General features: G+C 45.7%; 66 protein-coding genes (2 of these 66 cut by a window edge). 52 read left to right on the forward strand and 14 right to left on the reverse strand.

What is annotated here, in order from left to right; translation table 11 throughout:
* The 17 genes from M1D67_RS08190 to rok form a co-directional block, all read left to right on the forward strand.
* A protein-coding gene (locus tag M1D67_RS08190) for an EAL domain-containing protein (RefSeq protein ID WP_095290375.1) crosses the window boundary here: on the forward strand, positions 1–293 show its 3' portion. Its footprint begins 928 nt before the window's first position; only the last 293 of its 1,221 coding nucleotides appear in the window; its start codon lies off the left edge, out of view; its stop codon occupies positions 291–293.
* Between the two features lie 109 nt (positions 294–402).
* Entirely contained in the window at positions 403–1,029 is a 627-nt protein-coding gene (locus M1D67_RS08195) for a DUF3993 domain-containing protein (protein ID WP_479831764.1), read from the forward strand.
* A gap of 458 nt (positions 1,030–1,487) precedes the next feature.
* Positions 1,488–1,730, forward strand: a complete 243-nt coding sequence (locus M1D67_RS08200) for a YkuJ family protein (RefSeq protein ID WP_003181299.1) — start codon at positions 1,488–1,490, stop codon at positions 1,728–1,730.
* A gap of 11 nt (positions 1,731–1,741) precedes the next feature.
* Positions 1,742–1,891, forward strand: coding sequence for a hypothetical protein (locus M1D67_RS08205; protein WP_020451198.1), 150 nt, complete (start codon positions 1,742–1,744; stop codon positions 1,889–1,891).
* Positions 1,892–1,948: 57 nt separating this feature from the next.
* Positions 1,949–2,467, forward strand: a complete 519-nt coding sequence (locus M1D67_RS08210) for a ribonuclease H-like YkuK family protein (RefSeq protein ID WP_020451199.1) — start codon at positions 1,949–1,951, stop codon at positions 2,465–2,467.
* Positions 2,468–2,605: 138 nt separating this feature from the next.
* Positions 2,606–2,785 carry an antirepressor AbbA gene (gene abbA, locus M1D67_RS08215; RefSeq protein WP_003181305.1) on the forward strand — a complete coding sequence of 60 codons (180 nt, stop codon included), beginning with the start codon at positions 2,606–2,608 and terminating at the stop codon, positions 2,783–2,785.
* Between the two features lie 180 nt (positions 2,786–2,965).
* The gene (cbpB, locus tag M1D67_RS08220) at positions 2,966–3,409 is read left to right on the forward strand and encodes a cyclic-di-AMP-binding protein CbpB (RefSeq protein ID WP_479831765.1); all 444 of its coding nucleotides are present in this window, start codon (positions 2,966–2,968) and stop codon (positions 3,407–3,409) included.
* A gap of 142 nt (positions 3,410–3,551) precedes the next feature.
* Positions 3,552–4,427: a LysR family transcriptional regulator gene (locus M1D67_RS08225; RefSeq protein ID WP_023857289.1), complete on the forward strand. Its 876-nt coding sequence runs from the start codon at positions 3,552–3,554 to the stop codon at positions 4,425–4,427.
* 130 nt (positions 4,428–4,557) lie between these two features.
* Positions 4,558–5,037: a flavodoxin gene (locus M1D67_RS08230; RefSeq protein ID WP_106070696.1), complete on the forward strand. Its 480-nt coding sequence runs from the start codon at positions 4,558–4,560 to the stop codon at positions 5,035–5,037.
* The gene (locus M1D67_RS08235; protein ID WP_231006024.1) at positions 5,027–5,920 is read left to right on the forward strand and encodes a WD40/YVTN/BNR-like repeat-containing protein; all 894 of its coding nucleotides are present in this window, start codon (positions 5,027–5,029) and stop codon (positions 5,918–5,920) included. The genes M1D67_RS08230 and M1D67_RS08235 overlap by 11 nt, the downstream gene beginning before the upstream one ends.
* A 29-nt stretch (positions 5,921–5,949) precedes the next feature.
* Entirely contained in the window at positions 5,950–6,402 is a 453-nt protein-coding gene (locus M1D67_RS08240; RefSeq protein ID WP_479831766.1) for a flavodoxin, read from the forward strand.
* 106 nt (positions 6,403–6,508) lie between these two features.
* The gene (dapD, locus tag M1D67_RS08245) at positions 6,509–7,219 is read left to right on the forward strand and encodes a 2,3,4,5-tetrahydropyridine-2,6-dicarboxylate N-acetyltransferase (protein WP_065644039.1); all 711 of its coding nucleotides are present in this window, start codon (positions 6,509–6,511) and stop codon (positions 7,217–7,219) included.
* A 69-nt stretch (positions 7,220–7,288) separates the two neighbouring features.
* Positions 7,289–8,413, forward strand: a complete 1,125-nt coding sequence (locus M1D67_RS08250; protein ID WP_479831767.1) for an N-acetyldiaminopimelate deacetylase — start codon at positions 7,289–7,291, stop codon at positions 8,411–8,413.
* 62 nt (positions 8,414–8,475) lie between these two features.
* On the forward strand, positions 8,476–8,721 hold the full coding sequence (locus tag M1D67_RS08255; RefSeq protein ID WP_003181323.1) for a YkuS family protein: 246 nt from the start codon (positions 8,476–8,478) through the stop codon (positions 8,719–8,721).
* A gap of 295 nt (positions 8,722–9,016) precedes the next feature.
* Positions 9,017–9,559 (forward strand): biofilm-specific peroxidase AhpA, encoded by a 543-nt coding sequence (ahpA, locus tag M1D67_RS08260; RefSeq protein WP_020451207.1) that lies wholly within the window; start codon positions 9,017–9,019, stop codon positions 9,557–9,559.
* 89 nt (positions 9,560–9,648) lie between these two features.
* On the forward strand, positions 9,649–10,107 hold the full coding sequence (locus M1D67_RS08265) for a redoxin domain-containing protein (RefSeq protein ID WP_020451208.1): 459 nt from the start codon (positions 9,649–9,651) through the stop codon (positions 10,105–10,107).
* A gap of 546 nt (positions 10,108–10,653) precedes the next feature.
* Entirely contained in the window at positions 10,654–11,241 is a 588-nt protein-coding gene (gene rok, locus M1D67_RS08270) for a transcriptional regulator Rok (protein WP_020451209.1), read from the forward strand.
* Positions 11,242–11,386: 145 nt separating this feature from the next.
* On the opposite strand, the gene M1D67_RS08275 is transcribed toward rok, so the two are convergent.
* Positions 11,387–12,343 carry a sporulation protein gene (locus tag M1D67_RS08275; RefSeq protein WP_479831768.1) on the reverse strand — a complete coding sequence of 319 codons (957 nt, stop codon included), beginning with the start codon at positions 12,341–12,343 and terminating at the stop codon, positions 11,387–11,389.
* A gap of 152 nt (positions 12,344–12,495) precedes the next feature.
* On the opposite strand from M1D67_RS08275, the gene mobA reads away from it, so the two are divergent.
* The 6 genes from mobA (at position 12,496) to moaD (ending at position 16,710) form a co-directional block, all read left to right on the forward strand.
* Positions 12,496–13,083 (forward strand): molybdenum cofactor guanylyltransferase, encoded by a 588-nt coding sequence (gene mobA, locus M1D67_RS08280; protein WP_479831769.1) that lies wholly within the window; start codon positions 12,496–12,498, stop codon positions 13,081–13,083.
* 105 nt (positions 13,084–13,188) lie between these two features.
* Complete coding sequence (locus M1D67_RS08285; RefSeq protein WP_026579783.1) at positions 13,189–14,202, forward strand: molybdopterin-synthase adenylyltransferase MoeB; 1,014 nt, start codon at positions 13,189–13,191, stop codon at positions 14,200–14,202.
* Between the two features lie 18 nt (positions 14,203–14,220).
* Positions 14,221–15,513, forward strand: coding sequence for a molybdopterin molybdotransferase MoeA (locus M1D67_RS08290; protein WP_145608132.1), 1,293 nt, complete (start codon positions 14,221–14,223; stop codon positions 15,511–15,513).
* Positions 15,480–16,007, forward strand: coding sequence for a molybdopterin-guanine dinucleotide biosynthesis protein B (mobB, locus tag M1D67_RS08295; protein ID WP_128822362.1), 528 nt, complete (start codon positions 15,480–15,482; stop codon positions 16,005–16,007). The genes M1D67_RS08290 and mobB overlap by 34 nt, the downstream gene beginning before the upstream one ends.
* On the forward strand, positions 15,986–16,480 hold the full coding sequence (locus tag M1D67_RS08300) for a molybdenum cofactor biosynthesis protein MoaE (RefSeq protein ID WP_020451215.1): 495 nt from the start codon (positions 15,986–15,988) through the stop codon (positions 16,478–16,480). Before mobB ends, M1D67_RS08300 begins: the two co-directional genes overlap by 22 nt.
* Positions 16,477–16,710, forward strand: coding sequence for a molybdopterin converting factor subunit 1 (gene moaD, locus M1D67_RS08305; protein WP_023857283.1), 234 nt, complete (start codon positions 16,477–16,479; stop codon positions 16,708–16,710). Before M1D67_RS08300 ends, moaD begins: the two co-directional genes overlap by 4 nt.
* 30 nt (positions 16,711–16,740) lie before the next feature.
* Here moaD and M1D67_RS08310 read toward each other — a convergent pair whose 3' ends face one another.
* On the reverse strand, positions 16,741–17,118 hold the full coding sequence (locus tag M1D67_RS08310) for a Rok-like winged helix domain-containing protein (RefSeq protein WP_020451217.1): 378 nt from the start codon (positions 17,116–17,118) through the stop codon (positions 16,741–16,743).
* A gap of 266 nt (positions 17,119–17,384) precedes the next feature.
* Here M1D67_RS08310 and M1D67_RS08315 point away from each other — a divergent pair, with 266 nt between their 5' ends.
* From M1D67_RS08315 to lepB, 10 genes are all read left to right on the forward strand, one after another.
* On the forward strand, positions 17,385–19,142 hold the full coding sequence (locus M1D67_RS08315) for an ABC transporter ATP-binding protein (RefSeq protein ID WP_479831770.1): 1,758 nt from the start codon (positions 17,385–17,387) through the stop codon (positions 19,140–19,142).
* A 12-nt stretch (positions 19,143–19,154) separates the two neighbouring features.
* Entirely contained in the window at positions 19,155–20,975 is a 1,821-nt protein-coding gene (locus M1D67_RS08320) for an ABC transporter ATP-binding protein (RefSeq protein ID WP_026579782.1), read from the forward strand.
* A gap of 125 nt (positions 20,976–21,100) precedes the next feature.
* On the forward strand, positions 21,101–21,796 hold the full coding sequence (gene yknW, locus M1D67_RS08325; RefSeq protein WP_020451220.1) for a YknW family membrane protein: 696 nt from the start codon (positions 21,101–21,103) through the stop codon (positions 21,794–21,796).
* Positions 21,797–22,933 (forward strand): efflux RND transporter periplasmic adaptor subunit, encoded by a 1,137-nt coding sequence (locus tag M1D67_RS08330; protein WP_075213220.1) that lies wholly within the window; start codon positions 21,797–21,799, stop codon positions 22,931–22,933.
* Entirely contained in the window at positions 22,930–23,622 is a 693-nt protein-coding gene (locus M1D67_RS08335) for an ABC transporter ATP-binding protein (RefSeq protein WP_020451222.1), read from the forward strand. Before M1D67_RS08330 ends, M1D67_RS08335 begins: the two co-directional genes overlap by 4 nt.
* The gene (locus M1D67_RS08340) at positions 23,619–24,812 is read left to right on the forward strand and encodes an ABC transporter permease (protein WP_105978953.1); all 1,194 of its coding nucleotides are present in this window, start codon (positions 23,619–23,621) and stop codon (positions 24,810–24,812) included. Before M1D67_RS08335 ends, M1D67_RS08340 begins: the two co-directional genes overlap by 4 nt.
* 398 nt (positions 24,813–25,210) lie before the next feature.
* Entirely contained in the window at positions 25,211–25,966 is a 756-nt protein-coding gene (locus M1D67_RS08345; protein WP_020451225.1) for a DeoR/GlpR family DNA-binding transcription regulator, read from the forward strand.
* Positions 25,963–26,874 carry a 1-phosphofructokinase gene (gene pfkB / locus M1D67_RS08350; protein WP_020451226.1) on the forward strand — a complete coding sequence of 304 codons (912 nt, stop codon included), beginning with the start codon at positions 25,963–25,965 and terminating at the stop codon, positions 26,872–26,874. The genes M1D67_RS08345 and pfkB overlap by 4 nt, the downstream gene beginning before the upstream one ends.
* Before the next feature lie 13 nt (positions 26,875–26,887).
* Positions 26,888–28,786 (forward strand): PTS fructose transporter subunit IIABC, encoded by a 1,899-nt coding sequence (locus M1D67_RS08355; protein WP_020451227.1) that lies wholly within the window; start codon positions 26,888–26,890, stop codon positions 28,784–28,786.
* 163 nt (positions 28,787–28,949) lie between these two features.
* Positions 28,950–29,510, forward strand: coding sequence for a signal peptidase I (gene lepB, locus M1D67_RS08360; RefSeq protein WP_020451228.1), 561 nt, complete (start codon positions 28,950–28,952; stop codon positions 29,508–29,510).
* Positions 29,511–29,555: 45 nt separating this feature from the next.
* Here the strand turns inward: lepB and M1D67_RS08365 are convergent, their stop codons facing one another.
* Both M1D67_RS08365 and M1D67_RS08370 read right to left on the reverse strand, forming a co-directional pair.
* Positions 29,556–29,825 (reverse strand): hypothetical protein, encoded by a 270-nt coding sequence (locus M1D67_RS08365; protein WP_020451229.1) that lies wholly within the window; start codon positions 29,823–29,825, stop codon positions 29,556–29,558.
* A 12-nt stretch (positions 29,826–29,837) separates the two neighbouring features.
* Positions 29,838–30,080 carry a hypothetical protein gene (locus tag M1D67_RS08370; protein ID WP_020451230.1) on the reverse strand — a complete coding sequence of 81 codons (243 nt, stop codon included), beginning with the start codon at positions 30,078–30,080 and terminating at the stop codon, positions 29,838–29,840.
* A 172-nt stretch (positions 30,081–30,252) separates the two neighbouring features.
* Between M1D67_RS08370 and M1D67_RS08375 the strand changes: the two genes are divergently transcribed.
* Both M1D67_RS08375 and M1D67_RS08380 read left to right on the forward strand, forming a co-directional pair.
* Positions 30,253–31,872, forward strand: coding sequence for an ABC-F family ATP-binding cassette domain-containing protein (locus M1D67_RS08375; protein WP_020451231.1), 1,620 nt, complete (start codon positions 30,253–30,255; stop codon positions 31,870–31,872).
* Between the two features lie 56 nt (positions 31,873–31,928).
* Complete coding sequence (locus M1D67_RS08380; RefSeq protein WP_020451232.1) at positions 31,929–32,303, forward strand: YybH family protein; 375 nt, start codon at positions 31,929–31,931, stop codon at positions 32,301–32,303.
* Between the two features lie 124 nt (positions 32,304–32,427).
* Here the strand turns inward: M1D67_RS08380 and M1D67_RS08385 are convergent, their stop codons facing one another.
* The 3 genes from M1D67_RS08385 to mreBH form a co-directional block, all read right to left on the reverse strand.
* Positions 32,428–33,660, reverse strand: a complete 1,233-nt coding sequence (locus tag M1D67_RS08385; protein WP_023857280.1) for an aminopeptidase — start codon at positions 33,658–33,660, stop codon at positions 32,428–32,430.
* 89 nt (positions 33,661–33,749) lie between these two features.
* The gene (locus tag M1D67_RS08390; protein ID WP_003181378.1) at positions 33,750–33,881 is read right to left on the reverse strand and encodes a protein YkpC; all 132 of its coding nucleotides are present in this window, start codon (positions 33,879–33,881) and stop codon (positions 33,750–33,752) included.
* Positions 33,882–33,954: 73 nt separating this feature from the next.
* Positions 33,955–34,962 carry a rod-share determining protein MreBH gene (gene mreBH / locus M1D67_RS08395; RefSeq protein WP_020451234.1) on the reverse strand — a complete coding sequence of 336 codons (1,008 nt, stop codon included), beginning with the start codon at positions 34,960–34,962 and terminating at the stop codon, positions 33,955–33,957.
* A gap of 305 nt (positions 34,963–35,267) precedes the next feature.
* On the opposite strand from mreBH, the gene M1D67_RS08400 reads away from it, so the two are divergent.
* The 4 genes from M1D67_RS08400 to ade all read left to right on the forward strand — a co-directional run bounded on the left by M1D67_RS08400 (position 35,268) and on the right by ade (position 39,635).
* On the forward strand, positions 35,268–35,555 hold the full coding sequence (locus M1D67_RS08400; protein WP_020451235.1) for an AbrB/MazE/SpoVT family DNA-binding domain-containing protein: 288 nt from the start codon (positions 35,268–35,270) through the stop codon (positions 35,553–35,555).
* A gap of 167 nt (positions 35,556–35,722) precedes the next feature.
* Positions 35,723–37,060, forward strand: a complete 1,338-nt coding sequence (locus tag M1D67_RS08405) for an ATP-binding protein (RefSeq protein WP_020451236.1) — start codon at positions 35,723–35,725, stop codon at positions 37,058–37,060.
* Between the two features lie 63 nt (positions 37,061–37,123).
* On the forward strand, positions 37,124–37,786 hold the full coding sequence (locus M1D67_RS08410; protein ID WP_020451237.1) for a potassium channel family protein: 663 nt from the start codon (positions 37,124–37,126) through the stop codon (positions 37,784–37,786).
* 127 nt (positions 37,787–37,913) lie between these two features.
* Positions 37,914–39,635 carry an adenine deaminase gene (gene ade / locus M1D67_RS08415; protein WP_023857279.1) on the forward strand — a complete coding sequence of 574 codons (1,722 nt, stop codon included), beginning with the start codon at positions 37,914–37,916 and terminating at the stop codon, positions 39,633–39,635.
* Positions 39,636–39,682: 47 nt separating this feature from the next.
* Here the strand turns inward: ade and rnjA are convergent, their stop codons facing one another.
* A complete protein-coding gene (rnjA, locus tag M1D67_RS08420) occupies positions 39,683–41,350 on the reverse strand; it encodes a ribonuclease J1 (protein ID WP_020451239.1) in 1,668 nt (555 codons plus the stop codon).
* Between the two features lie 4 nt (positions 41,351–41,354).
* Entirely contained in the window at positions 41,355–41,564 is a 210-nt protein-coding gene (locus M1D67_RS08425; protein ID WP_020451240.1) for a DNA-dependent RNA polymerase subunit epsilon, read from the reverse strand.
* Between the two features lie 398 nt (positions 41,565–41,962).
* Between M1D67_RS08425 and M1D67_RS08430 the strand changes: the two genes are divergently transcribed.
* Entirely contained in the window at positions 41,963–42,739 is a 777-nt protein-coding gene (locus M1D67_RS08430; RefSeq protein WP_026579777.1) for a Cof-type HAD-IIB family hydrolase, read from the forward strand.
* A gap of 37 nt (positions 42,740–42,776) precedes the next feature.
* On the opposite strand, the gene def is transcribed toward M1D67_RS08430, so the two are convergent.
* Both def and M1D67_RS08440 read right to left on the reverse strand, forming a co-directional pair.
* Entirely contained in the window at positions 42,777–43,331 is a 555-nt protein-coding gene (gene def / locus M1D67_RS08435; protein WP_026579776.1) for a peptide deformylase, read from the reverse strand.
* 120 nt (positions 43,332–43,451) lie between these two features.
* On the reverse strand, positions 43,452–43,583 hold the full coding sequence (locus M1D67_RS08440) for a YjcZ family sporulation protein (RefSeq protein WP_003181399.1): 132 nt from the start codon (positions 43,581–43,583) through the stop codon (positions 43,452–43,454).
* A 257-nt stretch (positions 43,584–43,840) separates the two neighbouring features.
* Between M1D67_RS08440 and M1D67_RS08445 the strand changes: the two genes are divergently transcribed.
* The 5 genes from M1D67_RS08445 (at position 43,841) to lpdA (ending at position 49,872) form a co-directional block, all read left to right on the forward strand.
* Positions 43,841–44,509 carry a YkyA family protein gene (locus tag M1D67_RS08445; protein ID WP_026579775.1) on the forward strand — a complete coding sequence of 223 codons (669 nt, stop codon included), beginning with the start codon at positions 43,841–43,843 and terminating at the stop codon, positions 44,507–44,509.
* Between the two features lie 397 nt (positions 44,510–44,906).
* Positions 44,907–46,022 carry a pyruvate dehydrogenase (acetyl-transferring) E1 component subunit alpha gene (gene pdhA, locus M1D67_RS08450; RefSeq protein WP_020451244.1) on the forward strand — a complete coding sequence of 372 codons (1,116 nt, stop codon included), beginning with the start codon at positions 44,907–44,909 and terminating at the stop codon, positions 46,020–46,022.
* Between the two features lie 3 nt (positions 46,023–46,025).
* Positions 46,026–47,003, forward strand: a complete 978-nt coding sequence (pdhB, locus tag M1D67_RS08455; protein WP_020451245.1) for a pyruvate dehydrogenase complex E1 component subunit beta — start codon at positions 46,026–46,028, stop codon at positions 47,001–47,003.
* Positions 47,004–47,162: 159 nt separating this feature from the next.
* Positions 47,163–48,455, forward strand: a complete 1,293-nt coding sequence (locus M1D67_RS08460; RefSeq protein ID WP_479831771.1) for a dihydrolipoamide acetyltransferase family protein — start codon at positions 47,163–47,165, stop codon at positions 48,453–48,455.
* Positions 48,456–48,459: 4 nt separating this feature from the next.
* Positions 48,460–49,872 (forward strand): dihydrolipoyl dehydrogenase, encoded by a 1,413-nt coding sequence (lpdA, locus tag M1D67_RS08465; RefSeq protein ID WP_229129082.1) that lies wholly within the window; start codon positions 48,460–48,462, stop codon positions 49,870–49,872.
* Between the two features lie 88 nt (positions 49,873–49,960).
* On the opposite strand, the gene M1D67_RS08470 is transcribed toward lpdA, so the two are convergent.
* Complete coding sequence (locus M1D67_RS08470) at positions 49,961–50,341, reverse strand: hypothetical protein (protein WP_020451248.1); 381 nt, start codon at positions 50,339–50,341, stop codon at positions 49,961–49,963.
* A 377-nt stretch (positions 50,342–50,718) separates the two neighbouring features.
* Here M1D67_RS08470 and M1D67_RS08475 point away from each other — a divergent pair, with 377 nt between their 5' ends.
* Positions 50,719–50,838 carry a GapA-binding peptide SR1P gene (locus M1D67_RS08475; RefSeq protein WP_020451249.1) on the forward strand — a complete coding sequence of 40 codons (120 nt, stop codon included), beginning with the start codon at positions 50,719–50,721 and terminating at the stop codon, positions 50,836–50,838.
* 45 nt (positions 50,839–50,883) lie between these two features.
* Here M1D67_RS08475 and M1D67_RS08480 read toward each other — a convergent pair whose 3' ends face one another.
* Positions 50,884–52,356, reverse strand: coding sequence for an aminotransferase class I/II-fold pyridoxal phosphate-dependent enzyme (locus tag M1D67_RS08480; protein WP_095290397.1), 1,473 nt, complete (start codon positions 52,354–52,356; stop codon positions 50,884–50,886).
* On the opposite strand from M1D67_RS08480, the gene M1D67_RS08485 reads away from it, so the two are divergent.
* The gene (locus tag M1D67_RS08485) at positions 52,345–52,599 is read left to right on the forward strand and encodes a hypothetical protein (RefSeq protein WP_023857271.1); all 255 of its coding nucleotides are present in this window, start codon (positions 52,345–52,347) and stop codon (positions 52,597–52,599) included. The two genes, M1D67_RS08480 and M1D67_RS08485, sit on opposite strands and share 12 nt — an antisense overlap.
* A gap of 5 nt (positions 52,600–52,604) precedes the next feature.
* On the forward strand, positions 52,605–52,880 hold the full coding sequence (locus M1D67_RS08490; RefSeq protein ID WP_020451251.1) for a UPF0223 family protein: 276 nt from the start codon (positions 52,605–52,607) through the stop codon (positions 52,878–52,880).
* A 52-nt stretch (positions 52,881–52,932) separates the two neighbouring features.
* On the opposite strand, the gene M1D67_RS08495 is transcribed toward M1D67_RS08490, so the two are convergent.
* Positions 52,933–53,568 (reverse strand): YktB family protein, encoded by a 636-nt coding sequence (locus M1D67_RS08495; RefSeq protein ID WP_224146024.1) that lies wholly within the window; start codon positions 53,566–53,568, stop codon positions 52,933–52,935.
* A 243-nt stretch (positions 53,569–53,811) separates the two neighbouring features.
* On the opposite strand from M1D67_RS08495, the gene M1D67_RS08500 reads away from it, so the two are divergent.
* The 4 genes from M1D67_RS08500 to M1D67_RS08515 form a co-directional block, all read left to right on the forward strand.
* Complete coding sequence (locus M1D67_RS08500; RefSeq protein WP_020451253.1) at positions 53,812–54,000, forward strand: hypothetical protein; 189 nt, start codon at positions 53,812–53,814, stop codon at positions 53,998–54,000.
* A 141-nt stretch (positions 54,001–54,141) separates the two neighbouring features.
* Positions 54,142–54,936 carry an inositol monophosphatase family protein gene (locus tag M1D67_RS08505; RefSeq protein ID WP_020451254.1) on the forward strand — a complete coding sequence of 265 codons (795 nt, stop codon included), beginning with the start codon at positions 54,142–54,144 and terminating at the stop codon, positions 54,934–54,936.
* Positions 54,929–55,384, forward strand: a complete 456-nt coding sequence (locus M1D67_RS08510; protein WP_105978948.1) for a GNAT family N-acetyltransferase — start codon at positions 54,929–54,931, stop codon at positions 55,382–55,384. The genes M1D67_RS08505 and M1D67_RS08510 overlap by 8 nt, the downstream gene beginning before the upstream one ends.
* 122 nt (positions 55,385–55,506) lie before the next feature.
* Positions 55,507–56,401 carry the 5' end (the start) of a hypothetical protein gene (locus tag M1D67_RS08515; protein WP_479831772.1) on the forward strand. It continues 1,028 nt past the right edge of the window, so 895 of the gene's 1,923 nt are visible here — the first part of the coding sequence; it begins with the start codon at positions 55,507–55,509; its stop codon lies off the right edge, out of view.

Genomic DNA, 56,401 nt, shown 5'->3' on the forward strand with positions numbered 1-56,401 from the left:
GAATTTACATGTGCGATGAAGACGGGATTCAGCTGACGAAAAACGTGTTTAAACATGACGGAGCATGGATATTTCAGCCTGAGTACATCGGCAAAAACTGGAGCTGGCGCCCTTATTTTCTCGAGAATATCATGAGGATGAGAACGATGAGAAAAGGGTTTTTCAGCGATTTGTACAGCGATATCGAAACGGGGGAAATGATCAGAACATTTTCCTATCCGATGGATGAAGAATTGTATCTGTTCATTGACCTGTCCTACTCATATTTATACGAACAAGACGGATTAATTTAAGCGGCGGCCTTTCGCCGCTTTTTCTTTTCGAAAAAATGAATCCCGAGAGGTTTGTTTTGCGTATATAAAGGAAAATGTGAATATATATGCTAAAAAAGGGGCGGATCATATGAAGAACGTTTGGTCATCCTTACTGTGCGGACTATTGACTGCGGCTTTTGTATTCCTCTGTGCGGATTTTGCCGAAGCCGGAGAAAAACCGACAAGAGCGTCGTTATTTGAGACCCTTCAATCCGTATCCGACGTCCATTTTCAGCTGACCGAAAAGGAAAGAACGAAAACAGACATGTTATCCCTCTTGGAACCTTATATGGAACACGCCATGGCAGCGAAGTACGTGGAGGCGAACGCCTTCCCCGAACAAGCGGGGTGGATTTTTTACGGGACAGACGTGCCGGAAGTGGCAATCCCTTTCTTCAGCTATGATGAAAACACAAAAGTGGCGGTGAAAGACGGAAGCTATACCGTATATGAATGTGTTGGAGATCAAGACGGCGGTCCTGTTTCATATCAAAAAAATTATCAGACGGTGACGCTGAAGAATATCGGCGGCAGCTTCAAAGTAACGGCTATCGGCCAATCTGATACAACACCGGCTGGAGAAGACATGATGGCCGAACAACCGGACGAGAAAGAAACAAACTCGAATTTTGCGGATAACAAGAAAGAAGACCACGCTGTATTCCCGCTGTTTGTCATCGATGTTAACTGGACATTGGCCGAACTTTTCAGCTAGAAAAAGAATTTTTAAAAAATTCATTGACAATGATACTGATAATCATTATCATTTAATTATAGAGAGATGAACCTCTCTGTTCCCCAACCCCTCTATCAGATCAAGATTTTAAAAAACTTGGCGCTGCCCCCGCCAAGTTTTTTATTTGCGTGGAATCCTGCATTGCAAATGGCTGCGGGATTTTTGGGCTTTAGGTGTGGGACAGGAATAAGACAATCCTGTTGCCCCATAAATCTAAATTGGTGGTTAAAATAGGCTCCTCTGCAGTCAAAAAAATATTTTTCATGTATGACATGAAAAAAGAAAACTCAAACTATGAAAAGCGGTTTTTCTTTTTCATGATCAGAAAGGAAAAATGTCATCGGCTGATACTTTGTGGTATGATGCGTGTAGAACTTGTATTATAATTAATACTTGTTGATCCTGAAGTTGTTTTTTTGAAAGGAGTCTTTTTTAGAATGTCACAATTAATGGGTATCATCACGAGACTGCAGAGCCTGCAGGAGACTGCGGAGGCTGCCGGAGAACCGACGCAGCGCAATTTTGAAGTAAACGGAGAAAAAATTTGCAGCGTAAAATATTTTGAAAAAAACCAAACATTTGAGCTGACAGTTTATCAAAAAGGCGATAAGCCTACCACATTTCCGTTTGACAACATCGATATGATTTCAATCGAAATCTTTGAACTGCTTCAGCAATAGGAGGATATGGCATGAAAGCTTTTCCAAGCGTTATTTGTCCGAATTGCAAAACAACCGAGCATATGGATCAAGTGCTGACAGCCCAGTCCAATCAGAATGTAATTTACAGATGTGACAGCTGCGGGTTCAGCTTGAAAAATATACCGACCAAAAAAGGATAGCAGACAGACGAATCGTTCCATCTTCGGTGCAGATCAAAAATGAAAAGGGGCATTCCAATGGCTGATTCTTTTCTTTTTTATAATCTTTCTGAAGATCAAATGACATTTCCTGAAGTGATCGGGAGACTGAAGGCGTTCATACGCCAAGATCCGCGGGCAAGCTATCTGCTGTCCGTCGGAACAGACTCGCAAATCCATCAGAACTGCACAAAGTTTATCACGGCTATCCATTTGCACCGCAAGGGCAAAGGAGCGTGGGGCTGTCTGAAAAACACGGTTGTCAACAGACCGATACATAGCCTCAGGGAGAAAATATCGCTTGAAACAGCTTACAGCCAAGAGATTGCCGCATATCTTTTAAATGATTACTTTAATGAAATTATGGATCTGCTTCTTCCGTTTACAGACGAGGGAGCAGATTTAACCCTTGAAGTTCATTTGGATATCGGAAAAAAAGGAATGACAAAGGATTTAATCCAGGAAATGACGGGCCGGATCACCTCCATGGGAATCTGTGCCAAAATTAAACCTGACTCCTATACAGCTTCAAGCTATGCAAACCGGTACACAAAATAATTGTTTGAAAGAAAATCGAACAGATGTCGAAATGTGCGGTTGACGTTTGAATTGCAATTTCATATTCTAGCCCTATAGAAACTAGAGAGAACATATTGTTTCTGACTCTAGCTAAATCAATTAGGGGGCTGGTTAAGAATGGAACGCTTTTCAGAAGAAGAGAGAAAACTGTTGCTGAACGTACTTTTGGACCATGAGTATGCCGTAGAGCTACTAAGCAGTGAGATCAATGATATAGAAACGGGTACAAAAAATGTGGATAGCCTGACATATAAAAAACTGGTTACCTTATACGACCGTGTCCGGTCTGAAAATTAGGTCAGATTATATCAATTGATACTCATTAGAGTATCTTTTTTGTTTCCTAAAAGGATATGGAATGATAAACTGACCTTGGAAGAAAGGAAAGTTTTCGACAAATATTGATATCGTTTATATTATTGTAGTATAGGGAAAATATGCGTTGATGGATTAAAGCTGAAAAGGAGTCGAAAAATCATGATTAGTATGCAATCAGATGAACTTCTTGAAACGACAGTAGGTCAGTTTATGATCGATGCTGATAAAGTAGCCCATGTTCAAGTCGGAAATAATCTGGAACATGCCCTTCTCGTGTTGACCAAAACCGGATATACCGCGATCCCTGTACTTGATGCTTCTTTCCGTTTGCACGGATTAATCGGAACGAATATGATCATGGATAAAATCTTCGGCTTGGAACGAATCGAATTTGAGAAGCTTGACAAGATTCATGTTGAAGAAGCCATGCTGACAGACATCCCACGCTTGAAAATTGACGACCCGATCTTAAAAGGATTCGGACTGGTCATCAACAACGCGTTTGTATGTGTCGAAAATGAAGAGCAGGTTTTCGAAGGCATTTTTACAAGGCGTGTCGTGTTAAAACAGCTGAATAAGCATTTGAGAACGTTGAATAAATAGGCGCGGCAGCGGCCTATTTTTTATTTGCAGCGCTCCACCAAACCCTCCGCACATTCTCCGAAGCCTGACTTTCCGCTTGATTAAAAAACAGCCGTTTGATTAAATGTATGATAAGAAAAACTTATTGGAATGAGGAATGTCCATGCAGCTTCAAGAGCTCCACATGCTTGTCGTTCTGGCGGAAGAATTAAATATGCGGAAAGCGGCTGAACGCCTGTTTGTTTCCCAGCCGGCTTTGTCCCAACGCCTGCAGACCATTGAGAAATCATGGGGAACGAAAATTTTTTTGAGATCGCAAAAAGGGCTGACGGTTACGTCTGCCGGAGAAAAAATCATCCAGTTCGCAAAAGATGTGACATTGGAACAGGAAAAAGTGAGAGAGAATATCGATGAGTTGGAGGGCGAGATTCACGGTACGCTCAAATTGGCGGCCGCTTCGATCATTGGGCAGCATTGGCTTCCCAACGTTCTGAAAACCTATGTCAAACAATATCCAAACGTGAAAATTTCGCTCGTGACCGGATGGAGCAGCGAAATGCTGAAAAGCCTCTACGAAGACCATGTTCATGTCGGCATTATCAGAGGAAACCCGGAATGGAAAGGACCGAAGCATTACTTGATGCGGGACGAATTGTACCTTGTCGATACAGAGATCCGTAACATTGAGGACATTGCCAAAACGGAACGGCCGTTCATCCAGTTCAAAAGCGACAGCACGTACTATCAGGAAATTCAGCACTGGTGGCATCAAAAGTTTAAAACGTCGCCAAAGCAGACCATTATTGTCGACCAAATTGAAACATGCAAACAGATGGCTTTCCACGGAATCGGCTATGCGATCCTTCCATCTGTGACGCTTCACGGAAGCGGGAGCCATGTTCATCAAATCCCGCTGCTTGACGCTAAAGGAAAAGCAATCGGCAGAGATACGTGGCTGCTCGGTTATGAGCCGGCTTTCCAACTGAAGCAAGTACAGGCGTTTGTAGAGGTTGTGAAAGAATGTACGGCAACTGAATAAACATCAGAAAGGCAGGACTCAAAAAAGAGGGCTGCTTTTTTTGTGCGATTTATTGACATTGATAATCATTATCATTTAAAGTGTATCTATATAATAATGAAAATCATTATCAATTTTAGAGGTGATTCTGTTGTCTAAAGCATTAATTGCATATGCCAGCATGTCCGGCAACACGGAGGATATCGCGATGATCATCAAAGATACATTGAAGGAGAACGGTTTTGATGTCACAATTCAGGAAATGGATGATGTCGATGCCGACTCATTGGCTGAATACGATCTTCTTTTAATCGGCACCTACACATGGGGAGACGGGGATCTTCCTTATGAAGCGGAATCGTTTTACGACGAGGTCTCTTCGCTTGACCTTAAAGGAAAGAAAGCGGCATGCTTCGGATCCGGCGACTATGCATACCCCCGCTTTTGCGAAGCGGTCAACACGTTTTACAGCATGCTAGAACGAACCGGCGCCGACCTTTATCGAGAGACCTTGAAAATAGAACTTGCCCCCGAAACGGATGAAGATGCCGAGTGCTGCAAGGAATTTGCCGAAGGTTTTATAAGATGGGCAGAACACGAAAAACGGCAGGCTGAGACCCATGTTTCATAAAGGTGCGACGGCCGTCGCTTCGGCAAAGCATTCCGGTTACTTTGTCGCCATCAAGCGGGAAGGGATTTTTCACTACTCACTTGAGCAAGGCTGGACAAAGCTCTTTCAATTAAAAAGCAAAATATGTTCCATCACCTATATCGGCGATTATTTATTCGGCGCAGGGGAGAGGGGAACGATTATCAGATCGTCTGACCAAGGAGCAACCTGGTCAATCTCAAGCTTTCCGACAAACGCCACGATTTGGTCGATCACAGGGAGAACGGACGGCTTTGTTTGTGCCCATGGGAAGCATTGCATTTACATATCAGAGGATTTCGGCGTCTCATGGAAAATCGTCAAGCCGTTTTCCGGTTTGAGTCATCCGCCCGTTATCCGCTCTCTGTGCCTCCATGAGGAGCGCCTTTACATCGGAACGCAGATTCATGAAGTGCACGGTGGTGTTTGGGCATACGATTTGGCAGCAGAATCGGCTTGTTTGATCAAAAAAGAAACCGGCCGCATGACCGCCTCGATGATCGCATTTGAAGGCGAATGGCTGGTTTGTGCGATGGGATCCAAAAAAGGAAATCACGGTGCCGTCAATTTGGTCAACATCCATACGAATGATGAAATACAAATCAGGCAGGGCCTAGTTGAGAATGAAGAATCATTCCTGGATGTGTCCGAAGACAACGGAATCATCTATGTCACATCGGCTCAAGACCGAGACAGATTTTCAAGAATCTACCGGCTTGATTTCTTTGAAAGAGAGCTGAAATGGTTTGACACGATTAAAGGGCATGGATTCAGAGTCGCCAATCAAAAGGAGAACTTCTTTTGCGCGGGTCTTTATGAATGCAAATTTGTCAGGCCTTATGAACAGCCTGCTGCAGCCCACTGATTTTATAGCGTTTTATAGGAGGAATAACGATGGGGAAAGTTTTGCTGGTTTATGCAAGCATGTCTGGAAATACAGAAGCAATGGCCGATTTAATCGAGAAAGGCCTTCTTGAGGGCGGGGCCGAAGTTGACCGCCATGAAGCGATGGATGTAGATGCGGCGCTCTTTAACGATTATCAGTATATGATATTTGGCGCTAATACATGGGGCGACGGGGATCTCCCGGATGAGTTTTTGGATATTTACGATGATATGGAAGGGATGGATTTCACAGATAAGATGTTTGCCGTTTTCGGGTCCGGAGATACTTCTTACGAGCATTTTTGCGGTGCCGTCGACATACTTGAGGACAAAATCAAAGAGCTTGGCGGAGACACGGTGCTTCCGTCCGTCAAAATCGAAATGAATCCGGAAGATGAAGAAGAAGACATGCTGCTTCAATTCGGCAGGGATTTTGCAAAGAAATGTGAAGTGCCGGCATGACATTTGCTAAAAAAGGAAACGGGACGCCCCCTTTCCTTTTTTTCTTGTTTTTAAATCTTTCCTTTGATACAGTAATGAGGAGAAAAAGAGAAGGAGGACTTACATAATGAAAATGATGGATGCAAATGAGATTATCTCATTTATTCAAAATAGTAAGAAATCAACACCTGTTAAAGTGTATGTGAAAGGCGACCTTGAAGGAATTGACTTCGGCGCTTCAGCCAAGCCTTTTATTACAGGGCATACTGGGGTAGTATTCGGTGAATGGGCGGAGATTCAAGCTGCGCTCGAAGCAAACAAAGGTAAAATTGAAGACTATGTTGTCGAAAACGATCGCCGCAATTCGGCGATCCCAACGCTCGATTTGAAAAATATTAAAGCGCGAATCGAGCCGGGTGCGATCATCCGCGATCAAGTGGAAATCGGCGACAACGCCGTCATCATGATGGGAGCTTCCATCAACATCGGCTCTGTGATCGGCGAAGGAACGATGATCGATATGAATGTCGTGCTGGGCGGACGAGCTACCGTCGGCAAAAACTGCCACATTGGAGCAGGTTCCGTGCTTGCCGGTGTCATTGAGCCCCCTTCAGCAAAACCTGTCGTTATTGAAGACGATGTCGTCATCGGTGCAAACGCCGTCGTACTTGAAGGCGTGACTGTCGGAAAAGGAGCCGTCGTTGCTGCCGGCGCAATCGTTGTGGAAGATGTGGCACCTTACACAGTAGTTGCCGGAACGCCTGCGAAAAAAATCAAAGACATCGATGAAAAAACAAAAGGCAAAACAGAAATCAAACAGGAATTGCGTCAGCTTTAAGAAGCGGCGGCGAAAAGTGCGTGGATGTGACAATCCACGCATTTTCGTATCGCCGGGGAGGTTAGAAAGATGAAATTGGACGAATTAGCAGCGATTCGCAGAGATCTGCACCAAATTCCTGAACTCGGTTTTCAGGAATATAAGACACAGGCTTATCTTTTGAACCACTTACTAAAGCATCCGGAAGACCGGATTGAAATCGAAAAGTGGAGAACCGGACTGTTTGTAAAGGTTAAAGGGACAGCCCCTGAACAGATTTTGGCTTACAGGGCGGATATGGACGGGCTCTCGATTCGGGAAGATACCGGATATTCTTTTTCTTCCGTACATCAGAACCGGATGCATGCGTGCGGGCATGATTTCCATATGACGATTGCCCTCGGCATCATCGATCATTTCGTCCGCAACCCGGTTAAACAAGATCTGTTGTTTTTGTTCCAGCCTGCTGAAGAAGGGCCGGGCGGCGCTGAACCGATGCTTGAAAGCGATTTGTTTAAAAAGTGGGAGCCGAGCATGATCACAGCGCTGCACATCGCGCCTGAGCTCCCGGTCGGAACGATCGGAACGAAAAGCGGGCTGCTCTTTGCCAATACGTCAGAGCTTGTAATCGAACTTGAAGGAAAGGGCGGGCATGCCGCATATCCCCACCTTGCAGAAGATATGGTGGTCGCCGCCAGTTCGCTCGTTACGCAAATGCAGTCGATCGTAGCCAGGAATGTCGATCCGCTGGACAGTGCTGTCATTACCATAGGGATGATTACAGGCGGATCGGCACAAAACATTATCGCTCAGCAAGCAAGGCTTGAAGGGACGATCAGGACGCTGTCCCCAGCGTCAATGGAACAGGTGAAGAAAAGGATCGAGGCGATGGTGAGCGGCCTGGAAACGGCTTATCAATGCAACGGTAAAGTCAGCTATCCGGCAGCATATTATCAGGTCTATAATTCAAGCGGTTTAGTTGAAGACTTTATGCAGTTCGTTTCTGAAAGCGGCCTTGCAGAGGTCATCCGTTCAAAAGAAGCGATGACAGGAGAGGACTTCGGCTATATGCTGAAAAAGTATCCGGGCTTCATGTTTTGGCTCGGCGTCGATTCACCTTACGGACTCCACCATGCCAAACTGCAGCCGAAAGAGGAAGCGCTTGAGACGGCAGTCCGCGTTATGACGGCTTATTTCTCTTCCAAAGCCAATTAGAACAAGCGGCTGGTATAAAAAATCAGCAAACGTGGCATCTTAATTGGTGGAGGTGTTTCTTCATGTCGAAAAAAATCGGAATCGAACAATCTCTTTCTGATGTCGAGGCTGCTTTGAAGGAAAAAGGGTATGAGGTTGTAACGATGAAAACCGAAGACGATGCAAAAGGCTGCGACTGCTGTGTTGTCACTGGTCTGGACACTGACATGCTCGGGATTTCAGATACGATGACCGGAGCATCTGTCATTCAGGCGACTGGTTTAACTGCCGATGAAATCTGTCAGCAGGTTGAGCAAAAACTTCAGTAATAAACATAAAACCGAAGTTCCAGCTTCGGTTTTAACTTGTTTTTCCAAAAAAACGGCTGTCGGGTGTTAAACGGTTGTTTCATCATCCGGAGGCATGTTACACTTTTTTTAAAGGCTTAAAAAAAGAACAACCGCTAATTTAAATTTATTATCAATTAATATTGACTAAAAATATGGTAAGTATTATAATGAATTATGTATGTGATGTTATTAACTAAATGAGAATTTAATATTTAAATTCTCATTTTGATATGGGTAGCAGAACCCAAAAATCACAATTGGAGGGATACATAAAATGGCAGAACGCATGGTAGGTAAACAAGCGCCGCGCTTTGAAATGGAAGCGGTTCTTGCAAACAAAGAATTTGGAAAAGTAAGCCTTGAAGAAAACATGAAAAATGATAAGTGGACGGTTCTATTCTTCTATCCTATGGACTTTACTTTCGTGTGCCCGACAGAAATTACAGCAATGTCTGACCGCTATGACGAGTTTGAAGACCTTGATGCAGAAGTAATCGGCGTTTCAACTGACACCATCCACACTCACTTGGCATGGATTAACACAGACCGCAAAGAAAATGGTCTCGGCCAGCTGAAATACCCGCTTGCTGCCGACACAAACCATGAAGTATCCCGTGAATACGGCGTACTGATTGAAGAAGAAGGTGTGGCGCTTCGCGGATTGTTCATCATTAATCCGGAAGGCGAACTTCAATATCAAACAGTGTTCCATAACAACATCGGCCGTGATGTAGACGAAACATTGCGCGTGCTTCAAGCGCTGCAAACAGGCGGTCTTTGCCCTGCAAACTGGAAACCGGGTCAAGCAACTCTTTAATTTTTATTCTCAAATTAGAAATCAGATTGGAAAGGTCTAACATTTGTTAGACCTTTTTAATCGACAAAAATGACAATGGAGGAAAAATCATGAAATTACGCCAGCCGATGCCGGAACTGACCGGCGCAAAAGAGTGGTTAAACGGAGAAGTGACAAAAGAGCAGCTTATCGGAGAAAAGCCGACATTAATTCATTTTTGGTCGATCAGCTGCCACTTGTGCAAAGAGGCGATGCCGCAAGTCAATGAGTTCCGCGACCGCTACAGCGATAAACTAAACGTGGTGGCCGTGCATATGCCGCGTTCAGAAGACGATTTAGACTTGAATAAAATCAAAGAGGTTGCCGCTGAACATGATATTACTCAGCCTGTTTTTGTTGACAGCGACCATAAGCTGACTGACGCTTTCGAAAATGAATATGTTCCGGCTTATTACGTTTTTGATAAAACAGGCCAGCTTCGCCATTTTCAAGCTGGAGGAAGCGGGATGAAAATGCTCGAAAAACGTGTAAACCGTGTTCTTGCCGAAACAGAACAGTCTGCTGAATAAAGATGAAAAGCCCCGTTTTCATGGGGTTTTTTGTTTATTCGGCTCCTCATTGCAAAAAAAGCAAAAAAATTTCCTCTATCCGCCCCTTTCGACAAATGGATCATTAGACACTGTTTATTTTACTTGATGAGTCTTATGTCCTGTTTTTGTTTCAGGAGTATTTCTGACTTTCCCTGTACACAACAAACTGCGAATTCGACAAGTGAAATCTGGCAATTTTGAATATTCTGGATTTATAAGCCGGATTAATCATTGATATTTCACACTTTCCATCACGATTAAACAGTAGAGTCTATTCCTAAATTATGTTTCGTTGAAAAGTAATTTTCTATGTTCCTTCATTATTTACCATTTTTCGACAATGGGTTTAGAGTAGGCCGAAATGCTTCGAAAACTCCTCAGGCTTCAAGTTTTCCGGAAATTTAGTTCTATTTTCTTAACGGAAAGCAACAGTAGAAAAGCGAAAAAATAGTTGATAAAATTAGTTTGGTAATCTAATATTTTTATTGGAAGGTTTATTTATTCTGATAGGAGGGTATAAACGGTATGTTTAACGAGAGGGAAGCATTGCGTTTAAGATTGGAGCAGCTGAATGAGGCTGAGGTTAAGGTGATTAGGGAGTATCAAATTGAGCGGGATAATATATATGCAAAGCTGCGTGAATTGGATCGTCCATCCAGCTTTAATGATACAAAAAAAGATTTTCGCCCGGAGCGTAAAACGGAATCTCTCCCTGTTTTAGCTGAATTAGCTGCGCAGGAGATGAAGAGCTATCAGCAACAACAGCAGCAGCCGCAAGCATCTCAAAAGAACCAGCAGCAGACTTCTCCGCAAACCTCCTCACTGCCTGCCGGAATTCCAGATGGAACGACAAGGCGCAGAAGGGGTACAGCACGTCCAGGCTCAAAAGCTGCAAAACTGCGTGAAGCGGCGATTAAAACATTAAAACGCCATAATGCGGCCATCAAAAGCTCCGAACTTCAAAAAGAAATCGAAAAAGAGAGCGGACTTGAGATCCCTAATATGACAACCTTTATGCAAAGCCTGATTAAAATGTACCCGGAAGTCAAAAAACCATACCGCGGTCAATATATATTAGAGGGTGAGATTTCTACCGAGACAGAGCAGCAATAGTCAAACCCTTGCTTTTCCAGATAGCGTTTCCATTTTGAGGAACACCAAGGCGGCCGCTATATACGCCGCCGCCCTAATCAACTGCTTGAGACAATCGACTCAAGCGGTTTTTTTATAAAATCCAAATTATTCCTTAAAGTGGTATTCAATTTAAAGGTTTTGTTTCTTTGTCTTTGCGTTTAATTTGATAGACCCATTTTTGCGGGGTTGTTTCTTCTTTCGTCTGCTTTTTCCATTCAGTTATTTTCTGATCCATTTTCGTGTCATTTTGTTTGATGACGCTCAATTGCTGTTGGAGCTGATCGACTTGCTCCGTAACTGTTTGAAGTACCGCCTCGATCTGCTCTGACCGTTCAAAAAGCTCTTCGTTTTGTTCAAGCGCCTTCTCCGTCTGCTGAGATGTATCAATATCGGCAAAATGAGAAGCGATCCACTTATCACTTTCATCGAGCTGCCTTTTATAGGATAAAATCGTTTCGTAAAACAGCGCTTCTTTTGTTTTTTCAGCCTCCAAAAGGCGGTTTTTCGTTTCTGTCACCCGCTCTTTTAATACCGCAACATCTGTTTCGATTTGTTTGAGCTGAAGACCTTTAGCATGAAGTTCGTCTTTCAGGCGGGCATTTTCGTGTGCAGCGTTTTCGAGCTCATGCTCCTTTTTTTCCCTCAGCGTTTTTTCTTTTTCCGCATGAAGCTTTTCATATTCTATTTGGCTATGTAAGCTTTTTTTCTCTTCTTCGGCTTTTACATTTGTTAAATGAAGGCGGTGCTTTTCTTCTATCTCTTGTTTTCTTGCATAGGTTTCTTTTTGAAGGAGCTCCTGAAGAACAACGATTTTACCCAGCAGTTCGCTTTTTATCCGGTTGAGCGTTTCGGCCGACTCGTCTTCCTTGTTTGCCGAAATCCGCTCCAGTTCGATTGACAGCTGCTTCAGCTGCTGCTTCAGCGCTTTGTTTTCCTGGCTGAGCTTATGATTTTTTTGATGAAAATAGCTTGCTTCAAGCTCGTGGATCAATTGATGTGACCTTGCCAGCTCCGCTTTTAAAAAAAGGTTTTCCTGTGATAAATCATGAAAGTAAGGCAGCGAACCCGTTGTTTTTTTCATGGTGACCAGCCCCCTATTAATGTTACAACTACAATATGCATAAATGAAACACGGCATGCCTTTTGAAAAAGAGATTTTACAGACTTGTTCGGATTTCTAAAATTTTGCTATGATGTTCGCAGGCAGAAACACGCGAAGGAAGGTTGAGCTGCATGAAAGAAATACATGTCATATTATCGGGGGGCCTTTCACGCCGTTTTGGGGAACCGAAAGCGTTTGCCCGCTGGCAAGGCAAGCCGCTTTATCAATGGTGCAAACATGCGCTGGGAGGCGATGTCCTGATAGTGAGCCGTCCGGGGCTGACGGAGCGGTTTAAAGAACTCGGGGAAAAAGCGGTGCTGGAAGATATCGAACCGTTCAGTGGGAGAGGGCCGCTTGCAGGTATGTACACAGCCATGGTTCGGGCGGAAGGGGAATGCTATATTTTTTCGGCCTGTGATACCCCGCTTGTCCGGCAGGAGACCATATCGGCTTTAAAACGGCAGATGACCCCGGCGGATGACGCCGTCGTGCCGGTCGCAGACGGAAGGGCGCAGCCGCTTGTTGCTGTCTACAGCAGAAGGGTGAAATCCGTCCTCCTCGAACAGCTTCAGCAGAACGAGCTGAAGATCAGCAGTTTCCTCGACCGCATCCGCGTCAAGTATATTGAAGCTGATAGGGTCGGGGCAGAGCCGTGGGAATTTATAAATGTCAATAAAAAGTCGGATTTAGATAAAATAGAACCGTTCTTTCCGGGATGAAATATTTTATTATAGATTGCAAGGGTTTTTCGGAAAGTGTTTTTCAAAAAACAGCGGACGGAAAAATGATATGATATAGAAAAGGAAGTAAAGGGGATCATCCTGATGCATGAACGGTATTCAAGACAAATCAGATATCAAAACATCGGACAGGCGGGTCAGGACAGAATCAGGCAGAGCCATGTTTTGATCGTCGGAGCCGGGGCGCTCGGCACGTCGGCTGCCGAGGGGCTTGTGCGCGCAGGCATCGGTACACTGTCTATTATAGACCGCGATTATGTGGAATGGAGCAACCTGCAAAGGCAGCAGCTCTATACAGAGAAAGACGCTGAGGAAAGGCTTCCGAAAGCGGCAGCCGCAAAAGAACGTCTTTCCCAGATCAATCGCGATGTTGAGCTTCGTACATATGTTGCCGACGGCACCGTGGAAACACTCAGACCGCTGATCAAAGAAGCGGATGCTGTCATCGATGCAACGGATAACTTTGAGACCCGCATGATCATCAATGACCTTGCCCAAGAGACGGGCACTCCGTGGGTTTATGGCGCTTGTGTCAGCAGTCAGGGCATGTATATGACGATTATTCCTAAAAAAACGCCGTGCCTTGCCTGCCTGTTTGAAGATGTTCCGATTGGCGGGGCTACATGCGACACGTCGGGGATTATTTCGCCGGCCGTTCAAATGGTGTCGGCTTATCAGCAAGCTGAAATTCTAAAAATCTTAACGGACAACCAAGATGCGCTTGAAACCGCTTTTGTCACGTTTGATTTATGGGCGAACACCCACTTCCGAATGGAGATCGGCCGCAATGAGACATGTCCTTCGTGCGGAGAAACGCCGGTTTTTCCTTTCCTCAGCAACATGAGCCAAAAAAAAGCCGACGTTCTGTGCGGAAGAGAGACCGTCCAAATTCGCAGCGATATGTTAAAACGGCTGCCTAAAGAGGAACTCATGAAAAAACTTTCGGGCATCGGAAAAGTGGATGCGAATGATTATTTGCTGCATGTACAATACGAGACATTCAGAATCGTCATATTTAACGATGGAAGAGCCCTTGTTCACGGCACAAATGATATAAAAGAAGCCAACTCCATATTGGCGAGAGTCATCGGAATGTAACAACAGGAGGTTTTTTTAATGATTGAAAAAAGAACGCCCATTCCAGTTTTTGAAGCCGCTGCGCGTGTCTCTCGGCACTGGAAGCAGGGAGATACAGAGTGGATCCACCTTGAGGAGAGTCTCCATAGATTTTTAGCCGAAGATGTAAAGGCTGATCACGACGTACCCGCTTTTGACCGTTCGCCGTACGACGGCTTTGCTGTCCGAGCTTGCGATACCGCCGGTGCTTCACGGGAAAATCCGCTGCAATTCGAGGTGGTTGATCACATTGGAGCCGGAGCCGTGTCAGGTAAAACGCTCGGTCCTTTTCAAGCTGTCAGAATTATGACCGGAGCGCAGATTCCGGAGGGCGCTGATTCGGTAGTCATGCTTGAGCTGACGAAAACCTACTCAGAAGACGGTAAAAACTATATGGTGTTAAAACGCTCATTGGAGCCGGGAGAAAATATTTCAAAAACCGGAGAAGATGCGAGAAAAGGATCAGTGCTTGTGAAGAAAGGAACCCGGATCACGCCGGGTGTCGTCGCTTTGCTTGCAACATTCGGATATGCAGCGGTACCTGCAGTCAAAAAGCCTGTGGTAGGCATCATTGCCACCGGAACGGAGCTCCTGAATGTCAGCGATCCCCTCGTTCCCGGAAAAATCCGCAACAGCAATGCAGGCATGGTGGCCGCCCAGGTTGAAGAAGCAGGCGGAACCCCCCTTTATTTAGGGAAGATTTCTGATCGATTTGACGAAAGCTTTGCAGCGGTGGAAAAAGCTTTGGACAAGGTGGATTTTCTGATTACGACCGGAGGGGTGTCCGTAGGGGACTTTGATTTTCTGCCGGCAATTTACGAAAAGCTCGGGGCCGAGGTCCTGTTTAATAAAGTGGCCATGCGTCCGGGAAGTGTAACGACTGTTGCTCAATTAAACGGCAAATTGCTGTTTGGGCTCTCCGGGAACCCGTCAGCCTGCTTCGTTGGATTTGAGCTGTTTGTCAAGCCGTCCCTCCACACCTGGCTGCATCATCAAAAGCCGTATTCTTTATGTGCAGAAGCGGTTTTAAGCAAGGATTTTCCAAAGCCTAATCCGTTTACAAGATTTGTCCGCTCGTTTGTATCCATTAAAGACGGGGCGCTTCATGCGGAGCCTGTCGGCCTGGATAAATCGAGCGCCGTCACGTCGCTGGCAGATGCCAATGCGCTGATGGTTTTGCCGGGCGGAACGAGAGGCTATGAGGCCGGGGCAAGAGTGCATGTTCTGTTATACCGGGATGAGAACGGAAGTGAAGAGCTGTGGCCGCACATTTTCCAATCCTCCAGATCGTAGGGTACCAAAACAGCGGCAAAACGACGTTCGTTGAAAAACTGGCGGAAAAGCTCGGTCAGCTCGGAGTCAAGATTGGCTGCCTGAAACACCACGGACATGGAGGAGAACCGGATGTTTTCGCCGAGGGAAAGGATTCCGACCGCTTTTTTCGGGCTGGAGCGGCTGCGTCCGGCGTCGAAGGAGCAGGCGTTTTTCAGCTGAGGGCGCGCGGCGAGTGGACGCTTGATCAACTGATTGCCGCTTATAGCGTTTTAGCGGTTCAGTGTCTTCTCATCGAGGGATTTAAACATGCGCCATATCAAAAAGTTGTCATGGTCAGAAACGAAGCGGACTGTCAGCTCTTGGAGGAATTGGACGGCATCATCGCCGTCATTTATCAAAAGAGCGAGCCGAAAACGGATGTTCCATCCTTTCATATTGAAGACCCGAGCGCCGTGGCTTTTATTCTGAATCATCTAAAGGAGGAAGGCGTTTGTCTGAACGATTTGTTATAACAAAAGAGCCGATTGTCATCGAAGATATCGTCAAAAAAGTTGAAAAAAGGGAAGCCGGTGCCATCACGACGTTTATTGGAACAGTGAGAGAATGGACAAATGGAAAAAAGACACTCTATCTCGAATATGAAGCATATGTTCCAATGGCGGTCAGCATGCTTGCTCAGATCGGGAAAGAAATCAATGAAAAATGGCCTGGTACAGCTGCAGCGATTACCCATCGCATCGGCAGGCTGGACATCTCCGACGCGGCCGTGGTGATCGCGGTGTCGTCACCTCACCGGAAAGCGGCATATGAAGCGAACGAATATGCGATCGAAAGGATAAAGCAAATCGTGCCGATTTGGAAAAAAGAACATTGGGAGGACGGCGAGACTTGGATCGGCGACCAGCTTGAGACAACTGAATACCCGGAAGGGAAACCAGATTTGGAAGCAGCGGCTTCCGACAGAAAAAGAGGTGCTGACCTTTGATTAAAATTTTACTGTTTGCCCAGCTTGCCGAACAAGCGGGTGCGCAGAGCGTTGATATAGATGAAGAAAAAACGACAACAGACGACATCAGACAGTTTTTAAAAGAAACTTACAATCTTCAGGGGACGGACCGAGCGATGATCGCTGTCAACGAAGTGTACAGAAGAGGAAACAGTGAGGTTAAGTCTGGAGATACGGTTGCTCTTATTCCCCCGGTCAGCGGAGGTTGAGAACGTCGGTCGGTTCAGGCATAGAGCCTGTTACCGACCGACGTTTTTTTTCGAACCGTTTTCCAGATAAATAAAACAGCCGCGCCGTTCTTTCGAAATGTTTGGTTCTAATTTTTGAATCAAGTCATAAAGCTCACTAATACGGTGAACGTTAAAATTGGTTCTTTCTTTCAGTTTCATTTTCAGTTCTTTTGTCGTTACAATTTTTCCTTTTTGCTGTTTAATAATGTCTACGCAATGTGCTGCATAATACTCTTTAGTGGAACGTCTATGTCGCTGGATTTGTCTGTCAAGTTCTCCTAACCTTGCGTAAATCCCTTCGCGTTCTTTCCGGAAGTCCTTCCAGATTTTTTGTTCCAATTCACCTAAGAGGAGAAGCTGTTTTTTTAAAGCCTCTCTTTTCGCCATTGCAATCAACTCCGTCATTCATAATTTGATAACATTTTCTATTATTTTACATCATCTTCCTTCATTCATCAAAAAATTTCCTTTGCCAACAAGAAACTATTTTTTATTGACTGTCACATTTTAAAAAGGATTTATTTCAAGCGGAAGAAGGAGGAAAACTCCATAATAAGTCTGAATTTTGTAAAATCGGTGGAATTTTATTTCGCATACCGATATATTAGATGATGTGTCCTTGTTTTACATGAATTGGAAAGGTGCTGGTGCAAATGGAGTCCCTTAAAAAACTAAAAGATTTTTATTGGCCTTATAAAAGAATGTTCTTGTGGTCGCTTGTGTCGATGCTTCTGATGACGGCGATCACTGTTGTTTACCCGATTATTCTGCAAATGACAATTGATGAAGTGATTCTCGGCGGAAGGTACGGTTTGGTCATATGGATCAGCCTCGGGTTCGTCGCTGTCATGGCGGCGAAGGGCGCAGCTACTTTTTTTCATCAGTATCTTGGAGATATGTTCGGAATCCGCTCGGTCTACCGGTTAAGAAAAGAGCTGTATGCGAAGTTGCAGCGTCTGCCGTTCAAGTATTATGACAGCGCTAAAACGGGAGATTTAATGTCGAGGCTTACGGCTGACGTCGAAGGCATCAGATTCTTTTTATCTTTCGGTTTTGCTGAGGCGATTCGCTTTATCCTGCTTGTCACCTTCAGTCTGTCTGTCATGTTTTCTTATTCTGTGCCGCTGACTCTGGTAACGATTGCTTCTCTGCCGTTTTTAGGAGCGGTTGTCTACAGGTTTGATAAAAAAGTGCATCCGGCTTTTCGGAACATAAGAAAATCTTTCGCCCGTTTAAATACGAAAGTTCAGGAAAATATCAGCGGCATGAATACCGTTAAATCTTTATCAAAAGAAGATTTTGAGATTCAAAACTTTACTCATTCAAATGACCATTTTCGAAATAAAAACTTAAACGCTTCGTTTATCATGTCTAAATTCTTTCCGCTGATGGAGTTTATCGGCAATATTTGCCTCGTTGCCCTGCTGTCGTTCGGCGGCTGGCTCGTGATGCAAAACAGCTTAAAACCGGGGGAGCTTGTCGCTTTTTTCAGTCTTGTCAATTACTTGATGTGGCCGATCATGAACCTCGGTTATGTCATCAACCTGTTTTCACAAGCGAAAGCATCAGGAGAGCGGCTGCTGGAAATTCTTGATGCCAAAGAGGAAATCACCGACAGCGGACATGCGGTGAAAAACGGCAGACTGAACGGCGATGTCGTATTCAGCGATGTTTCCCTTCAATATACAAAAGAAAACGCTGAAGCACTGCATGGAGTGTCTTTTCAAGCCGAGCGCGGCAAAACGATCGGGTTAATCGGTGCGACGGGGTCAGGAAAGAGCAGTATCATTCAACTGCTGAGCCGCTTTTATGAGCCGACATCCGGCCGGATCATGATCGACGGCAAGCCGCTTGAACACTACTCATTAAAAATGCTGCGCTCCAATATCGGCGTCGTCCCGCAGGAATCGTTTTTATTTTCATCAACGATCAGATCAAACATATCATATGGAAATCCTGATGCATCAATGGAAGAGATCATCGAAAGCGCGAAAAGAGCTCAGGCGCACGATTTTATCATGGAGCTTCCGAACCAATACGATACGATGCTCGGCGAGAGGGGGCTCGGACTGTCCGGTGGCCAAAAACAGCGAATCGCGATTGCGAGGGCGATTTGTCTGAACCCGGGCATTCTCATCCTCGATGATTCGACGAGTGCCGTTGACATGGAAACGGAGCACCGTATTCAGCTTGCATTGCGGGAAGTGATGCGGGATCGGACGACGTTCATCATCGCTCACAGAATCTCATCCTTAAAGCATGCCGACGAAATTCTTGTGCTCGATAAAGGTGTTGTTAAGGAAAGGGGAACACACGAACAATTATTGGAAGAAAACGGTTTATACAAACGGATTTTTGATTTGCAGTATAAAGATCAAAATGTGTTGAATGAGCCGCATTTTGCAGGATAGGAGGCTCTTGCTATGGAAAATCAGGCGAAAAAACAAACATTGATGAACCGGTTTTTTTATACTTCAGACCAAATCATTGAAAAGCCTTTTAACTGGGCGCAGATGTGGAGGCTGCTCAAATATTTAAAGCCTTACCGAAAAAATCTGCTGCCGCTCTCCTTTTTAACGGTCATGATCTCGGCGGCGATCCGGCTGACGGTGCCGATTTTGATCGGCGTCTATGCGCTCGACAAAGCAATCGCAGGCCGGGATATGAATCTTCTTGCGATTCTGATCTCCGTCATCAGTGGATTATATCTTGTCAATTATGTTAGCAATGTGTTGAGAATCCGCTGGATGAACAAGCTTGGCCAGCATGTCATTTATGATCTCAGACAGCATTTATTTACGCATGTTCAGCGGCTGTCGCATCGCTTTTTCGATGAGCGTTCGGCAGGTTCCATCCTTGTCCGGATCATGAATGACATCAATTCTCTGCAGGAATTATTTACGAGCGGAGTCATCAATTTATTGATGGATATCCTGCTCCTCTTCGGTATTATCGTCATTCTGTTTTCGCTCAGTCCTGAGCTGACCATCGCCATCATGGTGACGCTGCCTGTTATGTTCTTCATTTCAACCAATCTCAGAAGGAAAATCCGACGATCCTGGCAAAAGGTGCGCTTAAAGCAGTCCAAACTGAATTCCCATTTGAATGAAAGCATTCAAGGCATCCGGGTCACTCAGGCATTTACGCAGGAAAAAGAGAATATGATGTATTTTGAAGGCGTCAACAGCGAGAACTTTGAAGCCTGGCGGGAAGCGACGAAAAAAAATGCGACATTCCGCCCGCTTGTAGAAATGACAAACGCCGTCGGGACGGCCATTTTAATCTGGTACGGCACAAGCTTAATCATCAATGAAACGATTACGATCGGTGTATTTGTCTCATTCGCCTTCTATCTCGGAATGTTCTGGGAGCCGATTTCAAGGCTCGGCCAAGTCTACAACCAGCTGTTGATGGGGATGGCTTCGTCAGAGAGGATATTTGAATTTCTGGATGAAAAACCGAGTGTCGCAGACAAGGAAGATGCGGTCAAAATTAAAGAATTAAAAGGCCGGATCGAATTTGAACAGGTGGAATTTTCTTATGACGGGAATCGCAAGGCGCTGCACAGCATTTCATTTGAGGTGCCGGCGGGAACATCGCTCGCGCTTGTCGGACATACAGGATCAGGGAAGACGACGATCGCGAATCTGATCAGCAGGTTTTACGATGCAACAGGCGGGACTGTCAAAGTGGACGGAATACCGATTACCGATATCTCGCTTTCCGATCTTCGTTCGCAAATCAGCATCGTGCTGCAGGATACGTTTATTTTTTCCGGAACGATTATGGAAAATATTCGTTTTGGCCGTCCGAATGCCGCCGATGAAGAAGTGATCGAAGCAGCAAAAGCTGTCGGGGCCGATTCGTTTATTTCAGCGCTTCCGAATGGATACGCCACAGAAGTGGAAGAACGCGGCAATGTATTATCGGCAGGTGAGCGGCAGCTCATTTCATTCGCGAGGGCGCTCCTGGCAGACCCTCGCATTCTGATCCTTGATGAAGCAACCGCAAGTATTGACACAGAAACGGAAGTCAAGATTCAGGCTGCATTGAAAACCCTGCTCCATGGCAGAACGGCTATTATGATCGCTCACAGGCTTTCAACGATAAGGGATGCGGATAAAATCCTGGTTCTTGACCACGGCCGGAAAATAGAGGAAGGAAATCACCAGGAATTAATCGAAAAACGTGGAATGTATTATGAGCTGGTGAAAGCGCAGTATCAAATGTTTCAGCGAAACTAAACTGAAACCGTCCGCGGCCGCATATTCTGAAATGCGGCCGGGGCGTTTTTTTGAGAAAACAGAGGTGAAACATTTTAGATGATTCTGCGTATAAACTGGTAATTCATTTTTTAAGGGGGATACATATGGAAACGCATTTAGAAACTGAAAAAGTAAAAAATCCGTCATTGTTCGGATTGATTACCCATCCCGGAGAACAGTTTGAGAGAATGAGAGAAAAGCCGGCTGTCTGGTTTCCGCTTGTTATTGTTTTATTATTGTCGGTTACCGGCGCGTATATGCTCAGCGAAAAAACGGTGTTATCTACCGATTTGTCGGAAATGCCGGGAGATGATGAAACATTTGAAGCCACTATGAAGAGAATCGGGATCATCGGCGGGATCATCGGCGGGATCATCGGCTTTGTGATTGCCTTGCTGATCAGCGCTTTAATCTATTGGCTGATTGTCAAAATCGGAAGAGGAACAACCAATTTTGTTCACATGTTTTCGCTGTCTGTTTTTACATATTTTATTGCGGCTATCGGGCAATTCATAGGCGGGCTTGTGATCTATTATTCAAATATTGATCCCACGATCGCCATCACGTCTTTAAGCAGCATCATCCCGGCAGACGAGCCGCTCAAATCGGTATTGGGTGTATTTGATATTTTCACCATCTGGTCGCTCGCACTGGTTGCACTGGGTCTCCAAAAGGTTGGGGGCATCTCCAAAAAAGCGGCTTGGACCGGTGTGATCATTTTATTTGTGATCTCCATTTTGCTCGCTTTAACAGGCGGAATCGCGAGGAATTTCTTCGATACATTTGAAGGAGCAATGTAAATGAAAAAAATATGGATCGGCATTATCATTGTTGGGGCTGCTGCGCTTTTTATCGGACTCAACCTCTACCGCTCGGTGCAAACGGGCGGAGGGGCTGAAACAGCGGTCCAAACCGTCAAATTGGAAGAGAAAGAGATTTCTTCTGAAGTCATGGTTCCGGGCGCCCTAAAGTTTGCCAACGAACAATACGAATATTTTGAACCCGAAAAAGGGAAAATTGCCGACATCAAAGTAAAAGAAGGCGACAAGGTGAAAAAAGGAGATGTGCTTTTCACCTATACGAACGAAGAAATTCGCCTGGAAAAAGAACAGAATGCTTTATCCATTCAATCGAAGGAACTCCAGCTTGAACAGGTAAAGCGAAAAATCAGCAGTCTAAAAAGCAAGGAAGACGAGCTGAAGGCTGAGCTGGGAGCGGAAAAAGCCAAAAGGCAAATGGATGACGAACGGTCCCAGCTTGAAATGGAAGAAAAATCGCTTCAGCTTGAGCTGAAACAAGCCGACCTGCAAAAGGAAACGCTCGCGAAAAAATCTGCAGCGCTGCAAGTAAAAAGCGGCATTGACGGGACAGTGATCACCGCTGATAAACAAGCCGCCTTAAAGCAATCGGATATTCAAAAGCCGGTTATACATATAGGTAACGAGGACAAGCTTGTCGTTAAAGGCGTGTTGTCAGAGTATGACACATTGAAAGTGAAAAAGGGACAGAACGTGACCATCACGTCGGATGTCATCCAAAATAAAGAGTGGCGGGGCAGAATCTCTCAAGTCGGATTGGTTCCCGAAGAAGAGGCGTCTGCAGGTGCTGCGGGAGGAAAGGAACAAGCTGTTCAATATCCGTTTGAAGTCAAAATAAAAGGGGAGCGTCCTAAAGCAAAGCCCGGCTTCAATATGATTCTCAAAATCCAGACGGACAAAAGAACCATTCAGGCTCTTCCTGAAGATGCCGTCAAGCAGGATGATGATCAATCATACGTGTATGCCGTCAGAGACGGAAAGGCGAAACGGATCAATGTCAAAACCGGCGAGAAAGCAGATGGCGTCGTTGAAATTACCGGCGGTCTGACGAACAATGATCGGGTTATCGCAAACCCGGCCGAGGACATGAAAAGCGGAACGGAAGTGAAGCTTCAATGATTGAGCTTTCCCGCGTGAAAAAAAGCTACCAAATCGGAGGGGAAACCATTGATGTTCTCAGGGAGATCAATATGAAAATTGAGCCGGGTGAATATCTGTCCATCATGGGGCCTTCCGGTTCTGGAAAATCGACAATCATGAACATTATCGGCTGTCTTGACCGCCCGACATCGGGTATTTACAGGCTGGACGGCGAGGATATTTCATCATATGGTGAAAGGGAGCTTGCCGGCGTCAGAAACCGTTTAATCGGTTTTGTTTTTCAGCAGTTTCAGCTTCTGCCGAGACTGAATGCCATAAAGAATGTGGAGCTTCCGATGATCTACTCCGGCATTCCAAGAAAAGAGCGGCGGGAGCGGGCCGAACGGGCGCTTGAAAAAGTCGGGCTCAAGGACAGAATGCGCCATTTGCCGAACGAGCTTTCCGGCGGCCAAAAACAGCGTGTAGCCATCGCAAGAGCGATCGTCAATGAACCGAAGCTGATATTGGCCGATGAACCGACCGGAGCGCTCGATACGAAAACAAGCCGGGACATCATGGAGCAATTCACCGAATTGAATGAGGAAGGAACGACGGTGGTGCTCGTCACCCACGAACCGGAGATTGCAGATTATACAAGCCGGATCATCATGGTGAGGGACGGTGTGATCGTCTCGCCGGAAACAGAGCGGAGGGGGACGGTGCAATGAATCTCATCGAAAACTTGAGAATGGCGTTAAGTTCCATCCTTTCCCATAAACTGCGCTCGATTTTAACAATGCTCGGAATCATTATCGGTGTAGGCTCTGTTATTGTCGTTGTTGCAGCGGGGCAAGGAGGAGAGCAGATGCTCAAGCAGACGATCAGCGGGCCCGGCAACACGGTCGAAATCTATTATCAGCCCAGCAATGAAGAATTAACGGCCAATCCCAACGCCTATTTAGACGCCGGCTTCACCGAAGAAGACATCAGAAGTTTAAAGTCACTCGAAGGTGTGAAGCATGTCGTTGCGAAAACTACCGAGTCTATGAATGTCCGCTTCCGGGATGAAAAAACGGATGCCGCTGTAAACGGCATTAATGACGGATATATCAGCATCAACTCGATGGAAATCGAAAAGGGAAGGGAGTTTTCAGAAGAGGATTACAATGCCGGAAGCAGGGTCGCCGTCGTCTCGCCGAAACTTGCGGAGGAACTTTTTTCTCAGCAGTCGCCTCTCGGCCGCGTCGTATGGATCAATGGCCAGCCCGTTGAAATCATCGGCGTATTAAAAGAAGAAACCGGGCTGCTTGCGTTGGGGATGAATGAGATGTATGTTCCGTTTTCAATGTTAAAATCGTCCTTCGGCATCAGCGACTATGACTCTGTCTCCGTTCAAGCTGAATCTGCCGACCATCTGCAAGCCGTCGGAAAGCAGGCTGCCGCGGCCGTCAACAACAATCACGGCACCACGGACTCGTACGAAGTGATGAACATGGAGGCCATAGCGGCCGGGATCAGCCAGATTACAACAATTATGACGATGTTCATCGGCTCAATTGCAGGCATATCTTTACTCGTTGGCGGGATCGGCGTCATGAATATTATGCTGGTGTCGGTCACGGAACGGACGAGGGAAATCGGGATTCGAAAATCGCTTGGTGCAACAAGAGGCCAGATTTTGATGCAATTTTTAATAGAATCGTCTTTGATCACGCTGATTGGCGGGGTGTTTGGCATCGGCCTCGGATACGGCGGAGCCGCCCTAGTTTCGTTTTTTGCCGGTTGGCCGCCGCTCGTTTCCTGGCAGGTGGTCCTCGGAGGCGTCCTGTTCAGCATGGCGATCGGGGTTATCTTTGGCCTCATCCCGGCCAATAAAGCGGCCCGCCTTCATCCGATTGATGCATTGAGGTATGAGTAAAGCGGCATATAGCCGTCAGCCGATAAGCGTACGGGCGGCTTGGATCGGCGTTTTCGTCATATTTATTATGATGCTGTTGTTGTCTTATTTATTAGGCTTATGGCAAGTATTTTTAGAACGTTCATTAGGCTGATGCATTATTGTAAAACCTCATGCGGCGAGCATGAGGTTTTTCTGAATGGTGTTTGAAGGAATAGATAATAATAATGTCACATATTTTTGCGGATTTTTATAGTTTATACAGTTTACAAACGGTACATATCACGATAATATGTTAAAATGTGAAAGATTTTGATGGTTATTGAATGAATTTGAAAGATTTTTGTTGAGTTATGTCGAAAAAGCGTTTACAATGTAATTGTAAGCTAAATGAAGGCGTTTCCAAAAGGGGTGATAATGTGTTGACTCCCGAACGGCATCAGTTGATTATTGACGAGATTGAAAAGCATGATGTCGTGAAAATCCAGTACTTAATGAATTTAACGAACGCATCTGAGTCAACGATCAGAAGAGATTTGTCGACGCTGGAAGCCCGCGGATATTTAAAGCGTGTTCATGGAGGGGCATCGAGGCTTTCCGATATTCGTACAGAGCCTGACATGCTAGAGAAATCATCCAAAAACCTTCATGAAAAGAGAAAAATCGCTCAAGAAGCGGCCTCACTTCTTGAAGAAGGCGATTGTATCTACCTTGATGCCGGAACGACCACATTGCAAATGATCGATTTTATCGATCCGGAGATGGATATTATCGTGGTCACAAATGGAGTCATGCACATTGAGGCATTAGGTAAAAAAGGCATTACTTTTTATTTATTAGGCGGGTATGTGAAGTATAAAACCGGAGCAATCGTGGGCGGTTCGGCTTTATCAGCCATCAGCCAATACCGGTTTGACAAAAGCTTCATCGGTGTCAATGGCATTCATAAAGAAGCGGGATTTACGACTCCGGATCCTGAAGAAGCGCTTTTGAAAACAAAAGCTGTCAACCAGGCGAAAAAAGCATTTATTTTAGCTGACGTTTCCAAGTTTGGGGAAATTTCATTTTCTGCCTTTGCCGGTTTAGACGAAGCAACTATCATTACAGCAGGATCTGCAAAACATTCATTTGATAACTATCAAGAAAAAACTGTCGTAAAGGTAGTGAAAACATGATATACACTGTAACTCTCAACCCATCGGTCGACTATATTGTTCACGTTGAAGAATTTTCCGTAGGCGGGCTGAATCGTTCAGTCTATGACACGAAATATCCCGGAGGCAAAGGAATCAATGTCTCACGCGTACTGAACAGACACCATGTACCTTCTAAAGTTCTCGGTTTTATCGGCGGTTTTACCGGGGGGTACATCAAATCATTTCTCGAAGAAGAGAAGCTTGAAACGGCTTTTCATGAGGTGAATGGAGACACGCGCATCAATGTCAAATTGAAGACCGGGGATGAGACGGAAATCAACGGGCAGGGGCCCGTCATCAGCCAAGAAGATTTCGCGGCCTTTTTAGACCAGTTTTCAGCGATGAAAGAAGGGGACATTGTCGTATTGGCTGGCAGCATTCCTTCTTCATTGCCGCAGGACACCTATGAAAAGATTGCAGAAAAGTGTGAAGAGCAAAATGTCCGGGTTGTCGTTGATATTTCGGGTGAGGCACTCCTAAAAGCAGCAGAAATGAAGCCGCTTTTAATGAAACCGAACCATCACGAGCTCGGTGAAATGTTTGGAACAACCATCACTTCAGCGGAAGAAGCGGTGCCTTACGGTAAGAAACTCGTTGAACGCGGGGCCGAAAACGCGATCGTTTCCATGGCTGGGGAAGGCGCACTTTTATTTACAAAAGACGGCGTCTACCATGCCAACGTACCTAAAGGAAAGCTCGTGAACTCAGTCGGCGCCGGAGATTCAGTGGTTGCAGGCTTTCTCGCAGGCATTGAAAAACAGCTCGACATCAAAGAAGCTTTTCGCTTAGGTGTCGCGTCAGGAAGCGCAACCGCCTTTTCAGAGGAGCTGGGAACGGAAGAGCTCGTTCACAAGCTGCTTCCGGAAGTTCAAGTCAAAGCGATTTAAAGGAGGAAAGGTTATGAAAATAACAGAGCTACTAACGAAGCATACGATCAAGTTAAACCTTGAGAGCAGCCAGAAAGAAAACGTTATCGAAGAACTCGTCAGCGTTTTGGATCAGGCGGGCAAGTTGAATGATAAAGAAGGCTACAAAGAAGCCGTGATCAACCGTGAGAAACAAAGTTCCACCGGTATCGGCGAAGGCATTGCCATCCCTCATGCGAAAACGGCAAGCGTTAAAGAGCCTGCGATCGCGTTCGGCCGTTCAAAAGACGGCGTCGATTATGAATCCCTTGACGGCCAGCCAAGCCATCTCGTTTTCATGATCGCTGCTACAGACGGCGCGAATAACACTCACTTGGAAGCATTGTCAAGACTGTCGACTTTGCTTATGAGGGAAGAGATTCGCAAACAGCTGCTTGAAGCTTCATCCGAAGACGAAATCATCGACATCATCAATCAGCATGATAAAGATGATGAAGAAGAAGAGCAGGCCGAAGAAGCATCTGCACCATCAGCAAAAGGAAAAATCCTTGCGGTTACAGCATGTCCGACAGGGATCGCCCACACGTTCATGGCTGCCGATGCTTTGAAAGAAAAGGCGAAAGAGCTCGGCGTTGATATCAAAGTTGAAACGAACGGTTCAAGCGGTATTAAAAATGGTCTGACAGCGCAGGAAATCGAAGATGCGGTTGCGATCATCGTCGCCGCCGATAAGCAGGTTGAAATGGATCGCTTTCAAGGCAAACATGTCATTGAAGTACCTGTAACAGCAGGAATCAGACGTCCGAAAGAGCTGATTGAGCAGGCGCTGAAACAAGACGCGCCTATCTATCAGGGTAAAGGCGGCGGTGCATCTGCATCTGCTTCTGAAGACGGAGCTGCCAAAGGAAAAGGCGGCGGTTTCTACAAACACTTGATGAGCGGTGTCAGCAACATGCTGCCATTCGTCGTCGGGGGCGGGATCTTAGTTGCGGTTTCATTCTTCTGGGGAATTAACGCGACCAAACCGGGAGATCCCACTTATAATGAGTTTGCAGCTGTATTAAATACTATAGGCGGAACTCAAGCACTTGGATTAATTGTCGCTGTATTGGCAGGATTTATCGCGATGAGCATCGCGGATCGTCCGGGGTTTGCGCCTGGTATGGTCGGAGGTTTCATGGCGACGCAAGCCGGCGCCGGTTTCTTAGGCGGACTGATTGCCGGTTTCTTGGCTGGTTATATTGTTGTCCTATTGAAAAAAGTGTTCGCTGGTCTGCCGCAAGTGCTTGACGGGTTAAAACCTGTCCTTCTTTATCCGTTGTTTGGAATATTCTTGACCGGAATCATCATGCATTATGTTGTCAATACGCCTGTCAAGTATATTATGGATGGCATGACACATTGGCTTGAAGGTCTTGGAACAGGAAACCTTGTTGTAATGGGTATTGTTTTAGGCGGTATGATGGCGATTGATATGGGCGGTCCGATCAACAAAGCGGCCTTCACATTTGGTATCGCGATGATTGAAGCTGGAAACTTTGGACCTCACGCAGCGATCATGGCGGGCGGTATGGTGCCTCCGCTTGGAATTGCCCTTGCAACGACTTTCTTTAAAAATAAATTTTCAAAACGGGATCGCGAAGCCGGAATTACCAACTACGTGATGGGCTTGTCATTTATTACTGAAGGTGCGATTCCTTTTGCGGCAGCCGATCCGGCGCGCGTCATTCCTGCTTCTATCATCGGATCAGCAGTTGCCGGAGGTTTGTCTCAATTTTTCCATGTCACACTGCAAGCGCCGCATGGCGGAATATTCGTTCTCTTCTTTACGACGAACCATGCGCTGCTGTATCTCCTCAGTATCTTGATTGGTGCGGTTGTGACGGCTCTCATTCTCGGCATCTTGAAAAAGCCGGTTCCAACTGAAAAATAAGTGCTGAAAGTGCCACAGTAATCCCTGTGTGGCACTTTCTTTTTTACCGTTTTTGCCGGAAGTGAACGCGGGAATTATGTATTCGGCAGGAACTTGTGATAAAGTATAGGAAAGCTTTATTTTGCATGTATGCTGTGACAGACTGTTTTTAGGAGGAAGCGTTTTGACTGAAGAAAAATCCACCCAAAATAAAAACTCTCTCTTTGAATGGGTAAAAGCCATTATTATCGCAGTCGTTCTGGCGTTATTGATCAGGGCATTTTTATTCGAACCGTATTTAGTCGAAGGTACATCAATGGATCCGACGCTGCACGACGGAGAGCGGCTGTTCGTCTATAAAACGGTTAAATACGTAGGCGAATTTAAGCGGGGAGATATCGTCATTATCGACGGCGATGAAAAAAATGTCCATTATGTGAAGCGCTTGATCGGCCTGCCGGGAGATACCGTGCAAATGAAAGACGACACGCTGTACATAAACGGGAAAAAGGTGTCTGAGCCGTATCTTTCGGAAAACAGAAAAGAGGCGGAAGCAGTCGGCGTCAAACTGACGGGCGATTTCGGCCCTGTGAAGGTTCCGGAAGGCAAGTATTTCGTGATGGGAGACAATCGCCAGAGATCGATGGACAGCCGGAACGGACTCGGACTGATCGATAAAAAACGAGTGGCCGGGACTTCACAATTTGTGTTTTTCCCGTTCAACGAAATCCGAAAAACAGACTGAAAAATGCCTGATGTCCATTTGGACAATCAGGCATTTTTGCTTGATTTATGCGGATAATGATGCCAGTACTGCGATAAACAGTACGGTAACGAACACAGAGGCCATAATCAGAAGAACGCTGTATAAGATTCTGATTTCCGCGGCTTCTTTTCCCCTTTTTGACAGCATTCGTTTCGCCGCGATATGAACGAACACGTAAATCATGGCAATCCCGATGTAAAGGCCCACATCCCGTGCTGTAAAGCCGGTTACGGCAAGATAAACCCCTGCGAAAAAAATAAACATGCAGTATTCCGTCAAAGTGATAAGCTTCATGTCTTCCTCCGTCTAACGATCCGAGTTTTCTTCAAATATCACCTTTTTATAATATATCTTTTGCAGCCATCCCACAAGGAGGCCGAAGCCGATCAGCAGACAGGAAAATATCAAAAAGTCCGAGGTCCACATATCAAACCCTTTGAAAAGCCCGATAGACATCGTAGAAATCACCATGGCCACTGACACGAAAAGCGCTTGGCGCGGCCTTGAATTGATCCACCTGATGATATCAGGATCATCTTTTAATTTCATTATTCCTTCCCCCATTCTTCAATAATTGTAACATATTGTCACAAAGAAAGTGTGAACAAGTGTTTTTTTGATATATTTTTCTTTAAAACTTTATCGTAAAAAAGCAAAGCATTTCTCTTGCGGAATTTTCGTGTTATACTCTTTTTAATGAAGTATAGATGGAGGATTTTAAATGATAGCTGTTCAAAATGTCAGCTTGCGGTTTGCGGACCGGAAGCTGTTTGAAGATGTAAATATTAAGTTTACGCCGGGTAACTGCTACGGATTGATCGGAGCAAACGGCGCCGGAAAGTCCACTTTTTTGAAAATATTATCAGGTGAAATCGAGCCTCAGACGGGCGAGGTTCATATGAGCCCGGGCGAACGCCTTGCCGTCCTGAAGCAGAACCACTTTGAGTATGAAGAGCATGAAGTGCTGAAAGTCGTGATCATGGGGCATAAACGCCTTTATGAAGTCATGCAGGAAAAAGACGCGATTTACATGAAACCCGATTTTTCAGATGAAGACGGAATCCGCGCCGCAGAGCTTGAGGGCGAATTCGCCGAGCTGAACGGCTGGGAAGCCGAAGGGGAAGCTGCGATTTTGTTAAAAGGCCTCGGCATTGCTGAAGAACTGCATACGAAGAAAATGGCGGATTTGGGCGGTTCCGAAAAGGTGAAGGTCCTCCTTGCACAGGCCCTGTTCGGAAAGCCTGACGTCCTTCTTCTCGATGAGCCGACCAACCACTTGGATATTCAGGCGATCCAGTGGCTTGAAGAGTTTTTAATCAATTTTGAGAATACGGTTATCGTCGTATCGCATGACCGCCACTTTTTGAATAAAGTATGTACGCATATCGCCGACCTGGATTTTAACAAAATTCAAATTTATGTCGGAAACTATGATTTCTGGTATGAATCAAGCCAGCTTGCGCTTAAAATGAATCAGGAAGCCAATAAGAAAAAAGAAGAGCAGATCAAACAGCTCCAGGAGTTCGTTGCCAGATTCAGCGCCAACGCCTCAAAATCGAAGCAGGCGACATCAAGAAAAAAACTGCTTGAAAAAATTACGCTTGACGATATTAAGCCTTCATCGCGCAAGTATCCGTACGTACATTTCACACCTGAACGCGAAATTGGAAACGATGTGCTTGTTGTCACAGACCTGTCGAAAACGATTGACGGTGTCAAGGTGCTTGACTCGGTCAGCTTTATGATGAATAAAGAAGATAAAATCGCCTTTACAGGCCGGAATGAGCTTGCCGCTACTGTGCTCTTTAAAATCCTTGCCGGGGAAATGGAGCCTGACAGCGGATCGTTTAAATGGGGCGTCACAACATCCCAGGCGTTTTTCCCGAAAGACAACAGCGAGTATTTTGAAAACAGCGATTTAAACCTTGTCGACTGGCTCCGCCAATTTTCGCCGCATGACCAAAGCGAAAGCTTCCTGCGCGGATTTTTGGGCCGGATGCTGTTCTCCGGGGAAGAAGTGCTGAAAAAAGCAAGCGTTTTGTCAGGGGGAGAGAAAGTCCGCTGCATGCTGTCCAAAATGATGCTGTCCGGCGCCAATGTGCTGATGCTTGATGAGCCGACCAACCATTTGGATCTCGAATCCATTACAGCGCTGAATAACGGTTTAATCAGCTTTAAAGGCGCTATGCTGTTTACATCTCATGACCATCAGTTTGTCCAAACAATTGCCAACCGGATCATCGAAATCACGCCAAACGGAATCGTCGATAAACAGATGAGCTATGATGAATTTTTGGAAGACAAAGCGGTTCAGGACAAGCTTGCTGAACTTTACGCGTAATGATAGAAAACCCGCCTTAAAAAGCGGGTTTTTTTATAAAAAGGGAGATGGTTGCCGTGTCATGCCGCAAGGCTCTTGAGCAATATATTCAAGCAACAAACACACATGAGTTTGAGAATGTCAAAAAGCTCCTTCATCCCGACGCTGTGTACTGGTTCTCGGATGAAACGTGCTCGGGCGTTAAGGAAATTCAGCGTTATTTTGAAAACGCCTGGAAGCAAATCGAAAACGAAGTATACAGCGCCAGTCATATCAGTTGGATCACGGAAACGGACGAACAGGCCGTCTGTCTTTATACATACGAATGGAAAGGGTTTTTTAGGGGTGAACCGGTTCAAGGGGCAGGCCGTGCGACAAACGTATTTGTAAAGGACGAGTCAGGAAGCTGGAAGCTGAAGCATGAACATTTAAGCAGTTTGCCCAAATCATGAGGAGGCGGGGCATTGGACGGCTTTATAGCTCCATCTATGTACGGAAGTTAGAAAGGCTGGCAGCATGCGGAAATGATATAAAAGGACCTCAGAAAACTTCTGAGGTCCTTTTGTGCGGAAGGCTTTAGATCGCCCAGTTGCCGTTTCTGAAAATCGGCTCTCTTTTTCCGTCTGCTGTGATTCCGTCTATATTCATTTCTCCTGAACCGATCATGAAGTCAACATGTGTAATGCTTTCGTTTAATCCTTCTTTCGCCAGCTCTTCGCGCGACATCTGCTTTCCGCCTTCGATGTTGAATGCGTACGCACTGCCGATTGCGAGGTGGTTTGAGGCGTTTTCGTCAAACAGCGTGTTGTAAAACAGAATATTGGACTTGGAAATCGGCGAATCGTGGGCAACGAGCGCAATTTCGCCTAAGTAGTGTGAACCCTCATCCGTTTCGATCAGCTCTTTTAAAATCTCTTCACCTTGTTCAGCTTTGACATCGGTGATCCGTCCGTTTTCAAATGTCAGCTGAAAGCCGTCGATCAGATTGCCGCCGTAGCTTAACGGCTTTGTGCTTGAAACAGTGCCGTTCACTCCGTCTTTTTTCGGAGCGGTGAATACTTCTTCTGTCGGCATATTGGCCATGAACTCGATGCCGTTTTCGTTAGTGCTTCCGGCGCCGACCCACAGGTGCTTCTCAGGAAGCTCGATCGTCAAATCTGTTCCTTTTGCTTGGTAATGAAGGGCTTGGTAATGCTTGTCGTTTAAGACGCTTACTTTATCGCGCAAAGTTTGATCGTGGTCTTTCCACGCCTGGACAGGATCTTCACGGTCGACGCGGGTCGTTTTGAAGATCTCATTCCACAGCTTTTGCATCGCTGTCTTTTCATCTGCGTCAGGGAATACTTTTTTGGCCCAGGCCGGTGAAGGTGCTGCGACGACAGTCCAGCTGACTTTATCCGATTGAATCATTTGCCTGTATGTATGCATCGCCTTTCCGGCGGCTTTTTGCTGGGTCGCGATTTTTTTGGAATCGATGCCTTTCAAAAGATCAGGGCTTGAAGAGACAATGGAAATAAAAGCGGCGCCTTCCTTAGCGAGCGTCTCCAGACCTTTCGCTTCCCACTCAGGGAATTCTTCAAAGGCTTCCGCTGGGGCCAGCTCATATTTCAGCCTTGTCACCTCATCATCCTGCCAGCGGACCGTTACGTTTTTTGCCCCTATTTGATAGGCGCTTTTGACGAGGAGCCGTGCAAAATCGCGTACTTCTGTTGACGCGTTGATAACGACTTTCTGTCCTTTTTGAACGTTTACACCGACTTCGGCTACAAGCTTCGCATATTTGCTCAGTTTATCAGTAAACGAATTCATTGGCAAAACCTCCTTTATTGTCCATAACATCATATCAAATATTTGATTGAAAAGAAAAAAAGACGCAGCCCGGTAAGGCTGCATCTTTTTTAACGGTTGATTTTGGCCGTTTGGCCGGGGGGCGAGCTTGGCATGTTTGCAAGGGAGATGCTCATCCCCCCGAGAATAATACCGCTTAAAATAACGGTGATGGCCAGGCGTCTTCCCATATCTCTAAGCATGTTCTTCCTCCTTATCGTTTCTCCATTCCTCACGATATGAAAGAAGCAGGGAAAAAAGACGCGAAAACAAAAATTATTTAGCCGCTTTTTGCAATTTATCGATCACTTCAAGAGAGCGGCCCGTTCCGATGGCGACAGACTCGAGCGGATTTGCAGCAACATGCACGGGCACAACGATTTCCTGTGATAGCCATTCTTTGATGCCGTTCAATAGCGCGCCTCCTCCGGTTAAAATCACGCCCCGGTCGACAATGTCTCCGCTCAGCTCGGGAGGACAGTCTTCAAGCGTCGCTCTGATGGCTTCGATAATATGAAGGAGCGATTCGCGCATCGCCTTCTGAATCTCTATTGATTCCAGGGTAATCGTTTTCGGCAGGCCTGTGACAAGGTCGCGCCCTCTGACTTCCATCGTTTTCGTCTCATGGTCAATCAATGCGTAGCCGATCTCAATCTTGACTTCTTCGGCCGTCCGTTCACCGATCAGCAGGTTGTATTTTTTTCTGACGAATGACACGATGTCTTCATCAAGCTGGTCGCCGCCGATCCGGATCGAGTGGCATGAGACTACGCCTCCGAATGAAATGATCGCCACTTCTGTCGTGCCGCCGCCGATATCGACGACAACGTTTGCGACAGGTTCATCGACAGGCAGGTCTGCGCCGATGGCGGCAGCGACAGGCTCCTCAATCAAATGGACTTGCTTGGCTCCGCAGTTTTTGACAGCATCGCTGATCGCACGCCGTTCAACCGCGGTTGAACCGGATGGCGTGCAGACGACGACGCTCGGCTTTCTGAAAGTAAAGCCGATGTTCTTTCCGGCTTTTTTCATAATCTGCTTCAAGAGGTCTGTCGTCATGTCATAATCGGCGATGACTCCGTCTTTCATCGGTCTGACCGCGACGATTTTTCCCGGTGTCTTTCCGATCATGTTTTTGGCTTCTGTTCCGACCGCCAATACGCTCTTTGTTTCCGTATCCACGGCGACAACGGAAGGCTCATTTAAAATGATTCCTTTGTTTTTGCTGTAAACCAATATGTTAGCTGTGCCTAGATCAATTCCGATCTCGGTTGTTTGAAACATGTTTTCACCCAATCTCTATTTAAAATTTTTCCGAAAAACGAAATTTTCTTCGTGCTGAAAAAATGAATTTCATTTAAATTTTCTCAAATGATCGGCGATTTTTGGGGGTTTGTGACGAGTTTGAAACCAATCTGTAAAATGCTGTCCTCATATTGACATGATGAGAAAAATATTCATTTTTATGACCGAATTTTTGTCAAAGAAACGTTCAATAAGGGAAACCTTTTTCAGTCTTCATTCGTCTATCGTTATGCTAAGACAATATCTTAGAAAAATAGAAACAAAAGAGGAAGTAGGCGAAAGTTTTGAAAGCAATTGGAGTTGTGAGAAAAGTAGACGAACTCGGCCGGATCGTGATGCCGATTGAATTGAGAAGAGCTTTGGATATTTCGATCAAGGACAGCATCGAATTCTTTGTCGACCAAGATAAAATTGTCCTGAAAAAATATAAACCGCACGGTGTGTGCCTGATGACCGGTGAAATCACTTCTGAAAACCGCGAGTACGGAAACGGGAAAATTACGCTGAGTCCTGAGGGGGCCGAATTGCTTTTGGAAGAAATAAAAGCTGCCTTAAACGAAGTGAAAGCATAAGATTTGAAGCCCTTCATCAGAAGGGCTTTTTCTTGCGTCGGCAGAAGATAAAACCGCCGTCACTGAAAAATTCAGCCATAGAGACGATAAATACTTCGAACAATCCTCTCAAATGTGGTGTAAAGAATGTTACAATTGACTGAGAAATACAAGTGGCAGGTGGGGGTATGAAAAGATATCAAGGACGAATCATTGCAACCGTGCTGGCAATGACTTTTATCATGTTTTGGAATTTTTTATTCTATGGGGTGTTGGGAAATAAAATCAATTGGACGGTTGATCTGCTGTTTACACTGGTGACATTAATCAGCGTTTGGTGGCTCACGCTTTATATCGATGAGTCCAATCAGCTTGTCTATAAACTGAAGGAGAGCGAAAAGAAATATAAAGAGCTTTCTTCAGAAACCAACCGCATCATGGATAACCTTCAGGAAATCGTCTTTCAGACGGACCGGATAGGATACATTACATTTTTGAATCAGGCGTGGACAACGTTGACCGGATACAGTGTTGAAGAGAGTCTTGGAACGATGTACAACGATTACTTTGACCATGAAGAACGGATCTCGAATCACCTGATCGCCCAGCTGAAGAACAAGGAGCCTGAAGGCAGGATCGAGGTGCTCTACCATCGCAAAGACGGAAGCAAGTTCTGGGGCGAAGTTCACTATAAACTTTATTATAAAAACGGTCAATTTACGAGCAGCTTGGGGACGCTGACTGATGTGACGGAACGGAAAAAAGCGGAGATGGAATTGTTCAAATCGAATCAGCGGCTTGCTATGCAGTCTCAGAAGCTGGCGATGGCCGGGCAGCTCGCCGCGGGAATCGCTCACGAAGTCAGGAACCCGCTGACATCGGTAAACGGATTTTTGCAGCTGATGAAAGCGGAATATCCCGACCGGAAAGATTACTTTGACATTATTTTCTCAGAGATTAAACGAATCGATTCCGTGCTCGGCGAACTGCTTGTACTGGCCAAACCGCACCAGGTTCAATTTAAAAAGATCAACATCAATTCGGTTCTTCAGCAGGTGGCAACGCTTCTTGAGACCAACGCCGTGCTTTCCCACATTAAGATCGAAAAAGCGTTTCAGCACGGGGAGGAGTGGGAAATAAACGGCGATGAAAATCAAATCAAACAGGTATTCATCAATTTAATAAAAAACGGGATAGAAGCGATGCCTGACGGCGGAAAAATCACGATCTCCTCGGAGGTTGAAGGTGACTATGTGAAAATCAGCATCAAAGACGAAGGGGGCGGCATTTCCCAAGCCGATTTGGCAAAGCTCGGGGAGCCTTTCTTCTCAACGAAAGAAGAAGGGACGGGTCTTGGGCTGACGATTTGCCTGAATATTATCGGCGCTCACAACGGAGAAATGAAAATCGACAGCGAATTGGGCGAGGGAAGCACATTCCACATCCTGCTTCCGATCGACAAAGGGGCGGCATCCGAAGAGAACGATATTCAGCAAGGATGCTGCAGCCGCGCAACGATAAAATAAAAGAGGAAAAATTCCACTTCATATGATAGAATTTGTTCAGATTGACCCATGGAGGAATTACCGATGAAAAAAGAATTTGCAGTAATTGGACTCGGCCGGTTCGGCGGCAGCATTTGTAAAGCATTGAGTGAAGAAGGGCTTGAGGTAATGGCGATCGACAGAGATGAAGATCGCGTAAACGAATACGCCAAAATTGCCTCACATGCTGTGATAGGAGACACTACAGACGAATCAGTGCTGAAAAACCTTGGACTGCGCAATTTTGACCACGTCATTGTAGCGATCGGGGAGAACATTCAAGCGAGCATTTTGACAACGCTGATTTTGAAAGAGCTTGGTGTGAAAATGATTACCGTCAAAGCTCAAAACGATTATCACGAAAAAGTATTATCCAAAATCGGAGCGGACCGGATCGTTCATCCGGAGCGTGAAATGGGAAAAAGAATCGCCCACAACATCGTCTCCAACAATGTGCTTGATTATCTTGAACTTTCTGATGAGCACAGCCTTGTCGAAATCGCAGCGAACGGCAAACTGGCCGGAAATACGCTGCTTGACCTTGATATCCGGGCCAGATACGGAATTAATATTGTCGCGATCAAGCGGGGGAAAGAAGTCATCGTATCTCCGCTTGCCACCGAAGAGATTCAAAAAGACGATATTTTAATCGTCATCGGCTCAAATCCTGACATTGAGAGATTTGAAAAAAAAGTTTTTCAACATTAAAATGCCATCGATCAGCCGCGGGAACCCCACTGCCCGCGGTTTTTTTGATCTTTTCATTGACTGTTTCAAACGATTCGGCTACGATATTGAACCATATCCATATAAAAATGAGAGGGGACATATATCTTTGGACAATGAGATGTTCATTCACCGGCTTGGCGCCGCCAGTCATCGCAAAAAAGCGGATACTGTAATTAAAAACGGAAAGATCATGGATGTTTTTAATCAGGAATGGTTGAAGACAGACATAGCTATCACAGACGGGGCCATCGTCGGTTTGGGCGATTATGAGGGGGAGAATACCATTGACGCAGAAGGACAAATGATCGTTCCCGGTTTTATCGACGGTCATGTCCACATTGAGTCTTCAATGGTGACGCCGCCCGAATTTGCCAAAGCGGTGATTCCCCACGGTGTAACAACCGTTGTCACCGATCCCCATGAAATCGCGAATGTCTCAGGAGTGAGGGGTCTTGAGTTCATGTTGGAGCAGGCTAAGATGACAAGGCTGAACATTCGTTTTATGCTCCCTTCTTGTGTGCCTGCGGCACCATTTGAAAAATCGGGTGCGGTTTTGAACGCTGCGGATTTACATCCTTTTTACAGCCGCGAAGAGGTGCTCGGGCTTGCGGAAGTGATGGACTATGTGGCCGTTGAAGCGGGAGAGCCGGATATGGTGCAAAAACTCATGGATGCCCATAAAGCGGACAAGCGGATCGACGGACATCTGGCCGGCTTGTCAGCCGGGTTCGTCAATGTCTACAGAGCGGCGGGCGTGCTGACAGACCATGAGGTCACGACACCTGAAGAGGCGCTTGAACGGGTCAGAAGAGGAATGTACGTCATGCTGAGAGAAGGCTCTGCGGCAAAGAATACACGTCATGTTTTGCCTGCGGTTAATGAGAAAAATGCGAGACGCTTCTTTTTCTGTACGGATGATAAGCATTTGGATGAACTGGTCGATGAAGGAAGCATTAACCATCAGGTCAAGCTTGCCATTCAAGAGGGACTTGACCCGTTTCTCGCATATCAAATGGGCAGCCTCAATGCAGCGGAATGCTTCGGGTTAAAGACGAAGGGAGCGGTTGCCCCGGGTTATGACGCAGACCTCCTTTTCATCAGCGATTTTGAGAACGTCAGCATTTCAAAGACGATGATCAACGGCGTGATCTGGAGCGGGGCAGAACAAAGCGAATGGACGGACGGCAAAGCGGCACCTGCTCTGCTCCAATCTGTCCATCTCCCTGATTTACATGAGGATGATCTGGAAATTCCGATCGTTCAAGGGAGTGAAATCAGGGTCATTGACATTATCCCCAATCAGCTTGAAACAAAGCTGTCCCTGGCCAAGCCGAAAAGCGGCGCTTTTTTTCAGCCGGATCTGGAAAGCGATCTGTTGAAAATTGCAGTGATTGAGCGCCATCGCGGCGTTAAAGGAATCGGACTCGGCGTTGTCAGGGGATTCGGTCTAAAAGAAGGCGCCATCGCGACAACGATTTCTCATGATTCCCACAATTTAATCGCTGTCGGTACAAATGATCAAGACATCTTAAAAGCGGTTGAACGTCTCGGAGAAATCGGGGGAGGCCTCACCATTGCAAAAGGAGGGAAGGAGCTTCAATCCGTCGCTCTGCCGATTGCCGGCCTCTTGTCGGACAAACCGCTTGAGACGGTAAACGAAAGCTTAAAATCTCTTCATGCAGCATTAACGGAGACAGGATTTTCAGGAGCGTTTAATCCTTTTCTGACGCTTTCTTTTTTAGCGCTTCCTGTTATCCCCGACATTAAAATGACGACAGAAGGCTTGTTTGATGTTAAAGCGTTTAGGCATATCCCGATTCAACCATAAAAAAACGGATGCACACCGGTGCATCCGTTTTTTTGCTCAAGCCGCGATTAGACTTCCATAATAATCGGAAGGATCATCGGGCGGCGTTTTGTTTTTTCGTAGAGGAACGGAGCGAGCGTGTCTGTGATCTCGTTCTTAATTTCAGACCACTGCGTCGTTTTGCGTTCCATCACTTTTTTAAGGTGTCCTGCAATCAGGTCCTGGGCATCGTTGATTAAATCACCGGATTCTCTCATGTAGACAAATCCTCTGGAAATTAAGTCAGGTCCTGCAGACACTTTGAACTCTTTCATGTTGATGCTGACAACGACAATGACAAGCCCTTCTTCAGAAAGAATCCGGCGGTCGCGAAGCACGATGTTCCCGATGTCGCCGATGCCGCTTCCGTCAATATAGACATTGCCTGACGGGATTTTACCTGCGACTGAGGCTTCTTCGCTTGTCAAAGCAAGCACTTCGCCGTTGTCCATAATAAAGCAGTTTTCCTCAGGAATTCCGCAGTCTGTCGCAAGTTTGACGTGCATTTTCTGCATTCTGTATTCACCGTGAATCGGCATGAAAAACTTTGGCTTGATGAGGCGGAGCATCAGCTTTTGCTCTTCCTGTCCGCCATGTCCTGATGTATGAATGTTAGTCACAGCTCCGTGGATGACATCGGCGCCCGCCCGGTAAAGCTGGTTAATTGTGCGACTAACGCTGATTGTATTGCCCGGGATCGGAGATGATGAAAATACGACCGTATCCCCAGGAATGATGGAAATTTGCCGGTGTGTGCCGTTAGCAATTCGGGATAGCGCAGCCATCGGTTCACCTTGGCTTCCGGTACAAAGAATCGTCACTTTGCCGGCAGGAAGCCTATTGATTTCATTCGCTTCAACAAACGTATTTTTCGGACACTTAATATACCCGAGCGTTTGGCCGATTTCAATCGCCGACTCCATGCTTCGTCCAAATACGGCAACCTTCCGTCCGTTTGCAACAGCTGCTTCGATCACCTGCTGCAGGCGGTGGATGTTTGACGCGAAGGTTGCGAAGATGATCCGGCCTTCGACTTTTCGGAAAATATCATCAATGCTTTCTCCGACTTTGCGCTCTGACATCGTGAAATCAGGGATTTCACTGTTGGTGCTGTCAGAAAGCAGGCAAAGCACGCCTTCTTTTCCGATTTCGGCCATCTTGGTCAAGTTGGCAGGTTCGCCTACCGGTGTAAAATCGAATTTAAAGTCACCGGTATGTACGATGTTTCCTTGCGGTGTTTTTACGACAATCCCGTATGAGTCCGGAATGCTGTGGGTCGTCCTGAAAAAAGAAACCGACGTTTTTCTGAATTTGACGATATCGTCTTCTTCAATGATATGAAGCTTTGTTTGACGCAGCAGACCGTGCTCTTCAAGCTTCTTTCTGAGAAGGCCGATGGCGAGCTGTCCGCCGTAAACGGGAATGTTCACCTGTTTGAGCAGGTACGGAATTCCGCCGATATGGTCTTCGTGGCCGTGCGTAATAAAAAGACCTTTGATTTTTTCTTCGTTTTTGACTAAATAAGTGTAGTCGGGGATGACATAGTCGATTCCGAGGAGCTCGTCTTCCGGAAACTTAATCCCCGCATCGATGAGCACGATCTCGTCCTGAAACTGGACCCCGTACGTGTTTTTGCCGATTTCCCCAAGTCCTCCAAGGGCAAATACAGCCGTTTGATCATTTTTTACAAATTTCATTCATTCATAACTCCAATACTTTAAAATTTTCGCTTTGCTTTTCATATTCTAAAAAAGCGTCTTCAACTTGCTGTATAAACTCAATATTGTAGTTGTATTGTTTTAATTTAGATCTGACTTCACGTTCAGATTGAGCTTCCACAAAAATTGAATCTGTTTTTTCACGAACAGGTACTTCGTCATTGCTTGCTTGATAAAATACCTTATAGATCATCCAAATCTCTCCTTAACTGCCGATTGTTAGACTCATCTTTCTATTATATTCGAAATTGCCTCATAAGAAAAGCGCTTGAGAAAAAAAGGACTCTTCCACATGAGTGAAGGTCCTTTTAGGCAATCGACTTTCTGCGCATCATGCCATTCAGCTGTTTTTTTAATTTTTTCCGCAGTCGGCGTAGCATACGGATTCCTCCTTTCTCTGACTTGTCCGGTCACTACCGTATCTCTTTAGTTCTATTATATGATGAATCCGTCTATTGTTACATGGATATTATTGGCATGTTGATTTTGTTTTGATTTTGGAGTGAAAAGGTTTTCTCGCGTACGCAGTTTTTGTATGATGGTACAGGAGAACCATCAATCATACTAGCTAAGGGAGAAGGATTCACTGCCATGGATAAAAAGCTGATTTTCTTTGATATCGACGGAACGATTTATGATCATGATAAACGGATTCCCGACACTGCGAAACAGGCTGTCTCCGATTTAAAAGCGCACGGCCATCATGTTTTCATCGCATCAGGCCGGGCGCCGTTTATGGTCAGGCCTGTGCTTGAAGAATTGGGCATCGATTCTTTTGTCTCTTATAACGGACAATATGTCGTTTTTGAAGGAGAGGTCATTTATAAAAACCCCATTGCCGAACAGTCACTGGAAGCGCTGCTTGCGCATTCCGACAGCTGCGGCCATCCCCTCGTCTTCATGGGAGAAGAGGGGATGCGCACTACATCTGCCGGCCATCCGTTCGTCCACGAAGGAATCGGCAGCTTAAAAGTCAATCCGCCGGAAGAGGACCGCGCCTATTTTAAAGGTAGGGACATTTTTCAGGTCCTCTTGTTCTGTACGCAAGACGAGGAAGAGCGGTACAGCCGGTTTCAGGAGTTTGATCTCGTCCGCTGGCACGAGCGCTCCACAGATGTGCTGCCTTCTGGCGGTTCGAAAGCGGAAGGAATCAAAAAAGTCATTGAAAAGCTTCCGTTCGACAGAGAGGATACTTACGCGTTTGGAGACGGTCTGAACGACCTGCAGATGATCGAGTTTGCGGGAACCGGAGTGGCGATGGGCAACGCTGTGCCTGAGCTGAAAAAAATAGCCGACTTTGTCACAAAGCCCGTCGATGAAGACGGCATTCAATACGCGGTAGAAGCCCTCGGGCTTTTGAAACCATAAAAAAACGGATCTTGTCTGATCCGTTTTTTTATGTGCATTATCTGCCGACAGGCGTTGCGTTTTCGGGTTGTTTCAGCGGGTTTTCTTTGTCGATATGGTCGTAAAACATAATGCCGTTTAAATGATCGATTTCATGCTGGAATACGATTGCCGGAAATCCTTTTAAGCGGATGTCGACGTTTTCGCCATCAAGTGTCGTTCCTTTGACCCGGATCCGTTCATAGCGCGGAACATATCCGGGAATCGGTTCGTCGACGGACAGGCAGCCCTCGCCGCTTGTCAAATAGCATTTTTGAACAGAGTGGCTGACGATCTTCGGATTGAAAAGCGCATAGCTGTAAAGTGTCCCGTCTTCATTTTCGGCATGAACTGCGATCATTCGTTTATTGATATTAATTTGCGGAGCGGCTAGGCCGACACCAGGACGAAGGTTGTACTTTTGAGCGATTTCAGGGTCCTGGCTGTTTTTGATAAACTCGATCATGTCGCTCAGCTGTTTGATTTCTTCTTCGCTAGCTGGCAATTGAACTTCTTCGGCGACGGTTCTTAAAGCGGGGTGTCCGTCGCGGACAATGTTTTCCATTGTGATCAACATCTTCACTCCCAACGATTCATTATGTAAAGTATAGCGGATCTTGCTCTTTTCGCGCAATCTCTGTGCATGATAAAATGACCAGCCGAAGGAGGCTGGTCATGACGGATTCATCAGGGGCTAGCAGCCTAAATAAGCGGCCCCTACAATAATCAGCAAAATAAAGAGAACGACGATCAAAGCGAATGTGCGGCCGTAGCCGTATCCATAACCGCCGCCGTACCCGTATCCAGGGCAGCAATAACCGTACATATGAAGACCTCCTCCGTTATTTTACGCCAGCCTTTTCTTTTTGGTAGGCATGGCGTCTAATATAAATTATGTAAAAGTCCAACGGTTGTATAGTCGAATGCCCAACTTCAAGGAATTTTCCCTGAATGTTTTGGTCTAAAAGCGAAGGCGGCGGCATACCGATCTGATATCGGCTTGTCCATACGCTTTAGACTTCTGTTGTCAAACAAACGAATTCATTTTATAGTGGAATTTGTCGAGATTGGGGGAAGTTCGAAGTGAAATTTTCAAACATGCGGGTGCCAGCAGGCATCGTTGTTCTTTTCATGGCAGCATTTGTACTATCAGGCTGTCTCTGGAAAGATCCTGTCGAGTCTTTTCACGGCTCGCTGGAGAAGATCGTGGAATTGGAAGAGCCTTTTAAACAAGAGCAGGGTTCCCTTAAAAGTCTGGAAAAAGCTGAATCTAAGCTTTACGAGGAAATGATCAGGCTCAATATGGATGATTTTGACCGAATCGCTGCGCTCTCCGACAAAGCGCTCAAGAAAGCCGGAAACCGCGAGAAGCACTTGAATTCTGAGAAAGAAAGCATAGACGAAGCAAAGCAGGAGTTTGAAGCGAATAAAGCGTCGGCGGAAAAAATCGAAGACCAGAAGGTCAGGAAAAAAGCTGAGAACGCTGCTTCTTTTATGGAAAAGCGCTACAAAGCCTACGACTCGCTTTATGACGCCTATCAGAACGCAATCGGCCTTGACAAAGAGCTGTACAAGCTGCTCAAAAACAAAGGTCTTAAACTGGATGACCTTGAGGCACAGCTGAAAAAAATCAATCAATCGTATGACAAAGTGCTGAAAGAAAGCAAACATTTCAATGAGTATACAAAGGATTACAACAAAGCCAGAAAAGATTTTTACAAGGCTGCGGGATTTGAGATGAAAGAGGGCTGAATATTCAGCCCTCTTTTTTCGACAAAATCTGTATTGCTATTGTAATACAGAATGCTGTCTATACTAGAACAGTTTGAAACAGTCTGAACAGCGCTGAAACAGAAATTCAGTAAAGCGAATACATTTATTGAATTTCAGGAATGAAATCGATTGACGAGTATGATCGACTGGTGTAAACTTAGCCTTGGTGGAACTTGTTGTATTAGTTTGTCATAAACTATAAATGATACAGTTTTAGAACGCGTTGTGCTGTCCTTACATAAAAGTTTCGACAACCATCAAAGCGGCTAATAAGAAATAAATATGAGTTGCGCCCGTCAATTTAGGACACCCTAATTCTGTATGTATAAGGGATACACGTCTATGACTGTCAAAAGAAAGGAAGAGGTGACTTTATATGGCTGCAAAAACGAAAAAAGCAATCGTTGATAGCAAAAAGCAATTCGATGCCATTAAAAAGCAGTTCGAAACGTTTCAAATTTTGAATGAAGAAGGCGAAGTCGTTAATGAAGCGGCAATGCCCGATCTATCTGATGATCAATTAAAAGAATTAATGCGCCGCATGGTGTATACACGCATTTTGGATCAGCGTTCTATTTCTTTGAACAGACAAGGCCGCCTTGGCTTCTACGCGCCGACTGCTGGTCAGGAAGCGTCTCAAATTGCTACGCATTTCGCGCTTGAAAAAGAAGACTTTGTTCTTCCGGGCTACCGTGATGTTCCGCAGCTGATCTGGCACGGACTTCCGCTTTATCAAGCATTCTTGTTCTCTCGCGGACATTTCCGCGGCAACCAAATGCCGGATGATGTCAATGCGCTGTCGCCGCAAATTATTATCGGTGCGCAATACATCCAGACGGCTGGCGTTGCACTCGGCTTGAAAAAACGCGGCAAACAGGCTGTGGCGATCACTTATACTGGAGACGGCGGTGCTTCCCAAGGTGACTTCTACGAAGGCATCAACTTTGCCGGTGCGTATAAAGCTCCAGCTATTTTCGTTGTTCAAAACAACCGCTATGCGATTTCTACACCTGTTGAGAAGCAATCAGCAGCTCAAACAATCGCACAAAAAGCTGCGGCTGCAGGTATCGTCGGCGTTCAAGTAGACGGCATGGATGCCCTTGCTGTATACGCTGCGACACGCGAAGCACGCGAGCGCGCTGTAAACGGCGAAGGCCCTACCCTGATCGAAACGCTTTGCTTCCGTTACGGTCCTCATACTATGGCCGGTGACGACCCGACGAAATACCGTACGAAAGAAATCGAGAATGAGTGGGAGCAGAAAGATCCGCTTGTCCGTTTCCGCAAATTCTTGGAAAACAAAGGCCTTTGGTCTGAAGAAGAAGAAAGCAAGGTAATTGAAGAAGCGAAAGAAGAAATCAAGCAGGCGATCAAAAAAGCTGACGAAGAGCCGAAGCAAAAAGTGACCGACCTGATCGACATCATGTATGAAGAGCTTCCTTACAACCTTGCAGAACAAAAGGAAATTTATAAAGAGAAGGAGTCGAAGTAAGCCATGGCGCAAATGACAATGATTCAAGCAATCACTGATGCGTTACGCACAGAACTGAAAAATGACGAAAATGTCTTAGTTTTCGGAGAAGACGTCGGTGTTAACGGCGGCGTGTTCCGTGCGACTGAAGGATTGCAAAAAGAGTTTGGTGAGGATCGCGTATTTGACACTCCTCTTGCTGAATCTGGTATCGGCGGCCTTGCACTCGGCTTAGGCTTACAAGGCTTCCGTCCTGTAATGGAAATTCAATTTTTCGGCTTTGTGTACGAAGTGATGGACTCAGTTTCCGGACAAATGGCACGGATGCGCTACCGTTCCGGCGGCCGCTGGACTTCACCAGTGACAATCCGCTCTCCGTTCGGCGGCGGTGTTCATACGCCTGAACTTCACGCGGACAGCTTGGAAGGACTCGTTGCACAGCAGCCTGGACTTAAAGTCGTCATTCCTTCAACTCCGTACGATGCTAAAGGACTTTTAATCTCCGCGATCCGCGATAACGATCCGGTTGTCTTCCTTGAGCATATGAAACTTTACCGTTCATTCCGTCAGGAAGTTCCTGAAGAGGAATACACAATTGAAATCGGCAAAGCCGATGTGAAACGCGAAGGAACAGACCTTTCAATCATCACATACGGAGCGATGGTTCACGAGTCATTAAAAGCTGCGGAAGAGCTTGAAAAAGAAGGCGTATCTGCTGAGGTTGTCGACCTTCGCACAGTCAGCCCGCTTGACATCGACACGATCATCGCATCTGTGGAAAAAACAGGCCGCGCGATCGTCGTTCAAGAGGCGCAAAAACAGGCTGGAGTGGCTGCAAACGTTGTTGCCGAAATCAACGACCGCGCGATTTTGAGCCTCGAAGCTCCGGTGCTTCGCGTCACTGCTCCTGATACGGTATTCGCATTCTCTCAAGCTGAAAGCGTATGGCTTCCAAACCATAAAGACGTGCTTGAAACTGCGAAAAAAGTATTGGAATTCTAATAAGATCTGAACAATAAGGGAAAAGCTGATACCAGCCTTTTTCCCTTCATGCATTTCCACAGTCAGTCGGAGAAACTGTAGCCGTCTACTGACAGTCAGCCTAAATAAGCAGGCTGACCATTATATCAACTACGTAATAATCTTAGGAGGTCGAAAACTGTGGCATTTGAATTTAAACTTCCGGATATCGGGGAAGGAATCCACGAAGGCGAAATCGTAAAATGGTTCGTCAAGCCAAACGACGAGGTAAACGAAGATGACGTTTTGGCAGAGGTCCAAAACGATAAAGCAGTTGTAGAAATTCCTTCACCTGTTAAAGGAAAAGTATTAGAATTAAAAGTTGAAGAGGGAACAGTCGCAACCGTTGGGCAGACAATCATCACATTTGATGCACCAGGTTACGAAGATCTTCAATTCAAAGGCGACGAATCAGGCGAAGCGAAAGCGGAAGAAGCTGACAAACAAGAAACTGATGCACCAGCAGAAGCAGCGGAAGCAAACGAGCAAGCGGATGCAGATTCGAATAAGCGCGTCATTGCAATGCCATCTGTACGCAAGTATGCCCGTGAAAAAGGCGTTGATATCGTGAATGTTTCAGGTTCGGGCAAAAACGGCCGCGTTCTGAAAGAAGATATCGACAGCTTCTTAAACGGAGGAACTGCCGGAAACGCTCAGGCTGCTCAAGCTGAAGAAAAAGCAGAGCCTGCTGCACAAAAACCTGCAGCGGCGGTTCAAGTGCCTGAAGGCGAATTCCCTGAAACACGCGAGAAAATGAGCGGAATCCGCAAAGCCATCGCAAAAGCTATGGTCAACTCAAAACATACCGCTCCACACGTTACACTAATGGACGAAGTCGATGTGACAAACCTTGTCGCTCACCGCAAGCAGTTTAAACAAGTTGCGGCTGATCAAGGAATTAAGCTGACTTACCTGCCTTACGTGGTAAAAGCTTTAACATCAGCTCTGAAAAAATATCCAGTCCTGAATACATCAATTGACGACAATACAGATGAAGTGATTCAGAAGCACTACTACAACATCGGTATTGCGGCAGACACTGACAAAGGCCTGCTTGTGCCGGTCGTTAAAAATGCGGACCGCAAAGCTGTTTTTGAGATTTCAAATGAAATCAACGAACTTGCGACAAAAGCACGCGACGGCAAACTTGCTCCTGCTGAAATGAAAGGCGCTTCTTGCACAATTACGAATATCGGCTCTGCCGGCGGTCAATGGTTCACACCGGTTATCAACCATCCGGAAGTTGCGATCCTTGGAATCGGCCGCATCGCTGAGAAAGCTGTCGTTCGTGACGGCGAAATCGTCGCTGCACCAGTTCTGGCTCTTTCTCTAAGCTTCGACCACCGTATGATCGACGGCGCAACTGCACAAAACGCATTAAATCACATCAAGCGTTTGCTGAACGATCCACAATTAATTTTAATGGAGGCGTAATGTAATGGTAGTAGGAGATTTCCCTATTGAAACAGATACTCTTGTCATTGGTGCGGGACCTGGCGGCTATGTAGCTGCCATCCGCGCTGCTCAGCTTGGACAAAAAGTAACAATCGTTGAAAAAGGCAATCTTGGAGGCGTATGTCTGAATGTCGGATGTATCCCTTCAAAAGCGCTGATCAATGCAGGCCACCGCTATGAGAATGCAAAGCATTCTGAAGAGATGGGGATCACTGCTGAAAACGTAAAAGTTGACTTTACAAAAGTTCAAGAATGGAAAGCCTCTGTCGTTAATAAGCTTACCGGCGGTGTTGAAGGCCTTCTGAAAGGCAACAAAGTCGACATCGTAAAAGGCGAAGCGTACTTTGTAGACAGCAATTCTGTACGCGTGATGGATGAGAATTCAGCTCAGACATACACGTTCAAAAATGCGATCATTGCAACGGGTTCTCGCCCTATCGAATTGCCAAACTTCAAATATAGCGACCGTGTACTGAATTCAACAGGCGCGCTTGCACTGAAAGAAATTCCTAAGAAGCTCGTTGTCATCGGCGGCGGCTACATCGGAACTGAGCTCGGTACTGCATATGCAAACTTCGGCACTGAAGTTGTCATTCTTGAAGGCGGAGAAGAAATTCTTCCAGGCTTTGAGAAGCAAATGAGCTCTCTTGTTAAACGTAACCTGAAGAAAAAAGGCAACGTTGAAATCCATACAAAAGCTATGGCTAAAGGCGTAGAAGAAAAAGCTGACGGCGTAACCGTTACGTTCGAAGTGAAAGGCGATGAGCAAACGATTGATGCGGACTACGTACTTGTCACTGTCGGCCGCGTTGCAAACACGGACGAGCTTGGACTTGAACAAGTAGGCGTTGAAATGACGGACCGCGGCATCATCAAAACGGACAAACAATGCCGTACAAACATTCCGAACATCTATGCGATCGGCGACATCATCGAAGGTCCTCCGCTTGCACATAAAGCTTCTTATGAAGGTAAAATCGCTGCTGAAGCGATTGCCGGAGAAGCAGCGGAAATCGACTATCTCGGAATTCCTGCGGTCGTCTTCTCTGAGCCTGAACTTGCATCTGTGGGTTACACTGAAGCACAGGCTAAAGAAGAAGGTCTTGCAGTGACTGCAGCCAAATTCCCGTTTGCTGCAAACGGACGTGCGCTGTCATTAAACGAAACTGACGGTTTCCTTAAACTTGTAACACGCAAAGAAGACGGTTTAGTCATCGGTGCACAAATTGCCGGAGCAAGTGCTTCTGACATGATTTCTGAGCTGAGCTTGGCAATCGAAGCAGGCATGACTGCTGAAGATATCGCCATGACAATCCATGCTCACCCTACATTGGGAGAAATTACAATGGAAGCTGCAGAAGTTGCCATTGGCATGCCGATTCACGTTGTAAAATAATTAAATGAAAAACCCCCAGCAGGGGGTTTTTTTTATGTATTTTAATCGCTCAAGATAGAAAATCCCCTTGCACATACACAGGGGATTTTTAATGCTTCAATTCTTTTTGAAGAAGCTTTACAATTTTATCTTTATCTTTTATTTTTCCTTCAATTTTAACCAGTACTTTTTTATCATGAACAAGCAGCAAGCTTGGAAAGATTTTAACCTCTTTTTTCCACTGGCCTTTTTCATGTGAAATTTCCATATTTGAAACCTGTTCGGGAAATTCTTTTTTTAAATCCAAAAGCGCATCATAGTAAGCCACTTCCTGCCCCATATGCTCGTCATCGGAAAAAAAGATGAGCTTGAGGTGGCGTTGGTTGGCGCTTTGCTGCTGCTCATGGTCAGGCATGATGTGAGATAAAGAACATCCACTCGTCAAAAAAAGGAAACAAATTGCGGCGGTGAATATCGCTCGAAACCACATGACGTCTCCTCACCTCTCTATATAATGCAAGCCGATTTTCCTGTTCGATTAGTAAACAATTCCTATTTTATCATGATAATTGAAATAATCTTTCGTTGTTACCCATTTGTTACACAATTGATAACTGCTGTTTTATTTATGAGACGTTGCAGATTGAACGGATTTGATGGGTACATAGTCGGAATCAGCAGGGAAGCGTTCTGCATAAGCTTTAAGCAGGAATACATATATAACATGAATGGCCTTTTTTTTGAAAAAAGAGCAAAAATGATTTAAATGTGTTATACAATTAACCATTGACAATATTAATGTGACATAATATTATAAAGGTAACAAATTTAAACGCTTCCATTTTGAAAAGAAAAGGGGAATGAAAGATGGGCACGATCGTTTGTCAAGACTGCAATGAAACCATTCAGCATTTTGAAGATGAGAAAGTGACGATTCTTTACGGAACGTGCGGACAGTGCAACTGCCATCTTAGAGAGGAAGAATAGAAAAAAGCATGCGGCCATTTACAGTGCCGCATGCTTTTCTGTTTTTTACAGGATTGCTTGCTGTTCTTTAATGACGCGGATCATATGGAGGGTGTCATCTTCCGGTCCCTGAACAGGCAGCCCTGCTTCGAGGTTCTTTTCGATGTAGTTGATATTATCCTCGGTAATGATCTCGCCTGGAATGAAGATCGGTATCCCTGGCGGATAAACCATCACAAATTCGGCAATGATTCTGCCGGCGGCTTTTTTAAACGGAATGATTTCCGTATTTGCATAAAAAGCGTCACGCGGTGTCATTGCAAGCGCTGGAATGTTTGGCAGAAGCACTTCAGGCTTGCGTCTGTTTTCCGCAGCAGAGGCGGCCTGCTGAGCGATGTCGGCTAAGCCTTTGATCAGCGCATCCGCATCCTCTTTCCGGTCTCCCGGTGTAAAAATGCACAGGATGTTGTATAAGTCAGAAAGCTCCACTTCGATTTGACATGACTCGCGCAGCCATTTTTCCACATCATGCCCGGTCAGCCCGAGGTCTTTCACAGATATGATCAATTTGGTCGGATCATAGTTAAAAGCCGCTTTGGAGCCGAGGATTTCCCTCCCGACGCATGAAATACCGTTGATTTCATTGATGCGATCCCTTGTTTCATCAGCGAGCTTAATCGTTTGTTCGATCAGTTCGTGTCCTTCTGTGGCTAAGCGTTTTCTTGCGACATCAAGTGAAGCGAGCAATAAATAGGAGGTCGATGTCGTCGTCAGCATGCTTAAAATCGATTGAACTCTTTCTTTTGAAACAAGACCTTCTTTCATATTGAGAATCGAGCTCTGTGTAAGGGATCCTCCGAGCTTATGAACGCTCGTCGCCGCCATATCCGCTCCGGCCTGCATGGCAGAAAGAGGCAGATCTTCGTGGAAATGGATGTGAACGCCGTGTGCTTCGTCAACAAGCACAGGGATATGAAATGAATGAGCCAGCTCCACGATGCTTCTTAAGTCTGCAGCTATGCCGAAATAAGTCGGGTTGATGACTAGAAGCCCCTTTGCGTCAGGATGCTCAAGCAGCGCTTTTTTCGCTGATTCAGGGGTGATTCCGTGTGAAATTCCCAACTCATCGTCAATTTCCGGATGGATGAAGATCGGTACTGCGCCTGAGAAGACGATCGCTGACATGACCGATTTATGAACATTTCTTGGCACGATGATTTTGTCTCCGGGGCCGCATACGGCCATGACCATCGTCATGATGGCGCCGCTCGTTCCCTGGACGGAAAAAAACGTGTAGTCGGCTCCGAATGCTTCAGCCGCCAGATCCTGCGCCTGTTTGATGATTCCTTTCGGTGCGTGCAGATCGTCGAGAGGCTCGATATTGATTAAATCTATGCTTAATGCGTTTTCTCCGATAAACGCCCTGAATTCAGGGTCCATCCCGGAGCCTTTTTTGTGCCCGGGTATATGGAACTGGATCGGGTTTTTGCCGGCGTGTTTTTTTAATCCGGTATATAGGGGTGTTTCGTGCTGCAACAATTGTTTTCCCACCTTCATGATAAACCTGCTATTTCCTTAAAGACTATTCTTTATCAAAAATCGTTGAGTTATTTTGCGTTTTTGCTTGATGGCATAAAACAAATGAATTATATTATGTTCTTGAAAGAATGTAAAGAACATTTTATCATCTTTAAGGCTTCTCTGTCCCTTTGGATAGTCGCAAAAAAGAAAACCAATACTAAAGCCAAACAAGCCGTCAGGCCGAACTGCACAAGGAGATGAACCAAATGGAAGAAGGATACCAATATCCGATGAATGAAGACTGGAGCACAGAGGAAGCGATAGACGTTATATCGTTTTTTCAGACGGTTGAGCTCGCTTATGAAAAAGGCGTTGAGCGCGATGTACTAATGAGTGCTTACCGCCGCTTTAAAGAAATCGTTCCGGGAAAAGCGGAGGAAAAAAAGCTCTGCAGCCAGTTTGAAGAAGCGAGCGATTACTCTCCGTATCAGGCAGTCAAAAAAGCAAAGGAACAAACGGAAAATACGAAAATTAAAATGTAATGAGAAAATCCAAAACAAAAAGGGATGGGCACAACAGGCCATCCCTTTTTGTTTAAACCGATACTTTCTGCGTCAGGCGGTAAAGGAAGGCGAGCTTTTCAAAAGCCGCTTCGATTTCGGATAGAAACGCCTCTTCGCTCATTTGCAGGACTTCGTCTTTTGCAAGCTGAATACCGCAAAGCGCTTCTGCTTTCTTCACGTTGACGAGCCGTTCAAACAGGTTCTCCAGCTCTTTATCGTCCATCTCAGACTGTCTTATGACGTCCGGTTTCGTATGATCGGCCGACCAGACAAAACGGCTTGGAATGTTGCTTTCAATGTCCGGCAGATGCTTTTTAAACAGCTGGCCGTATTCCTGCTTGAGAGGAGACTCATAGATCAATGCAAACCATACGAACACGTGGGTTTCCCATAAACCAATTTGGAAATGAGGCAGCTTTTTATAGCCGCGCTTATTGTTTGCAAAAGCAACCCAGCTGTCGTCCGGCGGATTGACCGAGCGGCGCGCGTGCTTTGCGACGTGGACAAACATTTCATCTCCTGTCAATGCGGACAGTACAGGCGCAAAATGACCGCCGAGCCCTTCAAGTTTCGGGCGCACGGTTTCTTTCAGAGCGCTCATCCGCGCATCTAAACCTTCTATTGTAAATGTACGAAAATCCTCTTCAGTAAAACGCAGACTGCTCATTGTGTTCCTCCTTGTCCAATCAGTAAAGATATTGTATCACAGTCGGCTTTTCAAACAAAAAATTACGTTTCGATTCGCGGATTTTGGGGAATCGTTAGGTAAACACACAATTTTTAGAATAACGTTGCGAATGTTTGAGCACTTCATACGATATGAATAAGAAATTAATATAAATCACGCTTAGGACTAAAACCAGAAGGATTCTCTTTGACATCAATTTTCTCTGGAGGGGGCGTAGGGCACATGAAACCAATTGTGAAACAAGGATTGAAAGAGGAAAAAGACAATCGGGCCGCTGTTTGGAGGCTTGAGGTCGATTATGAACTTGCAACGCTTTTTGAAGCCATGGAAAAAAAGGATGAAACCCAAATCGAGTTGAGCAAGCGCAAACTGGAACGACTCAGAAAAGAATGGATTAGATTATATGGTTGAAACCATAATAAAAACGAACCGTTTGAGAGGTTCGTTTTTATCTGGGCCGCCTGATCATTTGTCATTTTTCTTGATTTTTCCCGGCTAATATCAGTATGCTATGAATAAATCAACAGGTATACATAGAAAAGAGGTAGTGTGATGACAAACTGGAAGGAAATCGACCGCCTGGCGAAAAGCTGGGTGAAAGAAGCTGGTCAGAGAATTCAGCAGTCAATGAAAGAAAAGATGACAATCGAAACGAAATCGAATCCAAATGACCTTGTCACAAACATTGACAAGGAAACAGAGCGTTTTTTCATTGAAAAAATCCAATCGGTTTTTCCGGATCATCATATTCTTGGCGAAGAAGGCCAGGGGGACAAGCTTACATCTTTGGATGGCATCGTTTGGATCATCGATCCGATCGATGGCACGATGAACTTTATTCATCAAAAACGCAATTTTGCGATTTCAATCGGCATTTTTGAAAACGGAAAAGGCAAAATCGGTTTGATTTATGATGTGACTCACGACGAGCTTTATCATGCTTTTCAAGGCGAAGGTGCGTACATGAATGATACAAAGCTCGGCAAGATGAAAGAAGTGCCGCTTGAAGAATCGATTCTGGCCATCAATGCGACATGGATCACCGAGAACAGACGGATCGATCCAAGCGTATTATCTCCGCTTGTCAAGCGCGTCAGAGGGACCCGGTCATACGGTTCAGCGGCTTTGGAACTTGCTTATGTTGCAGCCGGCAGAATGGATGTGTATGTGACGATGAGACTTGCCCCTTGGGATTACGCCGCCGGCTGCATCCTGCTTGATGAAGTCGGCGGAACATATACGACAATTGACGGGAAGCCGCTCAATTTTCTTGAAAACCACAGCATCGTAGCCGGCAATCCGGCAGCTCATCGAGCGATTTTCAACGAATATTTGCCGCATGAATAGCAGGTCTTTCTCTTCTTCCGATTTCGCCTTTTTTGAGGAGCTGGCCGAAGCAAGCCCCGGGTGGACGAAGGAAGAGCTTGACGGAAACAGCCTGGAACGCTATATGAGTGCTTATGCGATGTATAACGGTGAATGGCTCGTGTGGGAAGACAGGGGCCTGCCGGCGGCTCTGAGCTTTCATCTCGAATGGGCGCCTTCTAACGGCAAGCCTTGGCTCGGAACGCTTCTTGTCCATCCCGATTTCCGCCAAAAAGGCCGGGCAAAAGAAGTGATTGAAACGATCGGCAAACGTTTGAAAGAAAAGGGACATAAAGCGTTGTTTGCGGCGGTGCCATATGAAAAGGACGCGTGGCTGAACATGCTCGCCCGTTCGGGATTTGAACAGCTGAAAACGGAAAAAGATAAAGAGGGAAAACGATATTTGATTATGGTGTTGCCCCTTGCTTGATGCTTCAATGAGACTTGTTTGACAACAGGTCTCATTTTTTTATGATTTTTTGAAACATAATGCTACTTCGTTTGTCTATGATGATGAGGCCTTAATTTGATGTAAAGGAATTGTGGTGGAAATTGATTGAACTATTTAGTGATTATGTGCTCCATTTTGAACGTTATTTTATTTTAAGCAGGCAGAGCATGCTTGTCATTCAGTGGTGTTTGACAGGCCTTGCCCTTCTGTATGTCGTGTCATTTCATCCGAAAGTGAGCAGGCGGCGCCTCTTTTTTTACGCAGGCATCGCGCTCAGGCTGATTTTGGTAGGCGCCCTTTCGTTTGAATTGGCTCACCAAATGAAAGCCGCTGAGTTTTCAAACCTGTACATAGAAGAACAAGATGCGCTCCTGCCTTTTATGCAGTTTTTGCTGTTCGGCTATATTTTGCTTGTCTCATTTCATTATATGATGACACTCGCAGAAAAAGGGGGCAAGGGGCTGTTTTTTGCATTTGACATTGCGGTGATGACGATGCCGTTTTTCCAATCGCTGTTCGGCTCTGCTGTCTATTTAAAGGAAAACGGGGCTGATCTCGAACAATTGCTGCTTGTATTGGTGCTGCTCATCGGGGTTCCGGGGCTGATGATCTGCTTGTTTTTTCAGCTTTATTGGAAAAGAAACCGTTACGTTCTCCTTTCGATTTTTTACATTGTGACAATCGGCGGTTTCTTCATCAAAAAGCTCGGCTACGAATTTTTTCCGCTGAACGTATTTCTGACCATGCTCGGTTTTCTTATGACATATCACTTGCTGAATGGCTCGAGAAAGCCTTTTTTGATGGTGAAGCGTGTTTTAGCCGCGGGCACCGCCTTATTTTTCACACTACTTCTTAACCCTTTTTACAATTTGGCAGATGCCGCTTTTACAATCTCACACCCTGAGGTTTCAGACGTGGTTGATGCCAATTTTCAACCTGTTTCGGTTAAAGAAGCGAAGCAGACTGTCAGCTCGTTTTTTCCGACGGACAGCTTGA

The organism is Bacillus sp. PK6-025, from assembly GCF_056530265.1.

Coding starts and splice junctions, on each gene's coding strand:
- M1D67_RS08195 (WP_479831764.1), top strand. CDS start 403: ATGAAGAACGTTTGGTCATCCTTACTGTGCGGACTATTGACTGCGGCT.
- M1D67_RS08200 (WP_003181299.1), top strand. CDS start 1,488: ATGTCACAATTAATGGGTATCATCACGAGACTGCAGAGCCTGCAGGAG.
- M1D67_RS08205 (WP_020451198.1), top strand. CDS start 1,742: ATGAAAGCTTTTCCAAGCGTTATTTGTCCGAATTGCAAAACAACCGAG.
- M1D67_RS08210 (WP_020451199.1), top strand. CDS start 1,949: ATGGCTGATTCTTTTCTTTTTTATAATCTTTCTGAAGATCAAATGACA.
- abbA (WP_003181305.1), top strand. CDS start 2,606: ATGGAACGCTTTTCAGAAGAAGAGAGAAAACTGTTGCTGAACGTACTT.
- cbpB (WP_479831765.1), top strand. CDS start 2,966: ATGATTAGTATGCAATCAGATGAACTTCTTGAAACGACAGTAGGTCAG.
- M1D67_RS08225 (WP_023857289.1), top strand. CDS start 3,552: ATGCAGCTTCAAGAGCTCCACATGCTTGTCGTTCTGGCGGAAGAATTA.
- M1D67_RS08235 (WP_231006024.1), top strand. CDS start 5,027: ATGTTTCATAAAGGTGCGACGGCCGTCGCTTCGGCAAAGCATTCCGGT.
- M1D67_RS08240 (WP_479831766.1), top strand. CDS start 5,950: ATGGGGAAAGTTTTGCTGGTTTATGCAAGCATGTCTGGAAATACAGAA.
- dapD (WP_065644039.1), top strand. CDS start 6,509: ATGAAAATGATGGATGCAAATGAGATTATCTCATTTATTCAAAATAGT.
- M1D67_RS08250 (WP_479831767.1), top strand. CDS start 7,289: ATGAAATTGGACGAATTAGCAGCGATTCGCAGAGATCTGCACCAAATT.
- M1D67_RS08255 (WP_003181323.1), top strand. CDS start 8,476: ATGTCGAAAAAAATCGGAATCGAACAATCTCTTTCTGATGTCGAGGCT.
- ahpA (WP_020451207.1), top strand. CDS start 9,017: ATGGCAGAACGCATGGTAGGTAAACAAGCGCCGCGCTTTGAAATGGAA.
- M1D67_RS08265 (WP_020451208.1), top strand. CDS start 9,649: ATGAAATTACGCCAGCCGATGCCGGAACTGACCGGCGCAAAAGAGTGG.
- rok (WP_020451209.1), top strand. CDS start 10,654: ATGTTTAACGAGAGGGAAGCATTGCGTTTAAGATTGGAGCAGCTGAAT.
- M1D67_RS08275 (WP_479831768.1), bottom strand. CDS start 12,343: ATGAAAAAAACAACGGGTTCGCTGCCTTACTTTCATGATTTATCACAG.
- mobA (WP_479831769.1), top strand. CDS start 12,496: ATGAAAGAAATACATGTCATATTATCGGGGGGCCTTTCACGCCGTTTT.
- M1D67_RS08285 (WP_026579783.1), top strand. CDS start 13,189: ATGCATGAACGGTATTCAAGACAAATCAGATATCAAAACATCGGACAG.
- M1D67_RS08290 (WP_145608132.1), top strand. CDS start 14,221: ATGATTGAAAAAAGAACGCCCATTCCAGTTTTTGAAGCCGCTGCGCGT.
- M1D67_RS08310 (WP_020451217.1), bottom strand. CDS start 17,118: ATGGCGAAAAGAGAGGCTTTAAAAAAACAGCTTCTCCTCTTAGGTGAA.
- M1D67_RS08315 (WP_479831770.1), top strand. CDS start 17,385: ATGGAGTCCCTTAAAAAACTAAAAGATTTTTATTGGCCTTATAAAAGA.
- M1D67_RS08320 (WP_026579782.1), top strand. CDS start 19,155: ATGGAAAATCAGGCGAAAAAACAAACATTGATGAACCGGTTTTTTTAT.
- yknW (WP_020451220.1), top strand. CDS start 21,101: ATGGAAACGCATTTAGAAACTGAAAAAGTAAAAAATCCGTCATTGTTC.
- M1D67_RS08330 (WP_075213220.1), top strand. CDS start 21,797: ATGAAAAAAATATGGATCGGCATTATCATTGTTGGGGCTGCTGCGCTT.
- M1D67_RS08335 (WP_020451222.1), top strand. CDS start 22,930: ATGATTGAGCTTTCCCGCGTGAAAAAAAGCTACCAAATCGGAGGGGAA.
- M1D67_RS08340 (WP_105978953.1), top strand. CDS start 23,619: ATGAATCTCATCGAAAACTTGAGAATGGCGTTAAGTTCCATCCTTTCC.
- pfkB (WP_020451226.1), top strand. CDS start 25,963: ATGATATACACTGTAACTCTCAACCCATCGGTCGACTATATTGTTCAC.
- M1D67_RS08355 (WP_020451227.1), top strand. CDS start 26,888: ATGAAAATAACAGAGCTACTAACGAAGCATACGATCAAGTTAAACCTT.
- M1D67_RS08365 (WP_020451229.1), bottom strand. CDS start 29,825: ATGAAGCTTATCACTTTGACGGAATACTGCATGTTTATTTTTTTCGCA.
- M1D67_RS08370 (WP_020451230.1), bottom strand. CDS start 30,080: ATGAAATTAAAAGATGATCCTGATATCATCAGGTGGATCAATTCAAGG.
- M1D67_RS08375 (WP_020451231.1), top strand. CDS start 30,253: ATGATAGCTGTTCAAAATGTCAGCTTGCGGTTTGCGGACCGGAAGCTG.
- M1D67_RS08385 (WP_023857280.1), bottom strand. CDS start 33,660: ATGAATTCGTTTACTGATAAACTGAGCAAATATGCGAAGCTTGTAGCC.
- M1D67_RS08390 (WP_003181378.1), bottom strand. CDS start 33,881: ATGCTTAGAGATATGGGAAGACGCCTGGCCATCACCGTTATTTTAAGC.
- mreBH (WP_020451234.1), bottom strand. CDS start 34,962: ATGTTTCAAACAACCGAGATCGGAATTGATCTAGGCACAGCTAACATA.
- M1D67_RS08405 (WP_020451236.1), top strand. CDS start 35,723: ATGAAAAGATATCAAGGACGAATCATTGCAACCGTGCTGGCAATGACT.
- M1D67_RS08410 (WP_020451237.1), top strand. CDS start 37,124: ATGAAAAAAGAATTTGCAGTAATTGGACTCGGCCGGTTCGGCGGCAGC.
- rnjA (WP_020451239.1), bottom strand. CDS start 41,350: ATGAAATTTGTAAAAAATGATCAAACGGCTGTATTTGCCCTTGGAGGA.
- M1D67_RS08425 (WP_020451240.1), bottom strand. CDS start 41,564: ATGATCTATAAGGTATTTTATCAAGCAAGCAATGACGAAGTACCTGTT.
- M1D67_RS08430 (WP_026579777.1), top strand. CDS start 41,963: ATGGATAAAAAGCTGATTTTCTTTGATATCGACGGAACGATTTATGAT.
- M1D67_RS08440 (WP_003181399.1), bottom strand. CDS start 43,583: ATGTACGGTTATTGCTGCCCTGGATACGGGTACGGCGGCGGTTATGGA.
- pdhA (WP_020451244.1), top strand. CDS start 44,907: ATGGCTGCAAAAACGAAAAAAGCAATCGTTGATAGCAAAAAGCAATTC.
- pdhB (WP_020451245.1), top strand. CDS start 46,026: ATGGCGCAAATGACAATGATTCAAGCAATCACTGATGCGTTACGCACA.
- lpdA (WP_229129082.1), top strand. CDS start 48,460: ATGGTAGTAGGAGATTTCCCTATTGAAACAGATACTCTTGTCATTGGT.
- M1D67_RS08470 (WP_020451248.1), bottom strand. CDS start 50,341: ATGTGGTTTCGAGCGATATTCACCGCCGCAATTTGTTTCCTTTTTTTG.
- M1D67_RS08475 (WP_020451249.1), top strand. CDS start 50,719: ATGGGCACGATCGTTTGTCAAGACTGCAATGAAACCATTCAGCATTTT.
- M1D67_RS08490 (WP_020451251.1), top strand. CDS start 52,605: ATGGAAGAAGGATACCAATATCCGATGAATGAAGACTGGAGCACAGAG.
- M1D67_RS08495 (WP_224146024.1), bottom strand. CDS start 53,568: ATGAGCAGTCTGCGTTTTACTGAAGAGGATTTTCGTACATTTACAATA.
- M1D67_RS08500 (WP_020451253.1), top strand. CDS start 53,812: ATGAAACCAATTGTGAAACAAGGATTGAAAGAGGAAAAAGACAATCGG.
- M1D67_RS08505 (WP_020451254.1), top strand. CDS start 54,142: ATGACAAACTGGAAGGAAATCGACCGCCTGGCGAAAAGCTGGGTGAAA.
- M1D67_RS08510 (WP_105978948.1), top strand. CDS start 54,929: ATGAATAGCAGGTCTTTCTCTTCTTCCGATTTCGCCTTTTTTGAGGAG.